Raw genomic sequence first — 57,671 nt, forward strand, 5'->3', positions numbered from 1 at the left:
GTTGCCGGGTTCCCATCCCCGGCAACGGCCCGTCGCTATCGCACCCCCGGTGCGCGGTTATTCGTCGTTGAGTGGTTCGGCCGCCACCCGCTTGAGCGCGGGAGTGCAGACCGAGGCCCCGAGCAGAGCCACCCCGACGCCGAGGACCACCGGCGCGAGCAGCCACGGAGTCAGCGTGACCGGGTTGTGGCTGACCAGGCTGAACAACCCGAGCCCGACGAGAGTCCCGGCCACCCCGGCCCCGATCGTGACCACCAGCGACGGCAGCGCGGCCTCCGTCCGCAGTGCCCGGGAGAGCACCCGGACCGGCGTACCCGCCGCGATCAGCGCACCGAACGTGCGCCGCCGGTCCATCACCGCGCCGGCCGTGGCGATCGCCGCACTGCAACCGGCCAGGATCGCGGCCGCGGTCAGTCCGATCACGGTCACCCGGCGCACGTCGTCAAGCTCCCGTTGCTGGTCGTTGAAATGCTGGTCGCGACTCCTGATTCCGGAGCTGCCCGCCACCGAAGCCAGCGCCGTGCGGACCTGCTCCCGGTCGGCGTCGGTGGTCGGTACCACGATGGTCGAATCAACCGGTTGCGCCCCGGCCGGCAACGCCGTCGGTTCCATCACGAAAGGAGCGGATGCCCCGGACCCCGACGGGTAACGACCGACCTGCATCGAGCCGAGCGGAATCGTGGTGGCGCCTTCTCCGAAGAAGTCGTTCGCCACCACGTACTTGGTGGCGTCGAAGCCCTCAGGCGTGTACAGATCTACGTCGGGCTTGCAGTCCTTCTCGGTGAGGCCGAGCCGGATCACCTTCGCCGCGTCCGCGCACGTCATCACATAAGTCAGATAGACCCCCTCCTGATCCTTATCCTTCTTGCCCGAGGCTTTGGAAAGCAACACGGCGGGCGCCGCGACCGCGCGTTCCCGCGAGCCACCCTCGGCCAGTTTCCGGTTGACCTGCTCGGTCATCGCCTCGGCCTTGTCCGGCCGGACATCCGCATACAACGCGGAGTCGACGAACTTGCTGCTGTCGCCGCCGAGTGAGGCGAAGGACGGCAGCAGGGTGAGCCCCATCGACCCGGCGAACACCGCGAGCACGATCCCGGCTGTCGCACGGTAGGCGCCCTTCGGGTCCTCCCGCAGCCGCCGCCCGGCCAGCAGGGTCGACGGACGGCGCCACATCCGCACGAAGGTGCCCCCGACCGCCGACGTCACCCAGGGGCCGACCAGCATCGCCGAACCCACCACCAGGAACAGCCCGACGAGAACCAGCTCCTGGCCGCTGTTCGAGTCCCGGCCGGTCATGATCGCGTAGAGAAAGAACAACCCCGCCACCGGCAGTGACAGCAATCGCCACCAGTGCAACGGCTTCACCTGATGTCCGCCGCCGGCGAACAGCGGCGTGCTCAGCGCCCGCCGGAGGCCGAGTACCCCGGCCAGTACCACCAGTGCCGGAATGGCCACCACGATCGCCACGAGCAGGCCCACCGGCAGGCTGAAGTCCGAGGAAAGCCAGGTCCCTCCTCCCCACGGGACGAACGTGGCCAACCCGTACAGCGCCGGGCTGAGCAACAGCCCGGCCAGCGCACCGACCACGGCGGACAACCCGGTCTCCGCGGCCACCATCGAAGTCACCTGCCCGGGCGTCGCACCGGCCAGCCGGAGCGCGGCCATCCGCTGCTCCCGCCGGGCCGCGGTCAGCCGCGCCGATGAAGCGACCAGTACCAGGCTGGGCACCAGCAACACGACAACGCCGACCCCGGTGAGCAGCGTGAGCATCCCGTCCGGCTCAGCTTCGGTTTGGGGGAAATCGGCCACCGGACGGCCGGCGACGCCGGACTTCGCCTCCTGGCTGGCCCCCTGCAGCTCCTGCGGGCTGTGCCCGACCAGCACGACAAGCTGTTCCGGATAGCGCAGCGCCTGCTCGCCGAGCGCGGCGACCGGCTTGCCGAAGCGGTCACCGAGCTGGTTCGCCGGTGTGCGGTTGAGCAGTTTGCCCAGCTCCGGCGAGACCATCGTCTGGCCGGGTGCGGGAAGCTTGTCGATACCCGCGGGCAGATGCACGGCGCCGGGGTCGGTGACGGCGAGATCGACCCGCCTGATCTCCTTGCCGTCGAAGTAGTCCTTCGACGACTGGACCAGCAGGGCCGACTTGCCTTCCTTGGCGTACCAGTACGCGTCCTGCCACTGCGCCCGCTGCTCGCGGGCCTGAGTGGCGAAGGGCAGAGTGGCCAGCAGCAGCACCAGCCCGGTCGCGACCGCGACCCCGACCGCGGTGAGGATCGCCGAGGTGCGGGTCCGCCGGTCGACACGGAGCACGCGCAGGGCGAGCTGGAACGCGTTCATGCCGGCTGCCTCGTGGCGATCCGGCCGTCGCGAATGGCGATCATGCGGGGCAGCGCTTGAGCCAGCTCCCAGTCGTGGGTGACGATCAGTACCGCGGCCCCCGAGTCCCGCGCGGCGGTCAGCAACGCGTTCATCGTCTCGTGGCCGGTGCGGGTGTCCAGCGCACCGGTCGGCTCGTCGGCGAAGATCACCTTGGGCTGGTGGGTGAGCGCGCGAGCGATCGCGACGCGCTGCGCCTGGCCGCCGGAAAGCTCGCCCGGACGCCGGCCCTCCATCCCGGCCAGCCCCAGCCGGCCGAGCCATTCCCGGCCCGCGGCAACGGATTCCTTCCTGCCGCGCCCGGCGAGCAGCGAGGGCAGCGCGACGTTCTCCTCCGCGGTCAGCTCCTGCACGAGCCGCCCGGACTGGAACACGAAACCGAACTCGGTACGCCGCAGTTCGCTGCGCTGCTTCTCCCCGAGCTGGTCGATCCGCTGTCCCTGCAAGCGGATCTCCCCACCGTCGGCGCGCAGAATGCCGGCCAGCAGGTGCAGCAGCGAGGTCTTTCCGGAGCCGGAGGGACCTACGATGGCGACCACTTCACCAGCCCGGACATCGATGTCGACACCTGCCAGCGCGTACTGTTCGCCGTAGCGCTTCACCAGCCCGCGCCCGGTCAGCACCGGTTCGGCGCTCCGTTGTGGATTGTTCATCCGAGGGTCTCTCCTGTTTCGATCTCCGACTGCGTCGGCAGTAGTATTGCGGAACCACCCGGTATGTCCACTTCGGGCAGACGGCCGATCCACCGGCAGCCTCATCGGCCGATCGGCCGATGAGGCTGCGACCACCTGGCCAACGTGCGCGCGACGCGGGATCATCTACCGTTTCGGTGTGTCCGAGCCACCACCACCCTCGTTCTCCGCGCGCGCGACCGACTTCGTGAACCGAGTCGGCGCGTCCGTGGTGCTGCTGCTCGCGGCGCTGGTCTTCGACCTGGTCTACGTGACGGCCGCGGCACTCGACCACGTCGGCCCGCGCTTCGTGGATTTCGGCCTGTTCCCCGGCATCTTCGCGATGGCCGGATGCGCGCTGTGGGCCCGCAAGCGGGCGGCCTTCGCGGGTATGACCGGTGCGCTGGCACTGGTGGCGTTCACCATGGTCATCCACTACTACCGCGTGCCCACTTACTCGAGTGTGCTGGCGAACCTGTCCATCACCGAGGTGGTGGCCGGGGTGGAGATGGTCTACTTCACGGCCCGCCGGGTGCGCCCCGGAGTGGCGTTCTGCGTGATCGGCACGCTGGTGGTGGCCACGACGGTGGCGGTGTTCGGCCGGTTCCCCCGCTACACCTACTCCAGCGCAGGATTCACCGAATCGCTGGTCTTCGGCTTCCTGCTGCTCGTCGCCGCGGTGCTGACCGGACTGATCGGCAGGCCACAGCACGCCACCGATCCACAACGCGAAGCACGCGCGCGGAGGCTGCATCGGATCAACGATCTGGCGTTGAGCCAGTGGCCGCTGCTGATCGCGCTCGGCCTCGGCCTGTTCCTCGAATTCGCCCAGGCCTACAACGTGGGACTGCGGTCGTTCCCCATCCTGTTCTGCTCGATACTGGCCGCGGTGGCCGCGATCTACTCCCGCCGCGAGCCCGCGAGGGCGAGCCTCGTGGTGGCTGGGCTGATCCTGCTGGCCGGGGTGGTGATGCCGTTCCTGCGCCTCGGTTACGGGTACGAACCCGGCACCGGAATCCCGCCGGCGCAGGTGGCGGCCGGCCTCGGCGTGGTGGTGAACCTGGTCCGGGTGACCGCGCTGCCGAAGGCGTGGCCGCGGATCGCGGCGCTGTCGGTGGCGGTCGCAGTGTCCACCTTGCTCAACTTCGAGCGCCCCGGCTTCCGGCTGCTCACCGATCCGCAGACGATCGGGCTCGCCGCCGTGCTCGCCTCGCTGCTGCTGGGCATCGCCATCGCGATCGGGCTCTTCCTGCGCTCCCGGGACTCCGAGCAGAAGCAGGTGGTCAAGGCCGCGGTCAGCGACGCGCAGACCGCCGAGCGGATGGCGCTGGCCCGCGAACTGCACGACGTGGTCGCACACCACGTGACCGGCATCGTGGTACAGGCACAGGCCGCGCGGATGATGGGGGAGAAGAACCCGCAGCTGGCCTACGAGGCGATGGCCCGGATCGAGGACGCCGGGGTGGAGGCGCTGGCCGCCATGCGCCGGCTGGTGCGCAGCATGCGCGGGGACGCGCAGGCCGGTTCGGGCGAGTTCAACGAGCAGGCCACCACCGACCTCGCCGCGGACCTGCGCCGGTTGGTCGAATCGGGCAACCACAGCGTACCCACCAGTCTGCGCCTGGATCTGCCGCCGCATCTGCCCCAGGAGGTGGGCCGTTCCGCGCTGCGGCTGGTGCAGGAGTCGCTGACCAACATCGGCAAGCACGCCGCGGACGCCACCGAAGCGCTGGTGCACGCCGAAGTGGCGGAAGACGAACTGCATCTGCGGGTGATGGACGACGGCCGGGAACCGGCTCGCCGTCCGGCCGGTGGGTCGGGCGGCTACGGTCTGGTCGGCATGCGCGAACGCGTCGCGCTGCTGCACGGCCGCCTCTCGGCCGGTCGCGGGCCGGACGGTGGCTGGCGGGTCGAGGCGTGGCTGCCGCTTGAGCCGAACGGGGAGACGAACGGGTGATCCGGGTACTGATCGCGGATGACCAGGAGATGGTGCGGATGGGCTTCCGCATGATCCTGGACGCGCAGGACGACATCGAGGTGGTCGCGGACGTGCCGGACGGGGTGTCGGCCGTGGCCAGGGCCCGCGAGCTGCGTCCGGACGTGTGCCTGCTGGACATCCGCATGCCGGGGCTGGACGGGTTGGAGGTGACCCGGCAGCTGGCCGGGCCGGACGTGGCCGATCCGCTGCGGGTCGTCGTGGTCACCACGTTCGATCTCGACGAGTACGTGCACACCGCGTTGCGCAACGGGGCGAGCGGTTTCCTGCTCAAGGACGCCGGGCCCGCCCTGCTGATCGAGGCCGTGCGCGCGGCGGACCGCGGCGACGCGCTGGTGTCCCCGCAGATCACCGTGCGGCTGTTGAAGCACTTCAACGACAACGCCCCGAAACCCGGGTCCCCGAAACCCGCCGAACCGCTCACCGCGCGCGAGCTGGACGTGGTGAAAGCGACCGCGCGGGGGCTGACGAACACCGAGATCGGCGCCGAGCTGTACCTTTCGCTGTCCACGGTGAAGACGCACCTGGCGGCCGTGCAGTCCAAGGTCGGCGCCCGCAACCGCGTCGAGATCGCGGCGTGGGCCTGGCGCAGCGGCGTGGTCGACTGACGGCCGGCGGGCCGGATACCGGTCGCCGGGAGCAGAACGCTGGGTGGGCTGCCCCTGACCTGCTGTTGACATTCCGGTCGTACGATCACGGGATGTCTCGTCGCTTCCACGCCCCCGTCGTCCTGCCCGCCGATCCCGCCTGTTCCGTGCTGCGCTCCGCGGTGGTGGACGTGACCGACGACGGGCGGATCGGTTTCGTCGGGCCGGAAGCGGACGCCCCGGAGTTCGCCGGCGAGGTGACCCGGCTCGGCGGGATCCTGTTGCCAGGGCTGGTGAACACGCACGCGCACAGCCCGATGACGTTGCTGCGCGGGATGGGCGGCGACCTGCCGCTGCTGCGCTGGCTGCACGAGATCATCTGGCCGGCCGAGGCCAAGCTCAAGCCCGCGGACGTGCGCACCGGCATGCTGCTCGGTTCGGTCGAGATGCTCCGGCACGGCGTGACCACCAGTGCGGAGATGTACTTCGAAGGCGAACAGCTGGTGGACGCGGTGCTGACCACCGGCGGCCGCACGCTGGTGGCTCCGCCGGTGATGGAGCTGCCGGGGATGGACTGGCGCACCACGCTGCAGGCCATCGAGCGCTGGATCGACGCCGACGGCCTGCGTTTCGGCCCGGCGGACCGGATCGAGCTGGGTTACGGCCCGCATTCGGCGTACATGCTGAACCCGGACGGGTTGCGTGCCGTCGCGGAATCCGCTGCCGCGCGCGGTGCGCTCGTGCAGATCCACGTCGCCGAGGCCGCGAATGAGGATCTGGCGCAGCGTGAGCGGCACGGTTCGGTGCCGAAGCTGCTCGACGAGGTGGGCATTTTCGCCGGACGCACCCTCGCCGCGCACTCCATTCACCTGTCGGACGAGGACATCGCGCTGTTCGCCGCGCGGGGTGTCGGCATGGCGCACTGTCCCGGCTCGAACGCGAAGCTCGCCTCCGGGATCGCGCGGGTCAAGGAACTGCGGGCGGCCGGCGTCGCGGTCGGCCTCGGCACCGACGGCCCGGCCTCCAACGATGACCTCGACCTGTGGGAAGAAGTACAGCTCAGTGCGATGCTGGCTCGGCTGGCCACGAACGACTCCACGGTGCTGACCGCGGCGGACGCCTTCCTGCTGGCCACCCGCGGCGGCGCGGAAGCGCTTGGCCGCCCCGATTTCGGCGCGCTGGAGCCGGGCCGCTGGGCCGACCTGGTGCACGTGGATCTCGACGATCCGGCGTTCGCCGCCGGGCTGGACGTCCCGGACGAGCAGCTGCTGTCGAACCTCGTGTGGGCGGCGGGTTCGCGCCGTGTCCGCGACGTGTGGGTGGGCGGCGAGCGGGTGGTCGCCGCGGGCGAATCGACCCGGGTCGACCGGGCCGAGGTCCAGGCGTCGGTCGCCGACACCGCCGCCCGCCTGCGCGCCTGACTTCCGCAGGCTGCGCGCTCACTTCCGCAGGCTGTGAAGGGTCCCTTCACAGCCTCAGCGTCCAGGGTGTCGGCAAAGTTGGTCGGGGACCCGGCAGTGGGCGATGCGGAGGTGTGTGCGACCACCTCGTGGCGTGCGCCGGACCGGTTTCGGGTCCGTGAAGGGACCCTTCACAGACTCAGAGTCCGTGAAGGTTCCCTTCACAGCCTTGGGTCACCTCAGCGAGGGCGGACGGTGATCTCGGTGACGTGCGCGTCCGGAGTCGCGGTGACAGCGGTGAGCACGGCGGTGGCCACGGAGTCCGGACGAAGGTACTTCGTCGCGTCGTAGGTGCCACGTTCCTGGTTGATCACGTTGCGCTGCAAGTCGGTGTCGGTACGGCCGGGGTAGACCGAGGTCACGCGCAGCTCCGGCTCTTCGGCACGGAGTGCGTCGGCGAACGCGCGGGCGGCGAATTTGCTTGCTGCGTAAGGAGCCCAGCCTGGCCGGGCATTCTGTCCGGCGCCGGAGTTGAGCACCACGACGTGACCGCGGGCGGCGCGCAGCGCGGGCAGCAGGTGCCGGGTCAGCTCGGCCACCGCGAGCACGTTGATCTCGAAGTTGGCCCGCCAGGCCGAAGCCGGGGCCTCGGCGATCGTGCCGATCCGCCCGATCCCGGCGGAGTGCACGAGGACTTCGAGCCGCCCGATCCCACTCGCAGCGGCTTCGACCGCGGCGGGATCGGTGAGATCCACCGGCCACGGCTGCGCGCCCGGCAGCTCCGCAGCGACCTTCGCGAGCGCGTCCGCGTCGCGGCCGCCCAGCAGCAGCTGGTGGGTCGGGGCGAGCTGATGGGCGATGGCCGCGCCGATGCCGCGGGAGGCGCCGGTGACCAGGGCGAGCGGGAGATCGGTCATACCGGCCACGGTAAGCCTCAGCAGCGCGCGGCTTCGACGGGGTCTCGCGGGTAGCGGATGGCCGTGCGCTGCCAAGAGCCGGTGAAATTGTCGAGGAAGCGATTCCACGACATCTCGCCCCGGGTCGAAGCGAGCACCTCCTGTTCGCCGGGACAGCGCAGGGCCGCGCGGGCGGCGTCGATCGTGCCGGGCTGGAAGATCCGGATCTGGCCGTCGTCGGCGACATCGGAGTTGCCTGCCTCGGCGATCTCCCACGCCGGGATCAGCCACTTCGAATGCCCGGCCCGGCCGTCGGGGATCGGCGAGGAGTGTGCCGCGAGGTCGCTGGAGAGCCCGTAGCCGTCGTGCACGCGGACATCGAGGGAGACCAGGTTGGCGATCGCGCCGATGCTGTCCGCGGCCATCGTCACGTACGGCCGGCTGGTGGGGAAGCGGAACCACTGCTTGACATCGCCGTAGCTGTAGGCGAGCACCGCGGGCCGGTCGGTGGCGTCCACCGCTTCGACTGCGCGGCGGAACTCCCCATGGTGGAGGAAGTCCTCGGCCGGCACCGGGTTCGGCGTGCCGGTGACCGCTACCCAGAACGACCGCTCGTCGGCGATCCCGTTCGCCAGCTCGGTCTTCTCGTACGGCACGCGCAGCCAGCCGCCGGCCACCACCGACCAGACCGCGACGAGCGCGGCGAACACGGCCGTCCGCCGGGTGAGCGGGATCGCCAGCACCGGCAGCAACAGTGCGAACAACGCGGGCAACAGCATCCGGCCGTGCATGAAGTCCCCGCCGACCCGCACCACGTACGCCGCCATCAGCACCCCGGCGACGATCGGCGCGAGCATCAGGATCCGCGAACGCCGGGCGAGTACGACGACCGCCGCCAGCAGGATCAGCGGCAACCACAGCAAGTACGGGTCGACCAGGTCGAGCAGGTAATCGAACCCGCGAGACCAGTCCGCGTCCCCGGCTTCCTTCGCCAGCGCGGTATTCGGCACGAGCAGGCCGTAGTAGCCCATCCGGAAAAGCTGGTAGCCGACCGGCAGCGCCACCCCGGCGGCCAGCCAGCCGAGGCCGGTACGCACTTTCGGCCGGTGCAAGAGCACCAGCGCGACGAATCCGACGAGGGTGAACAACGCCAGATCGGGCCGCACCAGCGGACCGAGACCCAGCACCACCGCCGTGCCGAGGGCACCCTTTCCCCGGACCAGCAGCCACCAGCACACTCCGAGCCACAGCATGACCAGGCCGGTTTCCAGGCCGGACGTCGCGAAGTCCCGGAACGGCGGCAGCACGACCACGACCAGCGCACCGACCGGCACGACCGAGCCGCCGTAGAGCCGCCGGGCACCGTCGAGACCGAAGAAGAGCCCGCCGACGGCGCAGAGCAGCCCGGTGAGCACGGCCACCCATTCCAGCGAGAGAACGGGGAAGGTGCCGAGCCCGGCGAGCAGCCAGGTCCACAGTGGGCTGGTGTTCGCCTCGACCCGCTCCCCGATGTTGAACACCGGCCCGTTCCCGGCGAGGATCTGCCGGACGGTGCGGAGCACGATCAGCCCGTCGTCGCTCATCCAGCGCCGCTGCCAGGCCACTACCGCGTAGAGCACGAGCGTGGCCGCGGTGGCGATCCAGGTCCAGGCCACCGGACGGCGGTACCACGGGGGTGGCTGCGCGATCGGCTCGCCGACGGTCACTGCCGCGGTCATGAGTGTTCCGGACCTCCCCGAGATATGAGCTGCGGGGACAGTCTCACATCTCGGTTCGGGTTACGCAGAGTGGTCAGGAAATCGCTGGTGCGCCGCTCGGGTGGGTGACCGGTGGGGGTGGTGGTCCCGCGGACGAGGTCGGCGGCGCCGGGGTGGGCGGCAGTGGCGGGGCGAGACCGAGGTCCAGATCGGTCCGTTCGCGGGCCTTCCCCCCGAGGGTGAACGGCGCGGTACAGCCGCTGCCGGGGTCGGCGTCGGAATCGCGGGCGGGGTCCCCGGCGCCGCGGCCGGTCACCGTAAGGCCGTCCGGCAGCGCGTGCACGTCGAAGCAGACCTGATACGTACCGTCGGGGCGCTTGTCGAACAGGTAGCTGCCATCTGCCGCGGTACGCGTGGAAGCGACGGTGCCGCCGGCGCCGTCCTTCAACGTCACGGGCAGGTCGGCGTACCCGGGCTCACCGTCGTCCTGCAGGCCGTTGTGGTTCAGGTCCTTCCACACCCGATCGCCGATCTTGCCGACGGCCGGTTGTGGAGTGACGGTGATCGTCGCAGTCGCTTTCTGGTCGGCAAGCGGTCCGGCGGGCGAGTTGGCGCCGCTGACGGTCGCGGTGCTGACGTGCCCGTCGTCGTCCTCGGTCAGGTTCGGATGGTCGCAGGTCAGCGCTCGGTTCGCGCCCGGGGCGAGGTCGAACGCGCCGGGCAGCCCGATGCACCACGGGTCCTTCACCAGCAGGCCGGTGAGCGGTTCGGAACCGGTGTTGGCCACGGTGATCCGGTAGTGCGCGGTCTCGCCGACCGGGATCGCGGCGGACGCGGACCATTCGCCGCTGGCCGGGTTCCGCACTTCCTGCTTGACCGTGTAGGCCGCCAGATCCGCGCGGACGCAGTCCCACATGACCCAGTTGTGGTTGGTGGTGGCGTAGAACAGGGCCGCCGAGGTCCGGTCCGGCGCGGCCACCGCGGGCAGGTCCTGTTTGGCGAGCTTGCCGTCCGAGGCGACGTCGTGCCCCACGTCGACGGCGTGGTCCAGCAGCGTCCGGCCCGCGTTGTCGGCGAAGCGCAAGCCCACCTTGGCGACCGCGCGGGAACCCAGGCTCGACGCGTTCGTGCCGGTCCAGACCGACAGTGCGTAGCGGCCGCCGGGTACCGCCCGCAACTCCTGGCTCGCCGAGCTGACCCGGCCGTCCGGCGTCTGGATCTGCGCGTTCACCTTGCCCTCGACCGGGTACGCGGTGCTGGTGACGAGCTTCGGCATCCGGTCCGGCGGGGTACTGCGCGGCACCGGCGCGGCCGGCGTGAACACGTAACCACGCGGCATTCCGCCGGACGCGGTGTCCTCCACGCCGGCGTTCGCAGCGATCCCGCCGCAGGCCGGACCGCCTGCCGCGGGTGCCGAACCCGGGAGAACGACGACGAGCGTGCCGGCCAGCACCACTGTGCCGGCCAGCACGCCCGTCGACCGTCCGATCGCGACCCTCTTCACCCGCCTCACCCGGCGAAGCTATTACCCGCCACCGGGAGTGCGCAGGAGGAGCCACCCCAAAGAGTTACCGCTGCCCGATCCGGCCGACCAGCCCGAAGCGGCCCTTCCGCCACACCGACACGATGGCCGGGCGCGGCTGCGCACTGCCCCCGTCGGGCCAGTGCGAGGTCGGCTCCGCCGAGTTCTTCGCGTCCTCGCCTGGATGCTGCACGGCGACCAGCACCAGCTGGTCGGTGACCACCGGACCGCAGGTCTCGGCCCCCACCGGCACGGAAAGGAACTGCTTGACGTGGCCACGCTCGGGACCGCTGACCGGGACCGAGAACAGTCCGTCGTTGGCGCCGAGGGTGTTGCCGTCGGTGGAGATCCACAGGTTGCCGTGTGCATCGAAGGCGACGTTGTCCGGGCAGGAGATCGGGCTGACCCGGTCCTTCGGGAACCCGCCGAAGTAGGTGTCCGCGGCGGCCGGATCGCCGCAGACCAGCAGCAGCCGCCACCGCAGCCGGGTGGCCGCGGCGTCGCCACGGTCCTCCTCCCACTCCAGCACGTGCCCGTTCTTGTTGCGGTTGCGGGGATTCACCTCGTCCACGCCCGCCTTGCCCGCCGCGCCACGGTCGGTGTTGTTGGTCAGCGCGGCGTAGATCCGGCCGTTGACCGGGTTCGGCTCGATGTCCTCCGGACGGTCCATTTTGGTCGCCCCGGCCTTGTCCGCGGCCTGGCGGGTGAACACGTACACCTCCTCCGCGGTGAAGCCGTCCACAAAGGACTTGTCACCGCTCGCGAGCGGGATCCACTCGCCGGTGCCGTCGAACTCGCCGTCCGCGGGGAGCTTGCCGGAACCGTCGATCTCGCCAGGGCTGTCGCCGGTGAACTTCGCGACGTAGAGCGTGCCCTCGTCCAGCAGCGCGGAGTTGTGCCGCCGGGCGTGCGCCGAGGTGCCCTTCTTGTACTTGCCCTTCGAGACGAACTTGTAGATGTACTCGAACCGCTCGTCGTCCCCGGAATAGACCGCGACCCGGCCGTCCGCGGTGATCTTCACCGTCGCCGCCTCGTGCTTGAACCGGCCGAGCGCGGTGTGCTTGACCGGCGTGGAGTGCGGGTCGTGCGGGTCGATCTCCACCACCCAGCCGAACCGGTTGGGCTCGTTGGGTTCCTGCGCGACGTCCCAGCGCCGGTCGAAACGCTCCCACTTGCGGGTGCTCTCCCCGGTGCCGACCAGGTAGCGCCTGAGCCGCGCGGCCTGCTCGGGATCGGTGACCTTGTCCGCGTTGGCGAAGTACTGGTGGAAGTTCTCCTCGCCGGAGAGCACGGTGCCCCACGGCGTGACCCCGCCGGAGCAGTTGTTCTGCGTGCCCCGCACCCGCTTTCCGGTCGGGTCGGCCGAGGTGCGCAGGTACTTCGAGCCCGCCGCCGGGCCCCGTACCTCGAACTCGGTGTCCAGGGTGATCCGCCGGTTCAGCGGGCTGGACACGGTGCGCAGGGCACCGCCGATCGGATCGCGGAAGGTCTGCAGCACCGACAGTCCGTGCGCGGCCCAGGCGATCCGGACCTGTTCCTCGGTCGGGTTCGCCGGGTCGTACTGATCGGCCGGGAAAAGGTGCACCTCGGTGGTGTACTCGTGGTTGACCACCAGCAGGTTCCGCACGCCGAGCGGGTCCTGCGGGATCAGGCCGACGAAGTCGTTGTTGTAGCCGAACTGCTTCGCTTGCGCGGCCGCGGTCTGCCGGTGGAAGTCGAACTTCGGCGCACCGGGCACCACCGCGTCGCCCCAGCGGATCACCACCTGCTGGTCGTAACCCTCGGGGATGCTCACCTTGTCCAGACGGTTCGGCGGCACGGGGTCGAAGTCGGTGCCGGGCACCGGCTTCGCTCCGTTGCCCGGCGGGATCTTGGCCGCGGCGGGCGCCGCCGCGGCGGTACCGGACAACGCGGCGAACCCACCGGCCGCGGCGGCCATCACCGCGCCCGCCTTGAACGCCCCGCGGCGCGAGACGCCCTTGGCGATGTCGCCGAAGTACTCGTTGCCCGACGGGTTCGGCGCCTCGTGAGCACACGCGTTGCCGCACCGGTATTCACAGGTGATCGGCGAACGGCCGCCGGGATGGGCGGAGATCAGGGGCAGCAGTCGCCCGGGCTCCAGGGACACAGGTCCTCCAGGGTCACTTCAGTAGGGGAACGAAGCGACCGTATGTGCCGAAACCCGACCCGATCGGACCAAGAGGTGAACAGCGAGTGTATTCGTCGCAATCAGGACCGAATGGGCGAACGCACTCAAACGGACAGTCCAGAAGTGCTCGCCGAGGGTGCCCGAAAACCCCGTTCGACCATGGTCGTCACCCCTTCGGAGATCACTTAACTAAAGTAAACAACTTCGCGAACCCGATAGGCTTCGGGCCATGGACGCGGTGATTTTCGACCTCGATGGGGTTTTGGTGGATTCCGAGTTGACCTGGGACGAGGTGCGCCGCTCCGTGGTCGCCGCACACGGAGGCACCTGGCGGCCGGAGGCGACCCGCGCGCAACAGGGGATGAGCACGCCGGAGTGGGCCCGGTACCTGGTGGACACCCTCGGCGCCCGGCTGACGCCGGACGAGATCGCGAACACCGTGATCGACGAGATGACCAGCCGCTACACCGCGGGCCCGCCGGTGATCGACGGCGCCCGGGAGGTGGTGCGCGAGGTCGCCCGCCAGTGGCCGGTCGCGATCGCCAGCTCGTCGCCGCCGGTGCTGATCCACGCCTTTCTCACTGCGTGCGACCTCACCTCGCTGGTACCGGTCGCGGTGTCGAGCGAGGAGGTCGCCGCCGGCAAACCGGCCCCCGACGTATACCTGCGTGCCGCGACGCTGCTGGAAATCCCGCCCGAGCGATGCGCCGCGGTGGAGGACTCCACCAACGGCCTCCGCGCCGCACAGGCCGCGGGCATGACCGTGTACGCCGCGCCGAACGCACACTTCCCGCCGGAGCCCGAAGCGCTCGCGGGAGCCACGGTGCTGACCAACCTGACCGCACTGCCCGCGGCATTGAAAGCCGGTCGGTGACACAGCACACGTAGGGCAAACGGCGGCGTCCCGCGTTCGCCACACGGCCGCGCAATGCCATCCTTGCCCGGCATCGCAAGCTCGGCAGCGAAGGGCAGGACGTGGGCACGCCGGATCGGGAATGGGACATCGTCAGCGGCATCGGGCTGACCGCCCTGGGGATCGCGGCCTGCCGCGCGGTCGAGACCGCCCGGCCGGACCGGCTGATCGAGGATCCCTTCGCCGCGGAGTTCATCCGGGCCGCGCGACCGCCGCGACCACTGCCGACGGGGGCGACCGACGACCCGGTCTGGGCCTCGATGAGCCCCTACATGGGGTTGCGATCGCGGTACTTCGACGAGCTGGTCACCGGTTCGCCCGCCCCGCAGGTGGTGATCCTGGCGGCCGGGCTAGACGCGCGCGCCTACCGGCTGGACCTGACCGGTCGCGACGTCTACGAGGTGGACCAGCCTCGCGTGCTCGAATTCAAGCAGGACGTGTTCGACGGCCTGGCCGCGAAACCCCGCTGCACGCGGCACGCGGTCGCCGCGGACCTGCGCGAGAACTGGTCCGCCGCACTGGAACAGAGCGGTTTCGACCGGACCAGGCCCACCGTGTGGCTCGCGGAAGGCCTGCTGATTTACCTGCCCGGGCCGGTCGAGGAGCAGCTGTTCGACCTGATCGCCGCATGCTCCGCCCCGGGCAGCCGGATCGGCGTGGAACGCCTCGCCGGCGAGAACCTCGCCGGCGCGAGCGACCACATGCAGCACATGGGCACCTCGGAGCGGCTCGGCGTCCAGCTGACCGACCTGTTCTCCCCGCAGGCGCGCCGGAATCCGGTGGACTGGCTGACCGGACAAGGCTGGCAGGTCACCGTCTCCACGCCGCCGGAGTACGCCGCCCGGCACGGCCGTGAACTGCCCGAAATGGTCCTGAAGACCACCGGGAACAGCCAATTCATCTGCGCCGGCCTGCCGTGACCCGCCTGCGGGGGCCCGCCATCGGCAGACCCCCCGCAGCGGGACCTCGGCAGCCGGGGCTCAGTGCTCCAGCTCGCCCTGGATGAACTTGTCCACCGCGTCGCGCGCGGTCGAGTCGTCGTACTGCTCCGGCGGCGACTTCATGAAGTAGGACGAGGCGGACAGGATCGGGCCGCCGATCCCGCGGTCCAGCGCGATCTTCGCGGCCCGCACCGCGTCGATGATGATGCCCGCCGAGTTCGGCGAGTCCCACACCTCGAGCTTGTACTCCAGGTTCAGCGGCACGTCACCGAACGCACGGCCCTCCAGCCGCACGTAGGCCCACTTGCGGTCGTCGAGCCACTGCACGTAGTCCGACGGCCCGATGTGCACGTTGCCCTTGCCCAGGTCGCGGTCCACCTGCGAGGTGACCGACTGGGTCTTGGAGATCTTCTTCGATTCGAGCCGCTCCAGCTCCTTCATGTTCAGGAAGTCCATGTTCCCGCCCACGTTGAGCTGCATGGTGCGGTCGAGCTGCACCCCGCGGTCCTCGAACAGCTTGGCCAGCACCCGGTGCGTGATGGTGGCGCCGACCTGCGACTTGATGTCGTCACCCACGATCGGCACGCCGGCGTCGGTGAACTTCTTCGCCCACTCCGGGTCGGAGGCGATGAACACCGGCAGCGCGTTCACGAACGCCACGCCGGCGTCGATCGCGGCCTGCGCGTAGAACTTGTCCGCCTCCTCCGAGCCCACCGGCAGGTAGGAGACGAGCACGTCGACCTCGGCGGCCTTGAGCGCGGCGACCACGTCCACCGGGAGCTCGTCGGACTCCTCGATGGTCTCGCGGTAGAAGCGGCCGAGCCCGTCGTAGGTGTGCCCGCGCTGCACGGTCACCCCGAGCGGCGGCACGTCGGCGATCTTGATGGTGTTGTTCTCGCTGGCGGAGATCGCTTCCGAGAGATCCCGGCCGACCTTCTTCGCATCCACGTCGAACGCCGCGGCGAACTCGACGTCCCGGACGTGGTATTCGCCGAACTGGACGTGCATCAGGCCGGGCACGCGGGTGGCCGGATCCGCGTCACGGTAGTACTGCACACCCTGGACCAGCGACGAGGCGCAGTTGCCGACGCCCACGATGGCCACCCGAACGCGGCGGTTCTCGCCCATGCCGGTTTCTCCTTCAATCCGTTCTCTGTCCATCTGCTTCTGCTGCCGCCACGCTGCGGCGCCGCTCAGCGCCCCGGATGCTCCGGGCCGCGCTGCTCGGCCTGTTCGTGCGCGATCAGCTCGTTGAGCCAGCGCACCTCCCGCTCACTCGACTCCAGCCCGAGCCGGTGCAGTTCGCGGGTATAGCGGTCGATCTTCTCCTCGGCCCGCGCCAGCGCTACGCGCAAGCCCTCCCGCCGTTCCTCCACGCGGCGGCGCCGTCCTTCCAGGATTCGCATCCTGACGTCGGCCGGTGTCCGCGAGAAGAACGCGAGGTGGACGCCGAAGCCCTCGTCGTCCCAGGTCTCCGGGCCCGCTTCGCCGAGCAGCTCGGCGAAGCGCTCCTTGCCCTCGGCGGTGAGCTGATAGACCCGGCGGCCGCGCCGGGACCAGGCCCGGTCGTCCGCCTCGTCCAGCTCCTCGACGAGGTAACCGGCCCGCAGCAACCGGCGCAGCGTCGGGTACAGCGAGCCGTACGAGAACGTCCGGAACATGCCGAGCGTCTCGTGCAAACGTTTGCGCAGGACGTACCCGTGCATGGGCGCCTCGTGCAGCAATCCGAGGATCGCGAGTTCGAGCACACCGCACCCCACATTCGGGAACAGACCGCGGCCGGTGCCGTTGACCATCTGGAACGGCCCTGTGGAACCGGCCTGCTCAACCTACTCGGCCACTATATCGCTCCGATACATCGAAGTGGCGGACGTAACCCTGGGTTCCCCGCGCAGGTCAGGGAACGTCATCAGAGAGTTATCGAATCTCCGGCGTGTCCGAATGGCTGCTCGTGGTGCCGGTCGACCGGGGGCGCTGCGAGCACAGGAAGAGCCCGTACTCTGTCTCCCGTGCGAAACCAGCGGCAGGTCGTGGACTACGCCTTGCAGCGCCGTGCGCTGCTGGCCGCCGTCCGCTCCGGACGCGTCGGCGACCATGAGGTCTGCGACGCGAGCCCGTACCTGCTCCGGGCGGCGAAGTTCCACGGCAGAGCCGAGGACCGCGCCTGCCCGATGTGCCGCCACGCGCCGTTGACCCTGGTCTCCTGGGTCTACGGCGACGAACTCAAGCACGTCTCGGGATCGGCCCGCACGCCCGCGGAACTGACCCGGATGGCCGCGCTTTTCGCCGAGTTCACCGTCTACGACGTAGAGGTGTGCCGGACGTGCCACTGGAACCACCTGGTCCTCTCCTACGTGCTCGGCACGGGTGAGCCGCAACCCAAGCGGCCGCGGAGGACCGCAGGCCAGTGACGAGTACCACGACCGCCGCATGGGACCGGGCGCCGCGCCCGTCCCGAACCCCGGCGCCGGCCTGGGAGGCCCATCAGTGAACGACGATCGCCACCGCCCCTGGCCCGGTCAGGAGCCTGATGCACCTCGCCGTGCCCACTGGCCGGAGCAGGACCCCGGTCCCGGCTGGCCCGCCGGCGAGGCCCCCCGGCGCCCGGCCCCGCCCCGTCGTCCCCCGGCGGGCGGCCCCCGTCCGCCGCGTGCCCCGCAGGCGGGCGGTCCCGCGTGGCCCGGCGGAGACGACCCGGGACCGCAGTGGCCGTCCGGGGACGAGCCGCCCCGCCGCCCGCGGCAGAACCAGCCGTCCCGGATCCTGGACGGCCCGCCGCCGCGCCGTCAGCCGCCGCCACCCGGTGCCGGACGTCCGGGGCCGAACGGCGGTCCGCCGCAGGGCTTCCGCCAGCCCCCGCCGCCAGGCAGCCGGTCCGGGCCCGTCCGGCGCCCGCCGCAGGGCCGTCCGGTACCCGTGCCGATACCGCCCCCGGAGTACCCGGACCGCGAGCCGGACCTGATCACGCACGCCGAGCACAACGGCACCACGTTCGGCTACGACCCGTACGACGACCGGTACGACGATCACGAGGACGAAACCCAGTACGCGCAGTTCGCCGCCGAGGCCGAGCACAAACCGGAACCGGAGGACGGCGAAGAAGACGGGCAGGGCAAGAAGAAAAAGAGCAAAGCCGACCTCACGCCCAAGCAGCGCAAGAAGCGCCGCTGGAAGATCATCCGGCGGGTGCTCTACGCGTGCGTCGGGCTGTTCGTGGTGGTGCCCGCGATCGCGTTCGTGATCACCTACTTCACCGTCTCGGTGCCCACGCCGCAGGACATCCGGGCGATGCAGAGCCAGCCGATCACCTTCTACTACGGCAACGACCAGCAGATGGGCCGCTCGGTACCCGCGGACGGCGATCGCGAGCTGCTGCAGCCGAACCAGGTGCCCGACGTGATCAAGCACGCGATCTACGCGGCCGAGGACGCCACCTTCGAGACCAACTCCGGCTTCGACGTGATGGCCATCGCGCGCTCGGTGTTCAACCAGGTCACCGGCGGTACCGGCGGTGGTTCGACGATTTCGCAGCAGTACGTCAAGCAGGCCACCAAGAACGACGCACCCACGCTGACCCGTAAGTGGACCGAGCTGGTGAAGTCGTTCAAGCTGAACAACGAGACGCCCAAGGCGGACATCTTCACCAGTTACGTCAACATCGTCTACTTCGGACGCGGCGCGAACGGCGTGGCGGCGGCGGCGAAGGCGTACTACGGCAAGGACATCTCGCAGGTCACGCCGTCGGAGGCGGCGCTGCTGGCCGGGCTGATCCAGGGCCCCAGCCGTTCCGAGGACCAGACGTACACGATGAAGCGCTGGACCTACGTGATGGACCAGATGGTGGCCAACCACTGGCTTTCCGCCGTCGACCGCAAGGCCGCGGTGTTCCCCACGCTGATCCCGAAGGGTTCCCAGAAGAAGGACAACGGGAACGTCGACTACTTCATCCAGCAGCGCATCATCGACGAGCTGGAAGCCAAGGGCTACGACCAGGACAAGCTGTACAACATCGGCGCGAAGATCCACACCACGATCGATCCGAAGGCACAGCAGGAAGCGGCGCAGGCCGTCCAGGACAACCTGAAGGACCAGACCGACGAGAACATCAAGGGAGCGCTGGTCGCGGTCGATCCGAGAACCGGCGGGGTCCTCGCCTATTACGGGGGCCCGAACACGGTCAAGGACAGCAAGGGCAAGGACCAGCTCGCCACGGACTGGGCGAACACCCCGCAGAACCCGGGTTCGTCGATGAAGGCCTACGACCTGACCGCCTTCCTGAAGATGGGCAAGGGGCTCGGCGAGACCTTCGACGGCAGCAACAACCGGATGCTGGGCGGGCGAAAGGTCCGCAACGCGGGGGACAGTTCCAGCTGCAGCAAACAGTGCACCGTCAAGACCGCCATGGAGCTGTCGGTGAACACCGTGTTCTACGACATGGTGCTCAACGACGTGAAGCCGTCGCGGGTCGCCGAAGCGGCCAAGGAAGCCGGCGTGCGGCCCGCCCCGCAAGGCAAGGGCAAGCTGGGCACCGCGGACGCGAACATCTCGCTCGGTGGTGGTGCCACGGCCGTCACGCCGGAGGACATGGCGGCGGGCTACTCGTCGTTCGCCTCCGGCGGAGTGCGCCGTGACCAGCACTTCGTCGCGAAACTGACGAATGCCCAGGATGAAACGATCTTCGACCTGACCACCAACCAGGGCAAGCCGGCGTTCGACGCGAACGCGGACAAGAGCAAGCAGATCGCGGGCAACGTGACCGACTCGTTGATCCCGGTGATCGCGCACTCGAAGCTGAAGTGCCCGAGCAGCCACCAATGCGCGGGCAAGACCGGTACCCAGCAGTACGCCCCGCAGGACAACGACCCGAGCGCCTACAAGGACCTCAACGCGCAGACCTGGATGGTGGGCTACACCCCGTCCGTCTCGGTCGCCGCGTGGATCGGCGGCGACGGCAACAAGCCGCTGCACGACAAGCAGAACAAGCCGATCTACGGGGCCACCATCGCCGGGCCGACCTGGCAGGCCTTCATGGACGCCTATCTGAAGGACAAGCCGGCGGAGAAGTTCGACCAGGTGGCGCCGATCGGCAAGCAAGCGGTCGACACTCCGACCACGACCTCGCGTCCCTCCAAGACCCAGGACCAGGCCCCGGAGACCACGACCACGACCCCGCCGCCCAGCTCCGAGACATCCAGCGCGCCGAGCACCACAGCTACCCCCAGCAAGGCGTCGACCACCTCGACCAAGCCGCCGATCCTCGGTGAGCCGCCCGGGAACGGGTTCGGTCCCCCCGGCGGTGGTGGGGGCGGGGTGACCGGAGGACCACCCAGAAAAACAGGCTGAGCAGGCGAAGGCCCTTCCCGTCCCGGGGAGGGCCTTCGCTGTTTCCCGGACGAATACGCTCGGTGGAGTGAACCTTGGCCGGTACTCAAGCGTCCTCTCCCGGAGAGGGTTCTGCGCCTGCTGCACGCCCGAGTCCGAGAAGAGGATCCGCACGTGAACGACGACCGCAACCGCTCCTGGCCAGACCGGGATCCCGATCCGCGGCGTCAACCACCTCCGGGTCCTCCCGGACCACCGCCGTGGGCCCGCGGACCACAGCGTCCCGGATCCCCGCCTCCCGGGCCGGGCTCATCGCCGCCGCCCCCGCCTGGTGCCGGTCCGGCGCCCGGGTACCGGCCGCCGCCGGCCGGTCCGGGCCGTCCCGGGCCACGGCGTCCGTTCCCGCCACCCGGGCCGCAGCCGGAACCCGAGCTGATGACGCACCGCGTCCACGACGGCCGGGCCGACCAGGAGTTCGCCGAGGCCGGCGGGCTCGAACCCACCCAGGCGCCGCCTGGCAGAGAAGACCTGGACAAGAAGGGCCGCACCCCGGAAGAGCGCAAGAAGCGGAAATGGAAGATCATCCGGCGCTGCGCCTACGCGTTCGTCGGCCTCTTCATCGTGCTCCCGGCGATCGCCTTCGTGATCACCTATTTCCTGGTGGACGTGCCTTCCCCGCAGAGCGTGGCGCAGTCGCAGAACCAGGCGGTCACCTACCTGTACGCCGACGGCAGCCCGATGGGCAAGGACGTCCCGCCCGGCGGCAACCGGCAGATCCTCACCGAGAACCAGATCCCGGAAGTGGTCAAGCGCGCGGTGATCGCCACCGAGGACGCGACCTTCGAGACCAACTCCGGGTTCGACATCACCGGCCTGGTGCGCGCCGCGTTCAGCCAGCTGACCGGCGGCAGCGGCGGCGGGTCCACGATTTCCCAGCAGTACATCAAAAAAGCCACCGACAACGACGCGCCCACGCTCACCCGCAAGTGGACCGAGCTGGCCAAGTCGTTCAAGATGAACCAGACCTACTCCAAAGCGCAGATCATCACCGCGTACCTGAACATCATCTACTTCGGGCGCGGGGCTTACGGCATCGGCGCGGCTTCGCAGGCCTTCTTCCACAAGGACGTCGGGCAGCTGAACTACTCGGAGGCCGCGTTGCTGGCCGGGCTGATCCAGCAGCCAGGCCGGTCGGAGAACCAAAAGGTGGCGCAGGGCCGCTGGAACACCGCGCTGGACCGGATGCTGGACAACCACTTCATCACCCCGGAGCAGCGGCACTCGGCGCAGTTCCCGACACCGATCCCGCTGTCGGAGTCCAAGGACGATTCGACCGAGCCGTACCGGTTCATCGCCAGCCAGGTGAAGGCGGAGCTGGAGCAGCACGGGCTCGGTGAGGACAAGTACTACTCCAGCGGGCTCACCATCCAGACCACCATCGACAAGAAGGCGCAGGAGGTGGCCACCCAGGCGGCCACCGACGCGCTGAAGGGCCAGACGGACGACCGGCTGCTCGACGCGCTGGTCGCGGTGGACCCGAAGACCGGCGGGGTGCTCGCCTACTACGGCGGGCAGCCGATCCTGGACGTGAACGGCCAGAAGCAGGCCGGAAGGGACTGGGCGAACACCCCGCAGAACCCGGGTTCCTCGATGAAACCGTTCGACCTCACCGCGTTCCTCAAGATGGGCAAGGGCATCAACTCGACGTTCGACGGCAGCAACAACCGGACGTTCGACGGCCGGGTGGTGCGCAACGCCGGGGACAGCTCCAGCTGCACGGGCCCGTGCACGGTGGCCCACGCGATGCAGATCTCCGCGAACACCGTGTTCTACGACATGGTCCTCAACGTCACCAAGCAGGGCCCGGTCAAGCAGGCCGCGCAGGACGCCGGCGTGCGCACCAAGGAGAACGGCGGCCAGTCGGAGATCTCCACCAAGGACAACAACATCTCCCTCGGCGGTGGGGACACCCGAATCACCCCGATGGACATGGCCGCGGCGTACGCCACGTTCGCCGGCGACGGGCTGCAGCGCGACCGGCACTTCGTGGCCAAGGTGACCAACGCCCAGCACGAGGTCGCCTACCAGGCACCGGACGCCGCGGGCAAGCCGGCGTTCTCCGATGCCAACGCCGACCAGAGCAAGCAGATCGCGGGCAACGTGACCGCCGCGCTGAAGCCGGTGATCAGCTTCTCGAAGCTGACCTGCCCGTCCGGCCACGAGTGCGCGGGCAAGACCGGTACCCAGCAGCACACCAAGCGGCCGGGTGAGCCGGCCTCCGCGGCGAACGCGAACGCGCAGACCTGGATGGTCGGCTACACCCCGTCCGTCTCGGTCGCCGCGTGGGTCGGTGCCGACGGCGACCAGGCCTTGCACGGCAAGGGGAACTCGCCGATCTTCGGGTCCACCATCGCGGGTCCGCTGTGGGAGAAGTTCATGAAGCAGTACCTCAGCGGCAAGCCGGCGGAGCAGTTCGACCAGGTGTCGCTGATCGGCGGCGGCTCCATCGCATCCGACACGAACCAGGGCGACAACCCGGACCAGGGCAACCCGCCTCCCGACGCGAACACCCCGGGCACCGATCAGACCGGCCAGAACCCCGGGACCGGCCCCGGTCCGGGCACCGGCAACGGGACCGGGAACCAGCCCGGTGGCGGCCACCAGCAGGATCCGGGCCGCCCGGTCGGCGGGCAGAACGACCCGACGCAGCAGCCCACGCACACACCGAAACCGCCGAAGGACACGCCAACCGGCGATCCCGCCCCGCCCGAACAACCGAACACGCCGTAGCAAGGCGGGTGGTTTCCCTTGTCCGGCAAGGGAAACCACCCGTTTTGCGATAAGGTGGTCGTGGAGGGGTTCAGCCGAGCGGGACGACCCGGCCCTTGGCGCCCGAGCGGTGCGCGGCCTCGATCACGCGCAGCGCGGCGACCGCGCCCGCCGGATCGACCGGAAACCGCGTGTCCTCCCGCAGTGCGTCCGCGACCCGGGCGTAGAAGGTCTCGTAGCGGCCGGCCTCGGTCGGCACGATCTCGGTTTCGCCTTGCACGCCAAGCAGTCCGGCGTTTGCCGCCGGTTCCACGCCCCAGCCGGGGTCGCCGGGGCGGAGGCCCTCCTTGATCTGCGGCTCCTGCACGTCGAGACCGTACTTGGTGAACGTGGCCCGATCGCCGAGCACGCGGAAGCGCGGGTTTCGGAGACCCGCGAGCGCGGAGGCCCACAGCTGCGAGCGGACGCCGTTCGCGTGGCGCAGCGCGATGAACACGTCGTCGTCCACCGCGACACCGGCGCGGCGGCGGTCGACCTCGGCGTAGACCTGGGTGGCCGGACCGAACAACTGCAGGGCCTGGTCGACGATGTGCGCCCCGAGGTCGTAGAGCAGCCCGCCGGCCTCGGCCGGATCGCCGAGTTCGCGCCAGTTGTCCTTGATCTTGGGCACCCAGCGGTCGAACCGGGACTCGAAGCGGAACACCTCGCCGAGCCGCCCGGATTCGAGCACCTTGCGCACAGTCAGGAAATCCGAGTCCCAGCGCCGGTTCTGGAACACCGTGAGTCCCACGCCCGCTTCCTTCGCGGCAGCGACCACCCGCTCACCCTCGGCGGCGGTCGGCGCGAACGGCTTGTCCACGACCACCGGCAGGCCCAGCTCGATCGCCCGCAGCGTGAGCGGCACGTGCGTGCGGTTCGGTGTGCTCACCACGATCAGGTCGAGTTCTCCCGCACGAGCGAACAGCGCGTCGGCGTCCGGGACCACGTTCGCGCCGGGGTACTCCGCACGGGCCTGCGCCGCCCGTTCCGGATTCCCGGTCGCCAGCACCGCCGGGACCAGCCCCGGGGTCGCGGCCACCAGCGGCGCGTGGAAAACCCGGCCACCGATCCCGTACCCGAGGATGCCGACGCGTGCCTCATCAACCATGGACACCATTAAACAACACTGTTGCGTAACTGGCCGGCTGCCGGGAGGATCATCGGATGGCGGAGACCGGTGTCAACCTGCGCGGGCTGCGGCGCCACAACCGCGCGCTGCTGCTCGGGCACATTCTGCGCGAAGGCGGGCTCAGCCGGGTCGAGCTGGCCGAGCGGACCGGGCTGACACAGCAGGCCGTGTCGAAGATCGTGGCGGATCTGCTTCCGCAGCGCCTGCTGGACGTCGAACGGCAGGCCGCGGCGGGCGTCGGCAAGCCCCGGTCACTGCTGCGGCTACGCCCGGAGGCCCGGTGCGCGCTCGGCGTCCAGCTCGATCGGGACGGGTTCCTGGTGCTGCGCACCGGGCTCACCGGGGAGGTGGAAGATCTCACCGAAGGCGCACTACCGATCGGGTTCGACCCGGAACAGGCAGTAAGCGCGATCGCCCGCGCGGTGCGCGCCCTGCTCGCCGACGTCGACCCGGCCCGGGTGCTCGGCCTCGGCGTCGGCGCGGTCGGGCCGCTCGACCACCACGCCGGCCGGGTCCGCGACGCCACCAACATGCCCGGCTGGCACGACGTGCCGCTGCGCGATCTGCTCGCCGAGCGCACCGGCCTGCCGGTCACTGTGGACAAGAACACGAACGCGGCGGCCTTCGCGCACTCGTGGCCGCAGGAGTCGCCCGCGGCCACCGCGGTGGTGCTGGTGGGCACCGGCATCGGTGTCGGCCTGCTGATCGACGGGCGGGTCTACCGTGGACCGCGCACGAACGCCGGCGAGTTCGGGCACACCACGATCACCTATGCCGGTCCGCGCTGCGTGTGCGGCCGGCGCGGCTGCGTCGAAGTGCTGCACCAGACCGCGGCCACCCCGCGGGACGCGGCCCGCCTGCTCGGGATCGGCCTCGCCGACCTGGTGCAGGTGCTCGATCTGGAGCGAATCGTCCTGTTCGGACGGACCATCCGGGCGACGCCGGAGATCTACCGCGAAACGGTCGCCGCACAGTTGAGGGAGCTGCTGCCGGTCCCGCACTGGCAGCGGATCGACGTGACGGTGAGCGAGCTGGACGAGGAGGCGGTGGCCCTCGGCGCCGCATTCGAGGTGCTTGCCGGGTTCTACGCCGATCCTCAATGACGGCCATCGCACGCGTGGGCAGATAGCATCCGCGACGTGCCCGACGAGCCCAACCCCGCCGCCGCCGATCCGGACGCGGCACCGCGCACGCTGACGCCCGCGGAGCGGATCGCGCCCAGCAGACACGATCCGCTGGTGGCCGCGGCGACGAGACCGGTCGGCGGGCCGCTGGGGGAGCACGCCGCGGTGGGCAGGCACTGGTTCTGGTCCCCGCAGCGCGTGGGCCTCGGGCTCGCCCTGCTCGCGCTGGTGGTGTGCTGGTTCGGGAAGGCCTCGTGCATCCAGCAGTACACCGATTCCAGCGGGGCCGGCCAGCTCGACTGGCGGTCGGGTCGGCCGTTCGTGGCAATGTGCTATTCGGACGTCGTGCCGCTCTACAACGCGGAGAAGCTGGACGATCCGCACACCTTCCCGTACGTCTCGTCGTGGCAGGAGGACTCGCAGACCTCGCCGGACGGCACCCGGTACATGGAGTACCCGGTGGTGACCGGGTTGTTCCAGTGGGTGAACGCGAAGCTGGCCGCAGGCTGGCTGTCGGTGGCCGATTCCGGCTGGCTGCCCGGCGCGCTGCCGGTGGCGGTGTACTTCAACATCACCGCGTTCTGGCTCGCGCTGGCCTGGCTGGTCACGGTGTGGGCGACCGGGCGCACGATGAAACGCCGGCCGTGGGACGCGGTGCTGGTGGCGATCTCGCCGCTGGTGCTGGTGCACGCGTTCACCAACTTCGACGCGATCGCCGCCGCGTGCACCGCGACCGGGATCCTCGCCTGGTCACGCAGACGCCCGAGGATCGCCGGGGTGCTGTTCGGGATCGGGGTGGCCGCGAAGCTGTACCCGTTGCTGATGGTGGGCGTGCTGTTCCTGCTGTGCCTGCGGGCCGGGAAGCTGCGAGCGTGGCGGCGGACCGCGTTGTTCACCGTGCTCACCTGGCTGGTGGTGAACCTGCCGTTCATCTTCATCGCGACCCGCGGCTGGTGGGAATTCTTCCGCCTCAACACCCTGCGCCCGATGGACCCGGATTCGCTGTACAACGCGATCTCCTACGTCACCGGCTGGGCGGGCTTCGACGGAATGCTCCACAAAGGACAGAACCCGGCGGTGCTGAACACCGTGGTGGCCGTGCTGTTCCTGGTCTGCGTCGCGGGCATCGGGTACGTCGCGCTGACCGCGCCCCGCCGTCCACGGCTCGGGCAGCTGGCCTTCCTCGCGGTGGCCGCATTCCTGCTCACGAACAAGGTGTGGAGTCCGCAGTACTCGCTGTGGCTGGTCCCGCTGGCGGTGCTGGCGATCCCGCGCTGGCGCCTGCTGCTCGGCTGGATGACACTCGACGCGCTGGTCTGGGTCCCGCGGATGTTCTACTACCTCGGCATCGACCACAAAGGACTGCCCGAGGGCTGGTTCCTCGGCGCGGTGGTGTTGCGCGATCTGGCCGTGGCCGGCCTGTGCGTGCTGGTGGTGCGCGAGATCTACCGCCCGCGCACCGATCTGATCCGGCTCTCCGGTGACGACGATCCGGCCGGCGGGGTGCTGGCCGGGGCCCGTGACCAGCTGCGCATGCGAGGATTCCGGCGCCACGACCGGTCCGTCTCCTAGACTCTGCCTGGTGCCCAGGGGCCTGTCGTGACTCTCGTTTCCCTTATCCAGCAACGACTTTCCGATGCGGGCGGGCACGGCCCGCGACACGAGCCGATCGGGCTGACGCTGACCGTGAACCCGCTGTGGGAACTGGTGCTACCGACGACGCGGGTGCCGATGGACCTGGCGTGGCTCGAACTGCCCGACCCGCCACCGCCGTCCCCGAAGTGAGCGCTCAGCCGAGCTGTTCGCGCAGGTAGGCGATGTCCGCCGCCTGGCCGTCGCCCGGGGTCTCCACCACCACCGGGGCGCCCGCCTGGCGGACCACCTCGGCGAGCAGCTCCGGGTCGATGGTGCCCTCGCCCTCGACGACGTTCGCGTGCCGGTCGCGGTTGGAGCCGAACTCGTCGCGGGAGTTGTTGCAGTGCACCAGATCGATCCGGCCGGTGATGGCCTTGACCCGCTCCACGGCGGTAGCGAGATCCCAGCCCGCGGCGTAGGCGTGGCAGGTGTCCAGGCAGAAGCCCGCGCCGAACTCGCCGACCTGCTCCCACAACCGGGCGATCACCTCGAGTTCGCGGGTCATCGCGTGATCGCCGCCCGCGGTGTTCTCGATCAGGATCGGCACCGCGAAGCCGCCCTTGTCCGCCTCGCGTTCGAAGAGCTTCCGCCAGTTCTCCAGGCCCTTCTCGATCTCGGCACCGGCGCCGACGTGCCCGCCGTGCACGATCAGGCCCTTCGCCCCGATCGCCGCCGCGCCGTCGGCGTGCTGGGTCACGTTCTTGCGGGACGGGATGCGGATCCGGTTGTTCAGCGACGCGACATTGATCAGATAAGGCGCGTGGATGAACACCTCCACGGGCGATTCCTTGATCGCTTCGCCGTGCGGATGCGGCTTCGGGGCCTTCCAGCCCTGCGGGTCGGAAAGGAAGAACTGGACGACGTCGGCTTCTCGCTCGGCGACGGCGGCCAGCGGATCGTCGTCACGGACATGGGCGCCAATCTGCATGGGCCGAACGCTACCCCCGGGTGATTCGCCGCCTTCGGCCCCAGCCGGTGACGCTCGTGCAGTACCGTGAGCGCGTTCCGTGATCCGGATCAGTTGTCGGAGGGGCGCATGGGGAAGCACGCTGGGCGGGCGACGTCGCTGGGGATCGCACTCGCGGTCCCGGTGCTGTCAGCCGTGCTCGCCTTCCCCGGCACGGCGCAGGCCGACCCGAACGCCACGATCAACGGCGCCTGCGACGCCACGCTCCAGAACGGCAAGGGCGGCAACGGACTCTCCCTCGACGCGGGCGCCCCGCTCAACGCCCCCAACCGGTTGACCGTCGGGCTCGACTCGAATGCCAAGCAGGCGGACGGAAAACGCCCGCTGCTCACCGTGCCGGTCGGCGATCTCGCCCGCGGGCTCGGCGTCGGCGATGTCCCAGTGGCCGGCCGTCTCGTCACGAATGCCTGCCCGGCCGCGCAGGCCGCGGCGAACGGCCTCGGCAACACCACCCAGTCGCTGCTCGGCGCCGCGAAGCGCACCCCGCAGGGTGAGCAGCCACAACCCCGGCCACAGCCGGACCAGCCTGGTCCGGGCACGAATCCCGGCCAGTCCGATACCGCCGCGCCCGCACCGGGCGGCAGGCTGAACCCCGTGCCGATCGGTGGTCCGGGCGATCTCGCTTCGATCTCCGGTGTTTTCACCGGCGCCGCGATGCTGCCCGCGAACCTCGCGCAGGCGCCGATGGTCACCCGGATCGTGCCCGGCCGGTTCCCGTCCAGCTCGGTGCCGACCGTCGACGAGAAGAAGTCCGGCTCCGCGCAGGCGCTACCGACCGCGAACCTGCCGGAGCGGCTGCCGCTGCTGCTCGCCGTGCTCGCGCTGGCCATCGTGGCCGCCGCGCTGGTGCGGGCCTGGCTGCGCGGCAGCCCCACCTGATCACTCTGCGTATCGCTTGAATTCACCCGATTGACTGAACTGTCGAGCCGAGCAGGCGTCACCCGGGGTCGTTACCCTCGTTGTCCCCGGCAGGGAGTCGAACGCGGCGAAGGGGTCGACCCATGCACGATCGGTCAAGGCGAGCGATCACGCTGGGTGCCGCCGCCTTCGCCCTCGCCACTTCGGTTGCCCTCGCGACCCCTGCCACCGCGTCCGCGGACACCCTGACCGCGCCGTGCGGTGCCACCATCACGGCGAAACCGGGAGACCACGTCAAAGCCACCACGCCGCTGCTCGGCCTGCCGCTGGACCTGGGCGTCGTCGGCCAGGTCTCGGGTGTACTGACCGGGACCGTCAACGCGGTACTCGGCACCGTCTGCAAGGTCACGGTGCAGGTGGTCGACGCCGTCGTCGCACCCGTCCCGGTGGTCGGCGCACCGGCCGCGAGCGCGGTGAACGGCGTGGTCTCCGGCACCACGAATGCCGCACAGCAAGGGCTTTCCGCGCTCGGCGGTGCGCCCGCGGCACAAGACCCGCAGCAGCCGCCGTCCGCCGGCGCTCCCCAGGGCGGTGCCCCGCAAGGTGGCGCACCCGCCGGGCAGATCCCGTTTCCCGGCGCCAGCAGCCCGCTGCTGCCCGCAGGTGGAGACAGTGGACCGCTGTCGTCGCTGATGCCGAGCTTCGGCAGCCTCCCGTTCGGCGCTTCGACGGGATACGCGCCGATGCGGGACTACAGCGGCATCCCGATGGCGATGGCCGGGCTGTTCACCCCCTCGCCCGCACTCCGCTACGGCAGCCGGATCCCGGGTTACTCCCCGCAGTACGGCCTCCCGGACTCCGGAACCCCATCGGGTGGCGACCGGACCGTGCAGAACGCCGGGCAGGCGCAGGCGTTACCGAACTCCGGGAACAACCACACGAACGGGTTGGACTGGCCCATTCTGATCGCAGTTCTGGCACTCTCCGGAGTCAGTGCCGGGCTGGTTCGCACCTGGGTACTCCGCCGGATGGCCGCTGCGGGTTAGGCCAACTCATCAGTATCTTCGGCGGTACCGGCTCGTTGTCCCTCTTGCCATGTCCCGTGTCCGAAACCACCGGAGGATAGTGCTCGTGCGGAAGATCCCCACCTGGCAGAGAACTCGCCGAGCGCTCACTGCCACCGCGCTGGCCGCCCTCATCACCGGAGGCACCTTCCTCGGTTCGGGCACCGCGTCCGCGGCCACCACGCTGGCCGGCGATTGCCGGGGTTCGGTCAGCGGCAGCATGGGCGACACCGTGGCGCTGCCCGGTTCCTCGGTGCAGGAGATCGTCCGGCAGGCGGCCCGCGAGCAGGTGACCCTGCTCAACTTCCTCACCGTCTGGCCGGACGGGCTGGCCACCGCGATCGCCGGCAAGGGCAACCTGGCGGTCGGCCAGATCCCCAGCTCCGCGGGCGGGAGTATCGGCGGCGACGCGATCGGCGCGACGGTCGCGAACAACCTCCGCGGCGCGAACGGTCTCGGCGCGACGGCGGCCACCCAGAACCAGGTGCTCAGCGCGATCCGCGGCAAGGTCGCCTCGGCCTGCGGGCTGACCACCGTGGCCACGAACTACCAGGCACCCTCGTCGAGTTCGCCCGCCACCAGCAGCTCCCCGGCCCGCAGCGACAGCCCCACGGCGCCGAACGGCAGCCCGCTGGCCGGCCTCCAGCCCGGCGCCACCGGCACCGCACCGCCGCGGGATTACAGGAACATCCCGTCCATCGCTCCCGGCAGCCCGGGCGCACCGGGTACCCCGGTCGCCCCCGGCCTGCCCGGTGTCCCACTCGCCCCGGGCGCCCGCTACCCGACCGGCGGCGCGCTGCCCGGCTCGGGCACGGTGACCCAGCCCGCGGCCGGGCAGACCCCGCAGGGGCAGCAAAACCCGGACATCCGCAACGCGGGCAACGCGGAGGCGCTGGCCACCCGCGGCGGCAGCGCCCAGGTGCAGCTGCCGATGCTGCTCGCGGTGATCCTGCTCGCCGGGGTGACCGCGGCGCTGGTCCGGACCTGGGTGCTGCGCCGGGCGTCCTGACCCGGCCCCGTCCTACCCGGACCCCGCCGGGCCGCGGTGCCGGGGCGGCCGGGTACGCTACCCAGGACAAACCCTCCTGCCACGGATCCGCCGTGGCCGCAGAGCCCACAGGAGGTGAGTGGTTGTGTCACGCCATTACGAGGTAATGGTCATCCTGGACCCCACGCTCGACGAGCGTACGGTCGCCCCCACCCTGGACACCTTCCTCAACGTGATCCGCACTTCCGGCGGCAGCGTGGAGAAGGTCGACGTCTGGGGCCGTCGTCGCCTCTCGTACGAGATCAAGAAGCACGCCGAGGGCATTTACGCGCTGCTGGACCTGAACTCCACGGCCGATGCCGTCAAGGAGCTCGACCGGCAGCTCTCGCTGCAGGAAACCGTTCTGCGCACCAAGGTCATGCGCCGTGAGGTCAAGGCCGCGGCGAAGCCCGCGCCCGCCAAGGCCTGATCCGAAAGGACGCCATCCGTGGCTGGAGACACCGTCATCACCGTGGTCGGGAACCTGACGTCCGACCCGGAACTGCGCTTCACCCCCTCCGGTGCGGCGGTCGCGAACTTCACCGTCGCGTCCACCCCGCGCACCCTCGACCGCCAGAGCGGCGAGTGGAAGGACGGCGAGGCACTGTTCCTGCGCTGCAACATCTGGCGGCAGGCGGCCGAGAACGTCGCCGAATCGCTCACGCGGGGTGCCCGCGTGGTGGTGCAGGGCCGGCTGAAGCAGCGGTCGTTCGAGACCAAGGAAGGCGAGAAGCGCACCGTCGTCGAGCTCGAGGTCGACGAGATCGGCCCCTCGCTGCGCTACGCGACGGCCAAGGTCAACAAGGTCAGCCGCGGTGGCGGCGGCGGTGACTTCGGCGGCGGAGGCGGCGGTTTCGGTGGTGGCGGCGGCAACCGCGGCAGCGGTGGCGGCGCCCCGGCCGACGACCCGTGGGGCTCGGCCCCGCCTGCGGGCGGTGGCGGCGGCGGTTTCTCCGACGAGCCCCCGTTCTGATCTCAGTTTTTCTAGCATTCCAGGAGTATTGCTGTGGCCAAGCCACCCATTCGTAAGCCCAAGAAGAAGGTCTGTGTGTTCTGCAAGGCCGAGAAGAAGGGCCGTCCGGAACTGATCGACTACAAGGACACCAACCTGCTGCGGAAGTACATCTCCGACCGCGGCAAGATCCGGGCCCGTCGCGTCACCGGCAACTGCAGCCAGCACCAGCGCGACATCGCCATCGCGGTGAAGAACTCGCGCGAGATGGCGCTGCTGCCCTACACGTCCACCGCGCGCTGAGGGAGGCCCGAGTCATGGCGAAGATCATTCTCACCACCGACGTGGCGAACCTCGGCGGCCCCGGCGACATCGTCGAGGTCAAGGACGGCTACGCGCGCAACTACCTGCTGCCGCGCGGCTACGCCATCCCGTCCAGCAAGGGCGCGGAGAAGAACGTGCGCACCATCCAGCGTGCGCAGGAGTCCCGCCGCATCCGCGACCTCGACCACGCCCGCGAGATCAAGGCGACCCTCGAGGGCCTCGGCGCGATCCAGCTGACCGGCAAGGCCGCCGCGGGTTCGAAGAAGCTGTTCGGCTCCGTCACCGCCGCCGAGATCGTCGACGCGATCAAGGCACAGGGCGGCCCACTGCTGGACAAGCGCGTCCTCGACCTGCGCGACCACATCAAGACGACCGGCAAGCACACGGTGCACGCCCGTCTGCACCCGGACGTGAAGGTGGACGTGCGCCTGGAGGTCAAGGCCGTCTCGGCCTGAGCCCCCGCGAGCCATCACCGAAGCCGGCATCTGCCCCCGTTCGCGGGGGCGGGTGCCGGCTTTTTGCTCCCTTGCGTCATATCGCTCCTCGGCCAACTAACAATCACCACTTGACCTGCGTTAACCTCCCAGAACGACGCCGGCACCGGTCGTCACCGAAGGTCTGTTCGCAAAGTTCCCAACACGGAGCGGGAACCAACGGGCGTGCGTTACCATCCAAGCTGCCGATCTCGACGTTGAGGCGCGAGCCGTGATCGCAAGGGGGTCCACTGAGATGGCCGATCCGAAACCCGCACCTGACCCGCTGAAGGACACCGTCGTCCCCGACATCCCGCCGATCATGGTCGGCGGCTACGGCAAGGCCGGCGGCTACGAGTTCAGTGCGGAAGAGGTCGACGGCGTCATCAAGCAGTGGCAGGACCTGCTCGCCGACCTCGCCGCGGACCGTCAACACGCCGAAGCCGTGGCCAACGTGCAAGCACCGGCCGATGAGGTCGCCAGCCACACCTTCATCAACAACGGCGCCAACCCATCCGGGCAGAGCCTGCTCGACGAGCACAACAAGATGGTCAAGTACACCCGGAACTTCATCACCGCACTCACCGCGGCCAAGAACAAGATCACCGTCGCCGAACAAGAACACCGCGAGCAGTTGGCTCAGCAGGACAAGGACGGGTACTGAACAAGTTATGTCTCAACACATCACCCGCCTCGCCGCCGGAGCCGTCGTCGTTCTCGGTCTGCTCACCGCGTGCAGCGGCAAGACCGGCGGAATCGCCGAGCCGTCTGCTTCTGCCAGTTCCAGCAGCTCATCGGCCACGAAATCCGGTGCCCCGAAGGTACCGTCCCCGCTCCCGACCCAGAAGCTGATCGCCGACCCCTGCACCGCCCTCGGAGACAGCGACGCAGCAAGCCTCGGCCTTAAAACACCCGGAAAACCCAACGGACAATCACTAGCCGGCTGCGACTGGCAGTCCACCATGTTTCCCGGGAACGGCATCACGATATCACCGCTCACCCCGAACAAGAATGGTCTTGGCGATCTTTACTCGAACAAGGCCACCTACAAATACTTCGAGCCGACCACCATCGAAGGCTATCCCGGGGTATTCGGCTCACCGCTGGCCGACGACCGCTCGAATGGTGTCTGCAGCCTCACTGTCGGCGTCACCGACCAACTCAGCATTTCCGTCGTGACAGTGGTCTCGACAGGGAAAAACCATAACGACCCGTGCGGTGCACTGAACAAGGTCAGCACGGCAATGGTCAACCATCTCAAGTCAGCGCAGTGATTGCCACCTGGCGGTAGCCGGCCCGGAAGGAAGAAACTCATCATGGGGAATGGGGACAGCGGCAGCACGTTGAAAAACGTGGCCACGGGGGCAGTGGCCGGGCCGATCGGTGCCGTTGTCGGTGGTGCGAGCAGCGGACTGGTCAGCATGTACGCTGCCGGAACCGTCGCCGTTCTCGGTCTGCTCACCGCGTGCAGCGGCAAGACCGGCGGAACGGCTGAACCGCCTGCTTCCGCCGACTCGAGCAACTCATCGAACACCAACTCCGGTGCCCCGAAGGTACCGTCCCCGCTCCCGACCCAGAAGCTGATCGCCGACCCCTGCACCGCCCTCGGAGACAACGACGCAGCAAGCCTCGGCCTTAAAACACCCGGAAAACCCAACGGACAATCACCAGCCGGCTGCGACTGGCACTCCACCATGTTTCCCGGGAACGTTATCGGGATCACGCCGTTAACTCCGAATAAGAACGGGCTTGGCGACGTCTATGCTGACAAGGCCAAGTACGCCTACTTTCAGCCGACCACCTTCGGAAACTACCCTGCGGCGTATGGATCCACGTTGGGTGACGATCGCTCGGAAGGCGTTTGCAACGTCGTGGTCGGTGTCACTGATCAGCTCGGAGTTTCGATCAGTACCTCGATCTCGGCCGGGAATAACCACGACGATCCGTGCGGTGCACTGAACAAAGTCAGCACGGCAATGGTCAACCATCTCAAGTCAGCACAGTGATTGCCACCTGGCGGTAGCCGGCCCGGAAGGAAGAAACTCATCATGGGGAATGGGGACAGCGGCAGCACGTTGAAAAACGTGGCGACGGGGGCAGTGGTCGGCGGCGCTGTGGGCGGACCGGTCGGTGCGGTTGTCGGTGGTGCGGTCGGCGGGCTGGTCAGTATGTTCAGCGGCGGGCCGTCCGCCGAGAATCTGCAGGCCAACGTGGGCGGCGGATCGATCTCCGCGTACGACATCTACCAGCAGATCAGCAAGGGCAACACCGCATCGCTCGAGAACGGCAAAACCGGGGCTGACCAGCTCAAGGGCAAGCAGACCGATCGAGCCGGCGCCATCGATGCGCTGAACAACAAATTGAATGGTGCCTGGAAAGGCGACAGTGCGGCCGCGGCGCAGGGCGGTGCCGGCGCGCTCAAGATATGGCATGAGGACTCGGCCAGAAATCTGGGCACGAGCGGGACCTTCATCACCAACCAGCTGGATGCGTTCCACAACGTCAAGGGCCAGGTCCAGAAACTGCCGGATAACCCGCCCAAGATGAGCCTCATGGACCACGCTCCATGGAGCGACAAAGACGATCAGATCAACAAGTACAACCAGGACAGCCAGACCAACGTCCAGGCCTACACCGCGTACTACGGCTCGAGCAACCAGAACGCCGGTGGGATGCCGCAGTACAACGTCTGGCAGGGCAACAACATCTCCGACGGCGGAACCACTCCGCACATCGGCACCGGTGGTACCGGCAGCGTCGGTGGAGTCGGGCCCGGTGGAGTCGGGCCCGGTGGCGTCGGCAGTGGCGGCAAATTCGGTGGCGGCGGAAGTTTCACCCCGCCCAAGACGAACACGCCGAAACTCGACACCCCCAGCTTCGATCCGTCGAAGACGCATCCGCCGGCGTTCACCCCGCCCAAGACCGACATCCCGAGGTTCGATCCGTCCAACGACACCACCTCGGCGTCGAGCTACGTGCCGCCGAACCTGGATTCGAGTTCGTTCGGTCCCGGCGGCAGTGACGGATTCGGTCCCGGCGGCTTCGGCGGCGCCGGGTTCGGGCCGGGCGGCAGTGGCGGCGGTTCGGGCTCCGGTTCCGGGGCCGGGGGAGTCGGCTCGGCTGCCTTCGGGCCCGGCGCGTTCGGCGCCGGCGGGGTGGGGTCCGGCGCGGCGGCCGAAGGCGCAGCCGGCGGCGGTGCGGGCAGTGGCGCGCGTGGTGCCGGCATGGGTGCCGGCGGAGCGTCCGGCCGTTCCGGCGCGGCGGGAATGGGCGGCATGGGTGCCGCCGGCGGCGGCAAGAAGGGCGAGGACGACCAGGAACACCAGACGAAGTACCTGCTGGAAGAGGACAACAACGAACTCTTCGGCTCCGACGAGCTGACCGTCCCGCCGGTGATCGGTGAATGAGGCCCGGCAACGTGATCACTCTCGACGGGCCGGTGACCTTCACGGCATACACCCTGTGCAACCTGATCCGGCGGCGAGGCGCGGAACCGCACCAGGTCATCGGTGAGACCGCGGCGTTCTACGTACCGGAGGACGAGCGCAGGCTCGACGAGCAGGTCAACGCGGGGCTTCGGCAGGCCGGGCTGATGGGTCCCCGCGGCATGGACCGCGATCTGCTCGCGCTGATCGATTCCCTGTCCCATCCACACATCGAGTACTACGGCTGGTTCGACGGCGAGTTCTCCGACGGCAGCCCGGCCACCTTCTCCGCGCTGGTGGGCAGCGGCAACGGCGGCGGCTTCGGGCTCGTCCGGGTCAGCGGCATGCCGACCATCGCGGTCACCCGGCAGCGACCGGACCGGCTGCTCGAGACCTTCCTCGACATCGTCCCGGACGCGCGGACCCCGCCGGGACAGACGCTGGTCACCAGCCGGGCCGAATTCGAAAGCGGCAAGCCGGCCACCGCCGACGAGCCGCGCGGCTCGATCATGCAGTCCGGCCACGGCCGGAACCAGCCCGTGTCGCCGCTGAAGGAGATCCAGCGGATCATGCAGGCGCCTCGCACCGGGTCCGGGGCGCTCTACGTCGCGGTCCGCTCGCCCAACGGCACGCGGCGGCGGATCCCCAAACCGGTCAACTTCATCGACACCGACGAGGGCCGGTGGCTGATGGAGGAGCGGCCGGGCCGGGAGCCGCTGCTCGTCTACACCCCGGGGTCGCGGCAGGCGATCTCGGTGCGGCTGCGATCGGCGCAGAGCGCGTTGGGCTGACCACACGAACACTCCGGGTGGAGTTCCTCCCGCGGCCGCGCACCGATGGCCGTCCGGTGAACTCCACCCGGATTTTTCGTTCCGGGACGGCTACCTGCACTTTTCCCGGCCGATCACGGAACGCAGCGAAGCCGGCGCCGAATGGCCGCCGCATCCTTCGTTCAGCCCATCGTGGATCCGCTCTACCCTCCGTAGCAACTATCCACAGGCCCCCGTCACCACCCGGACGCGACACGCCGAAGGACCTGTCCCGCGCGACACGCCGGACGAGTTTCCAGGAAGTTCTCCACAGTCTCTACACAGGGTTTGACCTGCGGTTCTTCTGAAGCGTCCGAAGACTATCCCCACTCTGTCCACAGGCTGGCCGACACCTGTGATTGATTGCCGCCAGTCATCCACAGGCTATCCACAGCACGATCAACAGCCGGAATTGCGCTCGTCCTTCCGGGGGATCTAGCGTGCTGGCTCGGCCAGTACGCACGGTGGCCTCCGGCGTGGCGGTCCGGCGCACCACAGGGGCCGGTCCATCATCGGGGAGGGACCGTGCGCAGGACTGGGAAAGCCGGGGAAATTCCGGCATACTCGAACAGGTGTTCGCCTCGTCGGCTCCGCTGCGCGGACCGGTGCCGGACGCGGTTCGAAGCCGAGGACGAGCACACGACGAACAGGGCCGGCCGGTTCTCCGGCCGGGCGAGGAGGTGTCCGGGGCGGTGGCGGTGACCGACGACCGCGGTCCGATGTACGCGGAGTCCGATCCGGGACCGGGCGAGGGCGGGCCCGGTGGATTCGACCGGCAGCCGCCGCAGGATCTCGCGGCGGAGCAGTCCGTACTGGGCGGCATGCTGCTGTCCAAGGACGCGATCGCGGATGTCATCGAGGCACTCGGTCCGGGCGATTTCTACCGGCCCGCGCACCAGGCGGTGTACGACTGCGTGCTCGATCTCTACGGGCGCGGCGAGCCCGCCGACCCGATCACCGTGTCCGCCGAACTGGAGCGGCGCGGCGAGCTGGGCCGGGTCGGCGGCGCCCCCTACCTGCACACGCTGATCGCGACCGTGCCCACCGCGGCCAACGCGGGGTACTACGCCGAAATCGTGGCCGAAAAGGCGGTGCTGCGCCGGCTCGTCGAGGCGGGCACCCGGATCGTGCAGTACGGCTACGGCGCGGCCGCGGCCGACGGCGCCAACATCGACGAGGTCGTGGACCGCGCGCAGGCCGCGATCTACGACGTGACCGAGCGGCGCACCAGCGAGGACTACGTGGCGCTGGAGGACCTGCTCCAGCCGACCATGGACGAGATCGACGCGATCGCCTCGCGCGGCGGGCAGTCGCAGGGCATCCCGACCGGGTTCGCCGATTTCGACGAGCTGACCAACGGCCTGCACCCCGGGCAGATGATCATCGTTGCGGCCCGGCCGGGTGTCGGCAAGTCGACGCTGGGGCTGGACTTCCTCCGTTCCGCGTGCATCCAGCACGGCCTGACCGGGGTGATGTTCTCGCTGGAAATGAGCCGCACCGAGATCGTCATGCGCATGCTCTCGGCGGAGGCCAAGATCCGCCTCGCCGACATGCGCGGCGGCAAGATGTCCGACGAGGACTGGACCCGGCTGGCCCGCCGGATGAGCGAGGTGTCCGAGGCGCCGCTGTTCGTCGACGATTCGCCGAACATGACGATGATGGAGATCCGCGCCAAGGCCCGCCGGCTCAAGCAGCGGCACGATCTCAAGCTGGTGGTCGTGGACTACCTGCAGCTGATGACCTCGGGCAAGCGCGTCGAATCCCGGCAGCAGGAGGTGTCGGAGTTCTCCCGGCAGCTCAAGCTGCTGGCCAAGGAGATCGAGGTACCGGTGATCGCGATCTCCCAGCTCAACCGTGGCCCGGAACAGCGCACCGACAAGAAGCCGATGCTGTCGGACCTGCGTGAGTCCGGCTCCCTGGAGCAGGACGCGGACATCGTCATCCTGATCAACCGCCCGGACGCCTGGGAACGCGACGACCCCCGCGCCGGCGAGGCCGACCTCATCCTGGCCAAGCACCGTGCCGGGCCGACCAGCACCATCGTGGTGGCCCATCAGCTGCACTACAGCCGGTTCGCCGATCTGGCCCACGAATAACCGGGTCCAGACGCAGGGCGCTCTCCGCGGGAGATGCGTGTCGATCGGGGGAAATGGCCAGGTCTTCCCGGCCGCAGAGGCGGTTGGTACCGGCCGGTGCGGCGTGGGCGCTCGGCGGGGCCGCCCGGCTGGTGGCGGGTGCGGCCGCGGGTTCGTGACGAGCAATTCCGCCGGGGCGGCCACGCTGCGCAGGCCCGGAAGATGGCCGAGTTCGACTTCGTCAGCGCGGACGCGATCGAGCAGCTCTTTCTCTCCGGTCAGGGCGGCAACCGGATCACCGCGATCGGGCTCATGCGGGCGAAGCCCGATCTCGCGAAGCTCTCTCCGCTGACCGAGGTGATCCGCCGGTCGCGGTCGAATTTCGAGCAGTGGCACGCCCTTCGGGTCTGCGTCGAACTCGTCCGCCGCGGCACCTCGGCCGCGCAGCAGGAGGAGATCCGCGCGGCCATCGCGGCGGCCGGTGCCAACGGCACCTTGCGGGGCTCGACCGATTCCGGGTCCGGCTCGCGGCGATGATCGAGAGTGAGCTGCGGGAGTCCGGTTCCACCAGCGGGTAAGCCGGGAATATCGCCCCAGCCGCGAACGTCGGTTACGCTAGTAGTTGAAGTTTCAAACAACTGGAGGCCGTTATGGCGATCCGCACCCCGGTCCTCTACCTCAGCCACGGGGCGCCACCGCTCGCGGACGACGTCACCTGGACCCGGCAGCTCGCCGCATGGTCCGCCGAACTGCCCAAGCCTCAGGCGATTCTCGTCGTGTCGGCGCATTGGGAAGAGGCGCCGCTCACGCTCGGCGCGACCACGACGGTGCCGCTCGTCTACGACTTCTGGGGCTTCCCGGAGCACTACTACCGCGTGCAGTACGCCGCACCCGGGGCACCGGAGCTGGCCGCACGGGTGCGCAAGCTGCTGCACTCCACCGCCACACAGGTGCGGGACGCGCCGGAGCGCGGGCTCGACCACGGCGCATACGTACCGCTCGTGGAGATGTACCCGGGTGCGGACGTGCCCGTGCTGCAGATTTCGCTGCCCTCGCTCGATCCGCAGGTGCTCTACGACCTCGGCCGGAAGCTGGCGCCGTTGCGGGACGAGGGGGTGCTGATCGTCGGCAGCGGTTTCTTCACCCACAACCTCAGCGCGCTCCGCCAGGTCGACGGGAGCGACGGCGTGCCACCGCAGTGGTCCGCGGAATTCGACCACTGGGGTGCCGAGGTACTCGGTTCCGGCGACCTCGACGCGCTGCTGGACTTCCGGCACAAAGCCCCGGCCGCGGCCCTCGCCCATCCGAAGATCGAACACTTCGCGCCGCTGTTCGTATCGCTCGGCGCGAGTTCGGCCGAAGGCAAGGGCCGCACGGTGATCGACGGATTCTGGTACGGCCTGGCCAAGCGCTCCCTCGAATTCGCCTGACCTGACACGAAAAACGGGCCCGGAAGCCGAGTGGCTTCCGGGCCCGTCCGGGTCAATCCCGACTCACTTCTTGAAGAACGAGGTCACCTTCGCGACGACGCTCTGCACCGCACCCAGCGGGCCGGCCTTGGCCGGCAGCGTGGTGGGCAGGGTGGTCGGCACCGCGGTCGCGGACGGCAGCTGCGCCAGGGTCGGCAGATCCGTCTGCAGCGGCAGCTGGACCGGCAGCGACGGCACGTCGGCACGCTCGTCGCCGGCCTTCAGCTTCGGCAGGCCCGGGACCGAAGGCAGCGTGACGCCGTCCTTCAGGCCGGAGACCGTCGGCAGCGAGATGCTGTTCACCTGGGCCACTCGCTTGAGCTGGTCCAGCTGGCCGAGCGCGGACAGCCCGTGGAACGGCAGGTCGGCACGCTGCTCGGCACCGGGCAGCGCGGGCAGGCCCGGCAGTCCGGCCGTGGTCGGCAGCGCGGGCAGCTCCGGCAGGTCGCCGCCGATGGGCAGCGACCGCAGGCCACCGTCGGCAGGCAGCGCGGTCAGGCTCGACAGCGCGGCCGCGGTCGGCAGCGCGGGCAGCTCGTCGGCCGCCATCTCGCCCCCGACCGGCACGTTGATCTGCGGCTCGTCCACGATCTCGGTGGCGTTGGTCGCCTCCGCGGTGGCCCGTCCGACCAGCTCCAGCGGCAGGCCGAAGACCTGCACCACCGCGCCGAGCGGGTGGTAGAAGTTGTAGCCGGACAGCGCGTCGCCGGGACCGTCGGTGGTGGGGGTGCCACCGTTGGACGCGGTCAGCTCGTTGTTGCCCACCGCGTCCGCGACACCGGCCACGGCGACCGCGTCGCCGAACACCTGCGCCACCGCGGTGACCGGGAGGTCCAGGATGTCGCCGGAGAGCGCACCCTCCACACCCGAGGTGGTGTCGTCCCCGGCGTTGGTCACGACGGTGTGGTTCGCGCCGTCGCCGGACGAGACGCCCACGACCGACACCGCGTCGCCGAACACCTGCGCGACCGCGAGCGGGTCCACGCCGATGATGTTGCCCGCGATCGCACCGGCGTCACCGTTGGTCACGGCGTCGCCGCCGGAGGTCGAGGTGAGGTCGTTGGTGCCGCCGCCGTGGCCGAGCGCGGCGCCCGCGATCCCGTCCGCGAAGAGCGTGGCCGCACCGGCGACCGGCGCCTTCACGATGTTGCCGGCGATCGCACCCGCCTTGCCGTCGGTGGAAGCGTTGCCACCGGCGGTGGAGTCGGTCAGGTTGTCGGCCCAGCCGGTGCCGATGCCGCCGAGCGCGCCGCCGACGCCGTGGCCCTGCACCGGCAGCGAGACCGGGACCTCGATGAGGTTGCCCGCGCCCGCACCGGCCGGACCGCTGCCGTGGATGTCCCCGCCCGCACCCGAGGTGGTGTCGTTGGTGGCCTCGCCGTGGCCCTGGCCGATGAACGCGCCGCCGATGCCGAACAGCTGCACCGGGGTGGACACCGGGACGGTGCCGAGGTTCGAGCTCAGGAAGCCGTTGTCGTCCGCGGTGTTCCCACCGCCGCCGGCCTGCACGACCTTGGTCTCGGCGGCCTCGGCCTCGCCCTGCCCGATGAACGAGCCGCCCACGCCGAAGATCTCGGCCGGGAGGGCGACCGGCACCTGCACGATGTTGCCCGAGCCGGACGAGTCGTTGCCCTGGCTGCCGTCGTAACCGCCGGCGGTGACGACCTTGTCCTCGGTCGAGGTGCCGGAGGCGTTCCCGATGTGGCTGCCGGCGATGCCGTGCAGCTCGGGGGCGCCCGCCACCTGGCTGTTGGCGATGTTGCCCGAGAGCACCGAGCCGTTGCCGCGGGTGTAGCTGCCGTTGCCGGCGTTCACGAGGGTGGTGTTGTCGCACGCGGCGTGCGCGTTGCCGATGTAGGTGCCACCGACGCCGCAGGCCTCGACGGGCAGCGCGACGGCCGGGTCGACGACGTTGCCCGCACCGGCCGCGTCCTGGCCGCTGGTCTTGATGAAGCCGCCGGAGTCCACCGTGCTGGAGTGGCTGGAGCCCTCCCGGTCGAGTGCCTGACCGGTGGTGGCGTTGCCGATCCACGAGCCGGCGACCGAGGCCACGTTGGCGACCGGGCTCAGCTGCGGGGCGACCGCGTTGCCGCCGAGGAACGAGCCGTCGCCCTCAGTCTCCAGGTAGGTCGGGGTGCCGTGCAGGCTGCCCGGACGCTTGTCGCCGGCCTTGGCGTCGGCCATCGAGCTGGAGTTGGCGTCCGCGTCCGAGCCCCAGACGCCGCCGGCGTTGCCGTTGAACTTGATCGGCAGCGCGATCGGGGCGCCGACCACGTTGCCGCTGGCCGAGGAGCCCTTGCCGTTGGTCTTGGCGGAGCCGCCGGCGGTGGCCGAGGTGTCGGCGTTGTACTCGCTGTAGGCGTTGCCGAGGATCCAGGACGCGGCGTTGCCGGTCACCTGGACCGGGGTGGCGAACTGGCCGGCGATCACGTTGCCGGAGAGGCCGGAGCCCTTGCCGGTGGTGTCGATGTTGCCGGTCGCGGCGGCGCTCTGGCTGGCCGAACCGCCGTGCACCGCGCCGCTGCCGCCGGCCAGACCGACGCCGTTGCCCGCGATCTGCACCGGCAGCGCCCAGTCCAGCGCGACCACGTTGCCGGCCAGCGCGGAGTTCTTGCCGGAGGTGGCGATGTCCTGGTTGTGGCTGTAGTTCTGCTCGTGCGAGGTGCCCTCGACGTGCGCGTCGCCGAGCACGCCGACCGCATTGTCCACGATCTGCACCGGGACGACCAGGTCACCGGCGATCTTGTTGCCCTTGAGCACGTCGTGGGACGGCGTGAAGGCCTGCGTCTGCTCGGTCTTGGGCAGCTCACCGGTCAGCGAGCCGGCCGCACCGGCGGGCGCTTTCGCCGAGGACAGCGCCTTCTTGACCGCAGAGGTGACCGGCTTCGTGCTGATCTCGCCCTTGTATCCGGGGACGTTGAGCTGACCCAGCGGGGTGCCGATGGCGTTGTTGCTGGTGTCGATCGGCACGGTGACGTTCAGGTCGAGCGGGGAGGCCGGAGTGTCCGGGTTGACGTTCTCGTCTGCCGAAGCGATGCCGGTGCCCAGCATCAGCAACCCACCCGTGACCAACGCGGTCTGGAGTCCGCGCTTTGCCCAGGTCTGCATGGGATTTTTCTCCTTTATTCGGGGTTCCCTTGCGGGTTTTCGGAGTGCGCCGTGCGCACTGGGGGGTGCGAGCGCAGAAATGCGCATCGCGCGAAAAACCCGCGGAATGGTTGTGCCGCCGGTACGAGCAGAGGTGCTCGCGGCGGGTCAACGACCCCGCGGGTGAAGTGAATCAGTCAGGAGTGACGCCGGGCTGCTCGCCCGGAGTGATCGACACGTGCCGCACGCCGACGCGGGACATCCCCGCCACGGCGCTGTCGGCGGCAGCGGTGACCCACTGGGGCACGCCCAGGTTGAGTCCGTCGAGGTGACCACCGGGCGCGGTGCTGCCGCCGCCCGGCATGCTCGGCACAGAGAGGGGTGCGATCGGCAGCTGGACCGGGCCGAACGGGGCACCCGGCAGATCGCTGTGGTGCTGGTTCGAGGACCGCACACCGGTGCGCCCGGACGGAATGTCCTTGCGTGGTGCGTCAGCCGAAGCGAAGATCGACTGCAAGACGTCCGAAATGGACATTGCAGTGGCACTGGGGGTCTCATCCGCGACGGCGGGGGCCGCGGCGGGAAGCGTCTCGACCGGATGGGCCGATGGGAGCACCGGGAGCGCGGGCAGCTCGACGAGCTTGCTCGCGTGCCCGGGGTCGAGCAGGGCGATGAGGGTACGGCCGAACTCCCGCGCCTCCGGCGAGGGCTTGGTCACCTCGGTGAGCACCTGCTTGGTGTCCTCGGGCTTGCGCACGATGTGCTCAAGCGAGCCGAGGCCACGCTGCACCGGCCGGAGCACCGCGCGCTCGCCGAACTCGGCCACCGCCGCGCTGACCCGGTCGGCCACCTCGCGGCTCGTGACGCCGCGCTGGGCATCGCGGGAACCGTGCTCCGGCTCGCAATCCGGCCGGGTGGCGCCCGGCGCGGACCAGCTGGTGGCACTCTGCGCGCAGGAGGCGAGCTGGTTGGCGGCGCCGATGGCGGCACCGGCGACCTCGCCGGAGAGCCGGGAGGTTTCGCGGGTCACGTCGCCGAGATCGGCCACGGTCGCGTCGGTGATCGGGGTGATGCTGGTGTTCAGCGTGTTCCCGGCAGGCCCGTCCGTCTGCACGGAGGTGTCCGAGGCGCCGTCCGTGTCCGGGACGTCCACGGCAGGGGCGGCGGAGGCGGACGCCGAGGAGATGGCCCAGGCGGCGGCGGTCGCGGCGACCGCGCCACCGAGGACGAACAGTGCGCGCGACGCGAGACGACCGGCGCGGGTGGCGCCTCGCCTCTCGTGCGCAGCAGCGTTCGTCACTGGATATTTCTCCTTGGCAGAAAGAGATTCGAAATCTTTCGAGGAACGGCAAAAGCCGATTCCGCGCGTTGTGCTCGACGCCGAGAGAACCAGGCCGACCGGCCGGCGCGCATCTTTGACACGACTTGATGCCACCATCGTGTGAACGACACAGGGTGTGTCCGTGCCTTACCCTGCGTCATTCCCGGAGGAGAGAGGGCGGATACCGCGGATTCGGTGAACGGATCACCGATAAGGCCCGAGTCACGCCAATAGTCGTCAGAACACTCCTTGTTACGTCCGGTTTGCCACGACTGGCCCGATCCAGACCGGCACGGACCCGATACGGTGACCTCGTGAGCCAGACTGGGCGTGAACGGCGCGAGCCCCCGTTCCTCTCCGAATCGACCGACGTCACCAGCGTGGTCCCCAAGGGTCTCCGGGTGTCCGCCGCGCTGTCCTGGCGGGTTGTCGTGGTGGTCGCGGCACTCTGGGTGATCCTGTGGCTGCTCGGCTACCTGGCCTCGGTGGTGGTGCCGGTCTCCATCGCGCTGCTGCTGTCCGCGCTGCTCGCCCCCGGGGTGGCCCGGCTGGTGAAGTGGCGGGTGCCGCGCGGGCTGGCCACCGCGATCATGCTGATCTTCGCGATCGTGGTGCTCGGCGGGCTGCTCACCTTCGTGATCACCCAGTTCTCCAGCGGGCTGCCGCAGCTGCAGGTGCAGCTGACCAACAGCCTGAACCAGATCCGGGACTGGGTGATCAGCACCTTCCACGTGCGCCAGGAGCAGATCCAGCACTTCCTCGACCAGGCCATCGGGTTCCTGCAGGTCAACCAGTCGTGGATCACCAGCACCGCGCTCACCACGGCGAGCACGGTCGGCGAGATCCTGACCGGGTTCGTGCTCACCCTGTTCGTCACGATCTTCTTCCTGGCCGGCGGCGACGGCATCTGGAACTTCCTGGTCCGCGGGGTGCCGCGGCAGGTGCGCCTGCGGGTGAACGTGGCCGGACGGCGCGGATTCGCCTCGCTGGTCAGCTACATCCGTGCGACGACCGCGGTGGCCGTGGTGGACGCGGTGGGCATCGGCATCGGGCTGTGGGCGGTCGGCGTGCCGCTGGTGATCCCGCTCGCCACGCTGGTTTTCCTCGGTGCGTTCATCCCGATCATCGGCGCGGTGATCGCGGGCGGCGTGGCGGTGCTGATCGCACTGGTCACCAAAGGCGTGATCGGCGCGGTGATCGTGCTGGCCATCGTGATCGCCGTGATGCAGCTGGAAAGCCACATCCTGCAGCCGCTGCTGCTCGGCCGCGCGGTCAAGCTGCACCCGCTCGCCGTTGTGCTGGCGATCGCCACCGGGCTGGTCGCGGCCGGGATCGCCGGTGCACTGCTCTCGGTGCCGCTGCTGGCCGTGCTGAACGCCGGTATCCGCTCGCTGCTGCACGAATCCGGGGTCGATCCGGCGGACGTCGACACCCTGCGCGGCAAGGTTCTGGACGCCTCCAAGGCTTCCCCGGAGGAACCGGAGAAGCCCGAAAAGCCCGAGGAGGATGCGAAGCCCGCCGAAGAGGGGAAGTGAGCGCGCCTCTCGTCCGGGACCCGGCCACGCCGTTGTGGCGCGGGGTGGTCGTTCTCCGGGTGGTGACCTGGGCGTTCGCAGCCGGTGTGGTGATCGTGCACCACGCGGACTTCAACCGGCTGTGGCTGGCTTGGGCGGTCATCAGCGCGATGGGTGCCTGGACGGTCCTGTCGAGCCTCGCGTACGTGCGGGAGAATGGCCGAAGCCGATGGCTGGTCGTACTCGACGTCGCACTCACCTCGGTCTTCATGCTCACTTCGCCGTGGATTCTTTCCGAAGCGCAGTACGCCCATACAGCGCCGTTGATCACCACTGTGTGGGCGGCAGTCGGCCCACTCGCCGCAGCCACCCGCTTCGGTGCGCGAGGCGGCGTCGTGGCCGGCCTGGTGGTCGCAATCGGCACGGGCTTGGCACGAGAGACCTTCGACCTCGATGTCTTCCGCGACGGGTTGCTGTTGTGCGCGAGTAGCTTGCTCGTCGGCATGGCGGCCACGCTCGCCCGAAGCTCCGCTGAAGCGCTCGCTCGCGCCCTACGCACCGAAGCGGCTACTGCGGAGCGAGAACGGCTCGCGCGTTCAATCCATGACAGCGTTCTGCAGGTTCTCGCCCGCACGCCGCCGTGGGCTAGAAGCAGGCGGCGAAGCGGCGGAACTCGCGAAGCTGGCCGGCGAGCAGGAAATCGCGCTGCGTGCGTTGGTGAGCAGCGAGCCGGGCCGTGCCGGAGACGGTGGCACGGCCGATCTTCGCTCGGCGTTGCAATTGCTCGCCACCACGTCGGTGCAGGTGTCCGCGCCGGCCGGTGCGGTCGACCTGCCGGCGCACCTGAGCGCGGAACTCGTCGCGGTCACCAGGGAGGCACTGTCCAATGTGGAGAAACATGCCGGTCCGGCGGCGCGGGCCTGGGTCCTGCTGGAGGACCTCGGCGACGAGGTGGTGGTGAGCATCCGGGACGACGGACCGGGAATCGAGCCCGACCGGCTGGCGCGGGCCGCGGCCGAGGGCAGGCTCGGAGTGGCGAAGTCGATTCGCCGCCGGATGGCCGACCTTGGCGGGACCGCGCTGCTGGACAGCGCGCCCGGCCGGGGGACCGAGTGGGAAGTACGGGTGCGCAAGGACGGCGGGCGATGACGGAGCAGACGATCTCGGTGATGGTCGTGGACGACCATCCGATCTGGCGCGACGGCGTCGCCCGCGACCTGGCCGAGCACGGGTTCGAGGTGCGGGCCACCGCCCCGGACGCGCCGTCGGCCGTGCGCATCGCCCGTACCGTACGCCCGGATGTGGTGCTGATGGACCTCAACCTCGGCGAGACGTCCGGGGTGGTGGCGACCGGGGAGATCACCGCCGCGGTGCCGGAGACTCGGGTGCTGGTGCTCTCGGCCAGCGGCGCGCAAAGCGACGTGCTGGAGGCGGTGAAGGCGGGCGCGTCCGGCTACCTGGTGAAATCGGCGTCCGCCGCGGAGCTGGTGGACGCGGTGCGCCGGACCGCAGAAGGAGTTCCGGTGTTCACCGCCGGGCTGGCCGGGCTCGTGCTCGGCGAGTACCGGCGGATGGCCGAGGCCCCGGCGGGCACGCCGGAACCGCCCCGGCTCACCGAACGCGAGACCGACGTGCTGCGCCTGGTCGCGAAGGGGCTGACCGCCCGGCAGATCGCCGAGCGGCTGGTGCTCTCGCATCGCACGGTGGAAAACCACGTACAGTCCACGCTGCGGAAGCTCCAGCTGCACAACCGCGTGGAACTCGCCCGATACGCGATCGAGCACGGGCTCGACCAGTAGCGGCCGGTAGGGGAGGCGTTCAGGGTATTTCCCCGATCTGGCAGCGGGATCCGGGTCCTACCATCGGTGGACATGAGCGAGGAAGAGACGACTGCGCCGGAGACCAGGACTATGACCGCGCGCGACATCCGGGTGTCCGATGACGAACGCGAGCACGTGGTCGAGGTTCTGCAGAAGGCGATCGGGCAGGGCATGCTCACCCTCGACGAGTTCACCGAGCGCACCGACGTGGCGCTGGCCTCGCGCACCCGTGGCGAGCTGAACACCGTGCTCGCCGATCTGCCCGGCCTGGTGCACCCCGCCGCGGCGCCGGTGCCCCAGCAGTCCTACGGCGCGCTGCCCGACTACGCGCCCGGTCAGCGGCTGGAGCTGAACGCGAAGTACTCCTCGTTGCAGCGCAGTGGCCCGTGGGTGGTGCCGCCCTTGCTCGTTGTGCACAACAAGTACGGCAGCACCAAGCTCGACTTCACGCAGGCAAGGGTGTCCACTCCGTCGGTGCAGATCGAACTCGACTCGAAGTGGGGTTCGGTCGAGCTGATCATCCCGCGGGAGGCGGCGATCGACTACAACGCGATCACCGAGATCAAGTTCGGCTCGCTCGACGACAAGACCGGCACCAACGGCGGCCTCGGCACCCCGCGGTACGTCGTCACCGGCCGGATCATCGGTGGCTCGCTGGTCATCCGGCACCCGCGGCGGGGTCTCTTCGGCTGATTCCCAAGGCTGTGAAGGGACCCTTCACAGACTCAGAGTCCGTGAAGGGTCCCTTCACAGACCTCTACACCGACTTTGCCGAAACCCTAGACCCAGAGGCTGTGAAGGTGGCCTTCACAGCTTTTCGGCGAGCGCGTCGGCGACGGTCTTGCGTGCGGCGGCCGGGTCGGGAGCGGCGAGTGCGGCGGTGGCGAGGTCACGGGCCTCGGCCAGCGACACGGTCGCCAAAGCGGCACCGACGGCGCGGACGGCGGGCGCGTTCATCGACAGGCTGGTGAGCCCGAGCCCGGCCAGCACCAGCGCGAGCCGTGGGTCGGCGGCGGCTTCGCCGCACACGCCGGCCGGCTTGCCGGTCGCGGCCGCCGCCTCGCCGATCGGCTTCAGCAGCCGCAGCAACCCCGGCTGCCACGGGTCGTTCAGCTTCGCCACCGCGCCGAGCTGACGGTCCGCGGCGAAGGTGTACTGGGCGAGGTCGTTCGTCCCGACCGAGACGAAATCGACCACCGACAGGATCTCTCGCGCGGACAACGCCGCGGCCGGGATCTCGATCATCACCCCGGCACGGGCGATCCCCGCCGCGCGGACGCGCTCGGCGAACCAGGCGGCCTCTTCGGCCGTGGCCACCATCGGCGCCATCACCGAAACATGCGCGCCGGATTCCTCGGCGGCCCCGGCGATCGCCGCGAGCTGCCGGTCGAGCACCTCCGGCCGCTCGAAGGCCACCCGCAGACCGCGCACGCCCAGCGCCGGGTTGGGTTCGGCCTCCGGCGACAGGAAGGCGAGCGGCTTGTCCGCACCGGCATCGAGCGTGCGCACGATCACCGGCTTGCCGCGGAACGGCGAAAGCACTGCGGTGTAAGCCTTTTGCTGCTCCTCGACGGACGGCTCCGATGACGCGTCCAGGTAACAGAACTCGGTACGGAACAGGCCGACGCCCTCCGCACCCGCGTCCGCGGCGGCCTGTGCGTCGGCGGCGGAGCCGACGTTGCCGTAGACCTTCACCGGATGCCCGTCGGAAGTCGCGCCGACGCCGTTCCACTCGGCCGGGCCGGCGGCGACGGCGGTGACGACCGGCGCGGCCGGGTCGGCGACCTCGACCACCCCGGCGTCGCCGTCCACCGCGAGCGCCGCGGCGTCCAGCGCGAGCAGCCCGCGGACCGCGACCACCGCCGGAATTCCCAGCGCACGGGCGAGGATCGCGGTGTGACTGGTCGGGCCGCCCTCCTCGGTGACCAGGGCGAGTACCTTGGCGGGGTCGAGCCCGGCCGTGTCCGCGGGAGCCAGGTCGCGCGCGACGAGCACGCTCGGCGAAGTCAGCTCGGGCACCCCAGGCGGGGCGACGCCGAGCAACTCGGCGACGATCCGGTCACGCACGTCCCGGACGTCGCGAACGCGCTCGGCCATGTACCCGCCGGCAGCCGCCAGTGCTTCGGCGAATCCTTCGGCAGCCTGGTAGACGGCGCGGGTCGCGGGAATTTTCCGCGCCGTCACCAGCTGGTGAGCCTGAGTGGCCAGTGCCGGGTCGGCGGCCATCGCGGCGGTCGTGACGAGGATCGTCGCGGCCTCGCCGGTGGCGGCCTCCGCCTGTGCCTCCAGCCGCGCGGCCACGGCGTGGGCGGCGGGTTCGATCCGGGCCGCCTCGGCCTCGGGATCGGCGGGTTCGGGGGTGCTCGCGGGCTCCCCGAGTCCTTCGGCGACCCGCACCACCGGCCCGCTCGCCCGGCCCGGGCTGACCGCGACCCCGGTCAGCGGCGAACTCGGTGGCGTCGGCTCGGCTGCAGTCTCAGACATGGTCTAGACCATAGCTCACCTTGGCGCCAATCTCACAGGATGCCGCCGGAATCCTTCGCCCGGCCCGTTCTGCTGCCATCGGGACCCACCTCCACGGCCGAAGTCTGCCGGAACCGGTCGCGTCTCGCCGGGAAGCTATCCCACGCCCAGCTCGGCGGCCGTCGGATAGGAGGGCTGCGCACCGTGCCGGGTCACACTGATCGCGGCCACGCGCACCGCACGCCGGGCGGCTTCGACCAGATCGACCCCCTCGGCAAGCGCGGCGGCCAGCGCACCGGCGAACGCATCACCGGCGCCGGTTGTGTCCACCGCAGTCATCCGAGGAGACTCCACCGTCGTCGACATATCGCCATCGATCACGACGGCTCCGGCGGCACCACGCGTGACCACAGCGGCACGCGGGCCGAGTTCGAGGAGCTTGCGCGGATCGGCGTCGTCCGCGCCGAGCAGGTAACCGGCTTCGTGCTCGTTGACCAGCAGCACGTCCAGCGCGGCCAGCGTTTCGGCGGACAGCCTCGCGGCCGGCGAGAGATTCAGCAGGACACGCACACCCTTCTCGGCGGCACGGGCAACCGCACTTTCGACCGCGGGCAGCGGCACTTCCAACGACAGGACCACGACACGGACACCGTCGAACACGTCCTCGGTCAGGTCACCGGGCGCCAGCGCCGAATTGGCGCCGGGGGAGACGAGAATCGAGTTCTCGCCGTCCGGAGTGACTGTGATGTAGGCGACACCGGTCGGCCGGTCAACGGTCCGCAAATACCGTGCGCTGACCCCGGCATCGGCCAGCGACGCACGCAGCAACCGGCCGTGGTCGTCGTCGCCGACCGCACCGAGAAGGGCGACGTCCGCGCCGAGCCGCGCGGCCGCGACGGCGGTGTTCGCACCCTTGCCACCAGGGGACACCACGGTGTCGCCGCCCAGCACGGTCTCGCCACCCGCGGGCCGGCGGTCGACGGGTACCGCCAGATCGGCGTTCGCGGAACCGACCACCAGCACAGCGCTCATGACCGCCACTCTGCCACGAGCCGACACGAGCCCAGAGTGTCCGGTCCGCCACTCTTTGCTGTCTAAAAGTGAAGAGTTTTGTAACTTTATCGCCGTCTGATGCGACAATCAGGCGAGCAGTGCCTGCCCGTCACTCGATTGGGGGATCCTGATCCCCCAGGCGTCACTTCGACAACGGGAGTCACTCTCGACAAGCGTCACTGATCTCAAGACGGTGACGTTGCCTGGACCGGAAGCGCACCGGGAAGGGCACCGGGTCGCCGGCGCCGATCACGTAGCCCCCCGAGTGATCGGCGCCGGCGGCGCCCGGTCAACGCGCCACCGGCCGTGAGTTTTCTCCAGCCGGGCCGGCAATCCACCGGTTCGTCCCTGCCCCGATACCCGGATGTGCCAAGATCCGGACGGGATCGGGGAGGGAGCCGGAGTGCTGCACGTCCAGGAGCTGGTGAAGGTCTACGGCGGCCGTCGCGTGGTCGACACCGTGTCGTTCGCGCTGCAGCCGGGCACGGTCACCGCGTTCCTCGGCCCGAACGGCGCGGGCAAGTCCACCACGCTGCGGATGATCTGCGGGCTGACCGCCCCGACCTCGGGCAGCGCCACGATCGCCGGCCGCCGGTACGGGCAGTGGTCCAATCCCGCGCACGTGGCCGGAGTCCTGCTCGACGCGTCGGCGGTGCACCCCGGCCGCACCGGCAGGCACCACCTGCGCAACGCCGCGAAGCTGATGCGGCTGCCCGTGGCCAGGGTCGACCAGGTGCTCGCGGAGGTCGGCCTCACCGACGCGGCGAACCGGCGGATCGGCAAGTACAGCCTCGGCATGCGGCAGCGGCTCGGCATCGCGCAGGCACTGCTGACCGCCCCGCCGATGCTGATCCTCGACGAGCCGATCAACGGGCTCGACCCGGACGGGATCCGCGCCACCCGGCAGCTGCTGCGCGGTTACGCGGCCCGCGGCGGGACCGTGCTGCTGTCCAGCCACGTACTGTCCGAAGTGGACCAAACCGCGGACCGGGTGGTGATGATCGGGCACGGCCGGGTGGTCGCGGACGGCCCGCTGCAGAGCTTCGCCGGCCCGGCCCGCACGCTGATCCGCACCACTGACCCCGTTCGGCTGGGCACCGCGCTGCACCAGGCCCGGCTGGAGGCACGCCCGGACGGCCCGGACGGAATGTCCGTGGCCGCGCCGTTGCGGCAGGTCTCCGACCTCGCGTTCGGCGCCCGCGTGCAGGTACTGGAACTGCGCGAGGAACAACAGAATCTGGAAGAGCTCTTCTTCCGGCTCACCGGAGGTGGCCGATGATCCCGGCGCAGGCACCCGTCGCGCAGCAGCCGTCCTGGCAGCTGGCCGCGCAGCGGCGCGCGTCGTTCGGCACGCTGCTGGCGGTCGAGGTACGCAAGATGACCGCGACCGTCGCGGACAAGATCCTGGTGATCGCCGGCCCGCTCGTGCTGCTGATGGCCGATCTGCTGTTCCTGAGCGGGTCCTCGCAGACGTTGACCACCGAGGATCAGCTCACCCCGGTGTTCGCGAGCATCCGGATCGCCCCGGTGCTGATGAACGTGGTGCTGGTCAAGCTGATCGCCGCGGAATGGCACTACCGCAGCGCGCAGCCGACCTTGCTGGCCCAGCCTTCGCGGCTGCGGTACGTCCTGGCACAGGCGACCGTGGCCGCAGCCACCTGGCTGGTGATCTTCGGCTTGCAGGCGCTGCTGGTCTTCGGCCACTTCCGCCACCGGCTCGACACGCTCGGCGTGGACTTCCTGCTCGCCTACCGGCCGGGCGCGATGGTCGCCGCCGTCGCCCTCGGCACGTTCGCGGTCACGCTGGCCGCGGTCACCATCGGCTGGCTGATCCCCAACACCGCCGGGGCGATCACCGCCTACCTGCTGGTGTTGCTGGTGTTCCTGTTCCTGCAGACCGGAAACGACCTCGCGGGCTGGCTGGATCCGGTCGAGGCGGCCCGGCAGCTGAGCAGCATCGCCGAGCACGGCCCGCTCGCGCTGGCCACCTCGCTGCTGCTGTGGCTGGGGCTGGCCGGCTCCGGAATCCGGCAGGCGGGCACCCGGGAAGCGGCCTGATCAGGCGGCCAGCGAACCGCCTCCGGGGTCGACCGCGCTCAGGTAGGTCTCGGCGGCCTGCCGCGCGGACGGACAGAAGGTATCCGCCATCCGCCGGTCCTGCTCGACACTGTCGCCGGGGCGGGGAATGTTCTCGTAGCCCCCGGCGACCGGCGGCTGCGCACCGACCCGGACCGTGACGACCTGCTCGGCGCCGATGTTCACCGCGACCAGGCAGCCGTTGCCATCGAGCTGGGAGACCGCGTAATAGCGATCCAGCACCAGGATGCGCCGGAAGTGATACAGGCCGTAGGAATAGGCCTTCCAGTAGCCGATCCACGGATGCGGCACGCGCTGGTCCGGGTCCCTGCTGCCGACCTCGACCTGGGTGCCGCCCGCGCGCTTGAGGGTGCAGCTGTGGAAAACCGGGCTGAAGAACGGCGAGCTGCCCTGAAGCTGCCGCATCAGCTGCGGATTCTGCTCGAACTGCGCGCAGCTGCCGGGAAAGAGCTTCGGCCGGGAAGTGATCACCGGCAGCTCGTCGTAGGCCACCGAATCGGCGGGCAGCCGCGGGGCGGGCTTCCCTGGCGGCGGACCGGGCGCCACGCTGCACCCGGCGAGTAGGGCCCCGGCCAGCGCCCCGAGGGCGGCCACGGTGATCTTTCGGCTGCGCACCGACCGCACCTTACCGATCCGCGACAGCGGCCGGGCCGGAATGCCTCAATTCACCGCGACTGTCCACAAGGGACGGACCGGGACCTGCTCGGGATCCCGGTCCGCCGCTGCTACAGCACGATGTTGACCAGCCGGCCGGGCACCACGATCACCTTGCGCGGGGTCTTGTCCCCGACCAGCGCCGCGATCTTCTCCTCGGCCAGCGCGGCGGCCTGTACCGCCTCGCCCGCCGCGTCCGCGGGAACCGTGATGCGGGCGCGGACCTTGCCGTTGACCTGGACCGGGTACTCGACGGCGTCGTCGGCCAGGTACTTCTCGTCGACCACCGGGAACGGGCCGTGCACCAGCGAGTCCACGTGCCCCAGCCGGTGCCACAGCTCCTCGGCGACGTGCGGGGCCAGCGGAGCCAGCAGCAGTACCAGCGGTTCGGCCAGCTCCCGCGGGGTCGCCGCGGCCGAGCCGTAGGCCTTGGTCAGGTGGTTGTTCAGCTCGATCAGCTTCGCGCCCGCGGTGTTGAACCGCATCTCCGCGTAGTCCTCACGGACCCCGGCGATGGTGCGGTGCAACAGCTTCCGGTCCGCCTCGGTCGCCTCGCCGGCGCTGACCCGCAGCTCACCGGACTGCTCGTCGACGAGCAGCCGCCACAGCCGCTGCAGGAACCGATGCGCCCCGACCACGTCCTTGGTCGCCCACGGACGGGACATGTCCAACGGGCCCATGGACATCTCGTACAGCCGGAAGGTGTCCGCGCCATAGGCCTGCGACATCTCGTCCGGCGTGACGACGTTCTTCAGGCTCTTGCCCATTTTCCCGTATTCCTGGCGGACCGGCTGGTCACCCAGGAAGAACTTCCCGTCGCGCTCGACGACCTCGTCCGCGGCCACGTACACGCCGCGCTCGTCGGTGTAGGCGAACGCCTCGATGTACCCCTGGTTGTACAGCCGCCGGTACGGCTCCCTCGACGACACGTGCCCCAGGTCGTACAGCACCTTGTGCCAGAACCGGGAGTACAGCAGGTGCAGCACGGCATGCTCGACTCCGCCGACGTACAGGTCGACGCCACCCGGGTCGTCGACCCCGTGCTCGGCCGGACGCGGGCCCATCCAGTAGGCCTCGTTCTCCGGCGCGCAGAACACGTCGGGATTCGTCGGGTCGACATAACGCAACTGGTACCAGCACGAGCCGGCCCACTGCGGCATCACGTTGGTGTCGCGGCGGTACTTCTTCGGCCCGTCGCCGAGGTCCAGGGTGACCTCGACCCAGTCGGTGGCCCGCGACAGCGGCGGGGAGGGCTCGGAATCGGCGTCGTCGGGATCGAAGGTCTTCGGCGAGTAGTCCTCGACCTCGGGCAGCACCACCGGCAGCTGGTCCTCGGGCAGCGCGATCGGCAGCCCGTTCTCGTCGTAGACGATCGGGAACGGCTCGCCCCAGTAACGCTGCCGGGCGAACAGCCAGTCGCGCAGCTTGTACTGCACGGTGCCCTCGCCCGCGCCGCGGTCCTCCAGCCAGGCGATGATCGTCTTCTTCGCGTCGGCCACGCCCATGCCGTCGAGGCTCACCGAATCGTTGGCCGAGTTGATCGCCAGGCCCTCGCCGGTGAACGCCTCGCCGTCGAAATCCGGGCCGGGGTCGACGGTGCGGATGATGTCCAGCTCGAACTTCTTGGCGAAGTCGTAGTCCCGCTGGTCCTGCGCGGGCACCGCCATGATCGCGCCGGTGCCGTAGCCCATCAGCACGTAGTCGCCGACGAAGACCGGGATCTCGGTGCCGTTGACCGGGTTCACCGCGTAGGTGCCGGTGAAGACGCCGGTCTTCTCCTTGTTCTCCTGGCGGTCCAGATCGGACTTGCGGGCCGCGGCGGAGCGGTAGGCGGCGATCGCCTCGGCAGGGGTCGCGGCGCCGCCGGTCCAGCTCTGCGGGTGCTCGCCCGGCCACTGCGCCGCGGTCAGCTTCGCCACCAGCGGGTGCTCCGGTGCGATCACCATGTAGGTGGCGCCGAAGAGGGTGTCCGGCCGGGTCGTGAAGACCTCGATCTTCTCGCCCCCGGCGGGGAAGGAGACCCGCGCGCCCTGCGAGCGGCCGACCCAGTTGCGCTGCATGGACTTGACCTTCTCCGGCCAGTCCAGCAGGTCCAGATCGTCGACCAGGCGGTCGGCGTAGGCGGTGATCCGCATCATCCACTGGCGCAGGTTCTTGCGGAACACCGGGAAGTTCCCGCGATCGCTGCGGCCGTCGGAGGTCACCTCCTCGTTGGCCACCACGGTGCCCAGCCCGGGCGCCCAGTTCACCGGCGCCTCGGAGATGTAGACCAGCCGGTGACCGTCGATGATCCTGCGCTGCTCGACCTGGCTCAGCTCGCCCCACGCGCGACCGTCCGGGGTCGCCCGCGCGCCGTTCGCGTAGGCCTTCTCCAACTCCCCGATCGGGCGGGCCTTGCGCGCGTCCTCGTCGTAGTAGGAGTTGAAGATCTGCAGGAAGATCCACTGCGTCCAGCGGTAGTAGTCCGGGTCGATGGTCTCGATCGAGCGACGCTCGTCGTGGCCGAGACCCAGCCGCCGCAGCTGACGGCGCATGGTGGCGATGTTCTGCTCGGTGGTGACGCGCGGATGCGTGCCGGTCTGCACCGCGTACTGCTCGGCGGGCAGGCCGAACGCGTCGTAGCCCAGCGTGTGCAGCACGTTCCGGCCGATCATCCGGTGGTAGCGCGCGTACACGTCGGTGCCGATGTAGCCGAGCGGATGCCCGACGTGCAGGCCGGAACCGGACGGGTAGGGGAACATGTCCTGCACGAACAGCTTGTCCGAGCCCGCCGGTTCGCCGTCCTCGGCGAGCGGCCCGACCGGGTTCGGCGCGTGATAGGTGCCGTGGTCGGACCAGTGGTCCTGCCAGCGCTGCTCGATCTGCCCGGCCAGTTCCGCGGTGTAGCGGAACGGCGGGATCTGCTCCTCGCCCGCCCGGCTCTGGGCCGTGCCGGTCTCACTGGACCCTGTCATCGCCGTTTTCCTCCGTGTCGAGCCACTCCCAGAAACAACTCGACCCCCCAGGCCTCGAGGGCATGAGGGGTCCGCCGCACCGGCCGGGTCATTTCGACC

Annotated in this window: 47 protein-coding genes and 1 pseudogene; 32 read left to right on the plus strand and 16 right to left on the minus strand. The window is 69.9% G+C overall.

Annotation, left to right across the window (positions count from 1 at the left end):
- Positions 1–57: 57 nt before the first annotated feature.
- Complete coding sequence (locus tag D5S19_RS05585; RefSeq protein ID WP_120022257.1) at positions 58–2,337, minus strand: FtsX-like permease family protein; 2,280 nt, start codon at positions 2,335–2,337, stop codon at positions 58–60.
- Positions 2,334–3,029: an ABC transporter ATP-binding protein gene (locus tag D5S19_RS05590; protein WP_120022258.1), complete on the minus strand. Its 696-nt coding sequence runs from the start codon at positions 3,027–3,029 to the stop codon at positions 2,334–2,336. The genes D5S19_RS05585 and D5S19_RS05590 overlap by 4 nt, the downstream gene beginning before the upstream one ends.
- A gap of 178 nt (positions 3,030–3,207) precedes the next feature.
- Here D5S19_RS05590 and D5S19_RS05595 point away from each other — a divergent pair, with 178 nt between their 5' ends.
- From D5S19_RS05595 to D5S19_RS05605, 3 genes are all read left to right on the plus strand, one after another.
- A complete protein-coding gene (locus tag D5S19_RS05595; protein WP_120022259.1) occupies positions 3,208–5,004 on the plus strand; it encodes a sensor histidine kinase in 1,797 nt (598 codons plus the stop codon).
- Complete coding sequence (locus D5S19_RS05600) at positions 5,001–5,651, plus strand: response regulator (protein WP_120022260.1); 651 nt, start codon at positions 5,001–5,003, stop codon at positions 5,649–5,651. The genes D5S19_RS05595 and D5S19_RS05600 overlap by 4 nt, the downstream gene beginning before the upstream one ends.
- Before the next feature lie 92 nt (positions 5,652–5,743).
- Entirely contained in the window at positions 5,744–7,051 is a 1,308-nt protein-coding gene (locus D5S19_RS05605; RefSeq protein ID WP_120022322.1) for an amidohydrolase family protein, read from the plus strand.
- Positions 7,052–7,269: 218 nt separating this feature from the next.
- On the opposite strand, the gene D5S19_RS05610 is transcribed toward D5S19_RS05605, so the two are convergent.
- From D5S19_RS05610 to D5S19_RS05625, 4 genes are all read right to left on the minus strand, one after another.
- A complete protein-coding gene (locus tag D5S19_RS05610; protein ID WP_120022261.1) occupies positions 7,270–7,947 on the minus strand; it encodes an SDR family oxidoreductase in 678 nt (225 codons plus the stop codon).
- Positions 7,948–7,964: 17 nt separating this feature from the next.
- Entirely contained in the window at positions 7,965–9,644 is a 1,680-nt protein-coding gene (locus D5S19_RS05615) for a hypothetical protein (protein ID WP_120022262.1), read from the minus strand.
- A gap of 73 nt (positions 9,645–9,717) precedes the next feature.
- Complete coding sequence (locus tag D5S19_RS05620) at positions 9,718–11,136, minus strand: DUF7850 domain-containing protein (protein ID WP_120022263.1); 1,419 nt, start codon at positions 11,134–11,136, stop codon at positions 9,718–9,720.
- Between the two features lie 55 nt (positions 11,137–11,191).
- Entirely contained in the window at positions 11,192–13,273 is a 2,082-nt protein-coding gene (locus D5S19_RS05625) for a PhoX family protein (protein ID WP_120022264.1), read from the minus strand.
- A gap of 250 nt (positions 13,274–13,523) precedes the next feature.
- Between D5S19_RS05625 and D5S19_RS05630 the strand changes: the two genes are divergently transcribed.
- Positions 13,524–14,168, plus strand: coding sequence for an HAD family hydrolase (locus D5S19_RS05630; protein WP_120022265.1), 645 nt, complete (start codon positions 13,524–13,526; stop codon positions 14,166–14,168).
- A gap of 101 nt (positions 14,169–14,269) precedes the next feature.
- Positions 14,270–15,127, plus strand: coding sequence for an SAM-dependent methyltransferase (locus D5S19_RS05635; protein ID WP_158605501.1), 858 nt, complete (start codon positions 14,270–14,272; stop codon positions 15,125–15,127).
- Positions 15,128–15,187: 60 nt separating this feature from the next.
- Here D5S19_RS05635 and D5S19_RS05640 read toward each other — a convergent pair whose 3' ends face one another.
- Both D5S19_RS05640 and D5S19_RS05645 read right to left on the minus strand, forming a co-directional pair.
- Complete coding sequence (locus D5S19_RS05640) at positions 15,188–16,276, minus strand: inositol-3-phosphate synthase (RefSeq protein WP_120022267.1); 1,089 nt, start codon at positions 16,274–16,276, stop codon at positions 15,188–15,190.
- A 65-nt stretch (positions 16,277–16,341) separates the two neighbouring features.
- The gene (locus D5S19_RS05645; RefSeq protein WP_098514949.1) at positions 16,342–16,896 is read right to left on the minus strand and encodes a PadR family transcriptional regulator; all 555 of its coding nucleotides are present in this window, start codon (positions 16,894–16,896) and stop codon (positions 16,342–16,344) included.
- A gap of 261 nt (positions 16,897–17,157) precedes the next feature.
- On the opposite strand from D5S19_RS05645, the gene D5S19_RS05650 reads away from it, so the two are divergent.
- From D5S19_RS05650 to D5S19_RS05660, 3 genes are all read left to right on the plus strand, one after another.
- Positions 17,158–17,559 carry a DUF5318 domain-containing protein gene (locus D5S19_RS05650; RefSeq protein WP_120022268.1) on the plus strand — a complete coding sequence of 134 codons (402 nt, stop codon included), beginning with the start codon at positions 17,158–17,160 and terminating at the stop codon, positions 17,557–17,559.
- Positions 17,560–17,578: 19 nt separating this feature from the next.
- On the plus strand, positions 17,579–20,491 hold the full coding sequence (locus D5S19_RS05655; RefSeq protein ID WP_120022269.1) for a transglycosylase domain-containing protein: 2,913 nt from the start codon (positions 17,579–17,581) through the stop codon (positions 20,489–20,491).
- A gap of 414 nt (positions 20,492–20,905) precedes the next feature.
- A complete protein-coding gene (locus D5S19_RS05660; protein ID WP_407641715.1) occupies positions 20,906–23,260 on the plus strand; it encodes a transglycosylase domain-containing protein in 2,355 nt (784 codons plus the stop codon).
- A 70-nt stretch (positions 23,261–23,330) separates the two neighbouring features.
- Here the strand turns inward: D5S19_RS05660 and D5S19_RS05665 are convergent, their stop codons facing one another.
- Entirely contained in the window at positions 23,331–24,386 is a 1,056-nt protein-coding gene (locus tag D5S19_RS05665) for a Gfo/Idh/MocA family oxidoreductase (RefSeq protein ID WP_120022271.1), read from the minus strand.
- Between the two features lie 56 nt (positions 24,387–24,442).
- On the opposite strand from D5S19_RS05665, the gene D5S19_RS05670 reads away from it, so the two are divergent.
- From D5S19_RS05670 to D5S19_RS05680, 3 genes are read left to right on the plus strand one after another with little or no spacing between them, the layout of a single operon-like run.
- Positions 24,443–25,510: an ROK family transcriptional regulator gene (locus D5S19_RS05670; RefSeq protein ID WP_120022272.1), complete on the plus strand. Its 1,068-nt coding sequence runs from the start codon at positions 24,443–24,445 to the stop codon at positions 25,508–25,510.
- A gap of 36 nt (positions 25,511–25,546) precedes the next feature.
- On the plus strand, positions 25,547–27,103 hold the full coding sequence (locus D5S19_RS05675; RefSeq protein ID WP_120022273.1) for a glycosyltransferase family 87 protein: 1,557 nt from the start codon (positions 25,547–25,549) through the stop codon (positions 27,101–27,103).
- A 27-nt stretch (positions 27,104–27,130) separates the two neighbouring features.
- A complete protein-coding gene (locus tag D5S19_RS05680; protein ID WP_120022274.1) occupies positions 27,131–27,316 on the plus strand; it encodes a hypothetical protein in 186 nt (61 codons plus the stop codon).
- A 4-nt stretch (positions 27,317–27,320) separates the two neighbouring features.
- Here the strand turns inward: D5S19_RS05680 and D5S19_RS05685 are convergent, their stop codons facing one another.
- Complete coding sequence (locus tag D5S19_RS05685; RefSeq protein WP_120022275.1) at positions 27,321–28,094, minus strand: deoxyribonuclease IV; 774 nt, start codon at positions 28,092–28,094, stop codon at positions 27,321–27,323.
- Between the two features lie 108 nt (positions 28,095–28,202).
- Between D5S19_RS05685 and D5S19_RS05690 the strand changes: the two genes are divergently transcribed.
- The 15 genes from D5S19_RS05690 to D5S19_RS05765 all read left to right on the plus strand — a co-directional run bounded on the left by D5S19_RS05690 (position 28,203) and on the right by D5S19_RS05765 (position 40,570).
- The gene (locus D5S19_RS05690) at positions 28,203–29,012 is read left to right on the plus strand and encodes a hypothetical protein (RefSeq protein ID WP_120022276.1); all 810 of its coding nucleotides are present in this window, start codon (positions 28,203–28,205) and stop codon (positions 29,010–29,012) included.
- Positions 29,013–29,134: 122 nt separating this feature from the next.
- Complete coding sequence (locus D5S19_RS05695) at positions 29,135–30,037, plus strand: hypothetical protein (RefSeq protein ID WP_199730363.1); 903 nt, start codon at positions 29,135–29,137, stop codon at positions 30,035–30,037.
- An 85-nt stretch (positions 30,038–30,122) separates the two neighbouring features.
- Positions 30,123–31,064, plus strand: a complete 942-nt coding sequence (locus tag D5S19_RS31945; RefSeq protein ID WP_158605502.1) for a hypothetical protein — start codon at positions 30,123–30,125, stop codon at positions 31,062–31,064.
- 124 nt (positions 31,065–31,188) lie between these two features.
- On the plus strand, positions 31,189–31,512 hold the full coding sequence (gene rpsF, locus D5S19_RS05705; protein ID WP_199730364.1) for a 30S ribosomal protein S6: 324 nt from the start codon (positions 31,189–31,191) through the stop codon (positions 31,510–31,512).
- A gap of 18 nt (positions 31,513–31,530) precedes the next feature.
- Positions 31,531–32,055, plus strand: a complete 525-nt coding sequence (locus tag D5S19_RS05710) for a single-stranded DNA-binding protein (protein WP_098512457.1) — start codon at positions 31,531–31,533, stop codon at positions 32,053–32,055.
- A 33-nt stretch (positions 32,056–32,088) separates the two neighbouring features.
- Positions 32,089–32,337, plus strand: coding sequence for a 30S ribosomal protein S18 (gene rpsR, locus D5S19_RS05715; protein WP_003098744.1), 249 nt, complete (start codon positions 32,089–32,091; stop codon positions 32,335–32,337).
- 14 nt (positions 32,338–32,351) lie between these two features.
- Positions 32,352–32,813, plus strand: coding sequence for a 50S ribosomal protein L9 (rplI, locus tag D5S19_RS05720; protein ID WP_098512456.1), 462 nt, complete (start codon positions 32,352–32,354; stop codon positions 32,811–32,813).
- A 274-nt stretch (positions 32,814–33,087) separates the two neighbouring features.
- A complete protein-coding gene (locus D5S19_RS05725) occupies positions 33,088–33,495 on the plus strand; it encodes a hypothetical protein (RefSeq protein ID WP_233573738.1) in 408 nt (135 codons plus the stop codon).
- Positions 33,496–33,502: 7 nt separating this feature from the next.
- Positions 33,503–34,105, plus strand: a complete 603-nt coding sequence (locus D5S19_RS05730) for a DUF3558 domain-containing protein (RefSeq protein ID WP_120022277.1) — start codon at positions 33,503–33,505, stop codon at positions 34,103–34,105.
- Between the two features lie 42 nt (positions 34,106–34,147).
- Positions 34,148–34,837 (plus strand): DUF3558 domain-containing protein, encoded by a 690-nt coding sequence (locus tag D5S19_RS05735; protein WP_120022278.1) that lies wholly within the window; start codon positions 34,148–34,150, stop codon positions 34,835–34,837.
- A gap of 42 nt (positions 34,838–34,879) precedes the next feature.
- A complete protein-coding gene (locus D5S19_RS05745; RefSeq protein ID WP_158605503.1) occupies positions 34,880–36,238 on the plus strand; it encodes a hypothetical protein in 1,359 nt (452 codons plus the stop codon).
- An 11-nt stretch (positions 36,239–36,249) separates the two neighbouring features.
- Positions 36,250–37,047 carry an ESX secretion-associated protein EspG gene (locus tag D5S19_RS05750; RefSeq protein ID WP_233573739.1) on the plus strand — a complete coding sequence of 266 codons (798 nt, stop codon included), beginning with the start codon at positions 36,250–36,252 and terminating at the stop codon, positions 37,045–37,047.
- 710 nt (positions 37,048–37,757) lie between these two features.
- Entirely contained in the window at positions 37,758–39,161 is a 1,404-nt protein-coding gene (gene dnaB / locus D5S19_RS05755; RefSeq protein WP_120022325.1) for a replicative DNA helicase, read from the plus strand.
- Positions 39,162–39,362: 201 nt separating this feature from the next.
- A complete protein-coding gene (locus tag D5S19_RS05760) occupies positions 39,363–39,677 on the plus strand; it encodes a hypothetical protein (RefSeq protein WP_120022282.1) in 315 nt (104 codons plus the stop codon).
- A gap of 113 nt (positions 39,678–39,790) precedes the next feature.
- The gene (locus tag D5S19_RS05765; protein WP_120022283.1) at positions 39,791–40,570 is read left to right on the plus strand and encodes a dioxygenase family protein; all 780 of its coding nucleotides are present in this window, start codon (positions 39,791–39,793) and stop codon (positions 40,568–40,570) included.
- Positions 40,571–40,633: 63 nt separating this feature from the next.
- On the opposite strand, the gene D5S19_RS05770 is transcribed toward D5S19_RS05765, so the two are convergent.
- Positions 40,634–43,717, minus strand: a complete 3,084-nt coding sequence (locus D5S19_RS05770; protein WP_233573740.1) for a beta strand repeat-containing protein — start codon at positions 43,715–43,717, stop codon at positions 40,634–40,636.
- 172 nt (positions 43,718–43,889) lie between these two features.
- Positions 43,890–44,996, minus strand: a complete 1,107-nt coding sequence (locus tag D5S19_RS05775; RefSeq protein ID WP_120022284.1) for a hypothetical protein — start codon at positions 44,994–44,996, stop codon at positions 43,890–43,892.
- A gap of 335 nt (positions 44,997–45,331) precedes the next feature.
- Here D5S19_RS05775 and D5S19_RS05780 point away from each other — a divergent pair, with 335 nt between their 5' ends.
- The 4 genes and pseudogenes from D5S19_RS05780 (at position 45,332) to D5S19_RS05795 (ending at position 49,044) form a co-directional block, all read left to right on the plus strand.
- Entirely contained in the window at positions 45,332–46,552 is a 1,221-nt protein-coding gene (locus D5S19_RS05780; RefSeq protein ID WP_120022285.1) for an AI-2E family transporter, read from the plus strand.
- Positions 46,549–47,680 (plus strand): annotated as a pseudogene (macS, locus tag D5S19_RS05785) (MacS family sensor histidine kinase). Before D5S19_RS05780 ends, macS begins: the two are co-directional and overlap by 4 nt.
- A complete protein-coding gene (locus D5S19_RS05790) occupies positions 47,677–48,330 on the plus strand; it encodes a response regulator (RefSeq protein WP_120022286.1) in 654 nt (217 codons plus the stop codon). The pseudogene macS and the gene D5S19_RS05790 overlap by 4 nt, the downstream one beginning before the upstream one ends.
- Positions 48,331–48,402: 72 nt before the next feature.
- Positions 48,403–49,044, plus strand: coding sequence for a DUF1707 SHOCT-like domain-containing protein (locus D5S19_RS05795; RefSeq protein WP_120022287.1), 642 nt, complete (start codon positions 48,403–48,405; stop codon positions 49,042–49,044).
- Positions 49,045–49,158: 114 nt separating this feature from the next.
- Here D5S19_RS05795 and ptsP read toward each other — a convergent pair whose 3' ends face one another.
- Both ptsP and D5S19_RS05805 read right to left on the minus strand, forming a co-directional pair.
- Entirely contained in the window at positions 49,159–50,835 is a 1,677-nt protein-coding gene (ptsP, locus tag D5S19_RS05800; protein WP_120022288.1) for a phosphoenolpyruvate--protein phosphotransferase, read from the minus strand.
- A 135-nt stretch (positions 50,836–50,970) separates the two neighbouring features.
- The gene (locus tag D5S19_RS05805) at positions 50,971–51,846 is read right to left on the minus strand and encodes a ribokinase (protein WP_120022327.1); all 876 of its coding nucleotides are present in this window, start codon (positions 51,844–51,846) and stop codon (positions 50,971–50,973) included.
- Positions 51,847–52,270: 424 nt separating this feature from the next.
- On the opposite strand from D5S19_RS05805, the gene D5S19_RS05810 reads away from it, so the two are divergent.
- Positions 52,271–53,146, plus strand: a complete 876-nt coding sequence (locus tag D5S19_RS05810) for an ABC transporter ATP-binding protein (RefSeq protein WP_120022328.1) — start codon at positions 52,271–52,273, stop codon at positions 53,144–53,146.
- Positions 53,143–53,925 carry a hypothetical protein gene (locus tag D5S19_RS05815; RefSeq protein ID WP_120022289.1) on the plus strand — a complete coding sequence of 261 codons (783 nt, stop codon included), beginning with the start codon at positions 53,143–53,145 and terminating at the stop codon, positions 53,923–53,925. The genes D5S19_RS05810 and D5S19_RS05815 overlap by 4 nt, the downstream gene beginning before the upstream one ends.
- On the opposite strand, the gene D5S19_RS05820 is transcribed toward D5S19_RS05815, so the two are convergent.
- Both D5S19_RS05820 and leuS read right to left on the minus strand, forming a co-directional pair.
- Complete coding sequence (locus D5S19_RS05820; RefSeq protein WP_233573741.1) at positions 53,926–54,579, minus strand: hypothetical protein; 654 nt, start codon at positions 54,577–54,579, stop codon at positions 53,926–53,928.
- 110 nt (positions 54,580–54,689) lie between these two features.
- Positions 54,690–57,572, minus strand: a complete 2,883-nt coding sequence (gene leuS / locus D5S19_RS05825) for a leucine--tRNA ligase (RefSeq protein ID WP_233573742.1) — start codon at positions 57,570–57,572, stop codon at positions 54,690–54,692.
- Between the last annotated feature and the right edge of the window lie 99 nt (positions 57,573–57,671).

The sequence above is a fragment of the Amycolatopsis panacis genome (assembly GCF_003600245.1).
GTDB lineage: Bacteria > Actinomycetota > Actinomycetes > Mycobacteriales > Pseudonocardiaceae > Amycolatopsis > Amycolatopsis sulphurea.

Coding starts and splice junctions, on each gene's coding strand:
- D5S19_RS05585 (WP_120022257.1), bottom strand. CDS start 2,337: ATGAACGCGTTCCAGCTCGCCCTGCGCGTGCTCCGTGTCGACCGGCGG.
- D5S19_RS05590 (WP_120022258.1), bottom strand. CDS start 3,029: ATGAACAATCCACAACGGAGCGCCGAACCGGTGCTGACCGGGCGCGGG.
- D5S19_RS05605 (WP_120022322.1), top strand. CDS start 5,744: ATGTCTCGTCGCTTCCACGCCCCCGTCGTCCTGCCCGCCGATCCCGCC.
- D5S19_RS05610 (WP_120022261.1), bottom strand. CDS start 7,947: ATGACCGATCTCCCGCTCGCCCTGGTCACCGGCGCCTCCCGCGGCATC.
- D5S19_RS05615 (WP_120022262.1), bottom strand. CDS start 9,644: ATGACCGCGGCAGTGACCGTCGGCGAGCCGATCGCGCAGCCACCCCCG.
- D5S19_RS05630 (WP_120022265.1), top strand. CDS start 13,524: ATGGACGCGGTGATTTTCGACCTCGATGGGGTTTTGGTGGATTCCGAG.
- D5S19_RS05640 (WP_120022267.1), bottom strand. CDS start 16,276: ATGGGCGAGAACCGCCGCGTTCGGGTGGCCATCGTGGGCGTCGGCAAC.
- D5S19_RS05655 (WP_120022269.1), top strand. CDS start 17,579: ATGGGACCGGGCGCCGCGCCCGTCCCGAACCCCGGCGCCGGCCTGGGA.
- D5S19_RS05660 (WP_407641715.1), top strand. CDS start 20,906: ATGACGCACCGCGTCCACGACGGCCGGGCCGACCAGGAGTTCGCCGAG.
- D5S19_RS05665 (WP_120022271.1), bottom strand. CDS start 24,386: ATGGTTGATGAGGCACGCGTCGGCATCCTCGGGTACGGGATCGGTGGC.
- D5S19_RS05670 (WP_120022272.1), top strand. CDS start 24,443: ATGGCGGAGACCGGTGTCAACCTGCGCGGGCTGCGGCGCCACAACCGC.
- D5S19_RS05685 (WP_120022275.1), bottom strand. CDS start 28,094: ATGCAGATTGGCGCCCATGTCCGTGACGACGATCCGCTGGCCGCCGTC.
- D5S19_RS05690 (WP_120022276.1), top strand. CDS start 28,203: ATGGGGAAGCACGCTGGGCGGGCGACGTCGCTGGGGATCGCACTCGCG.
- D5S19_RS05695 (WP_199730363.1), top strand. CDS start 29,135: ATGCACGATCGGTCAAGGCGAGCGATCACGCTGGGTGCCGCCGCCTTC.
- rplI (WP_098512456.1), top strand. CDS start 32,352: ATGGCGAAGATCATTCTCACCACCGACGTGGCGAACCTCGGCGGCCCC.
- D5S19_RS05725 (WP_233573738.1), top strand. CDS start 33,088: ATGGCCGATCCGAAACCCGCACCTGACCCGCTGAAGGACACCGTCGTC.
- D5S19_RS05730 (WP_120022277.1), top strand. CDS start 33,503: ATGTCTCAACACATCACCCGCCTCGCCGCCGGAGCCGTCGTCGTTCTC.
- D5S19_RS05735 (WP_120022278.1), top strand. CDS start 34,148: ATGGGGAATGGGGACAGCGGCAGCACGTTGAAAAACGTGGCCACGGGG.
- D5S19_RS05745 (WP_158605503.1), top strand. CDS start 34,880: ATGGGGAATGGGGACAGCGGCAGCACGTTGAAAAACGTGGCGACGGGG.
- D5S19_RS05760 (WP_120022282.1), top strand. CDS start 39,363: ATGGCCGAGTTCGACTTCGTCAGCGCGGACGCGATCGAGCAGCTCTTT.
- D5S19_RS05765 (WP_120022283.1), top strand. CDS start 39,791: ATGGCGATCCGCACCCCGGTCCTCTACCTCAGCCACGGGGCGCCACCG.
- D5S19_RS05770 (WP_233573740.1), bottom strand. CDS start 43,717: ATGCAGACCTGGGCAAAGCGCGGACTCCAGACCGCGTTGGTCACGGGT.
- D5S19_RS05790 (WP_120022286.1), top strand. CDS start 47,677: ATGACGGAGCAGACGATCTCGGTGATGGTCGTGGACGACCATCCGATC.
- D5S19_RS05795 (WP_120022287.1), top strand. CDS start 48,403: ATGAGCGAGGAAGAGACGACTGCGCCGGAGACCAGGACTATGACCGCG.
- ptsP (WP_120022288.1), bottom strand. CDS start 50,835: ATGTCTGAGACTGCAGCCGAGCCGACGCCACCGAGTTCGCCGCTGACC.
- D5S19_RS05805 (WP_120022327.1), bottom strand. CDS start 51,846: ATGAGCGCTGTGCTGGTGGTCGGTTCCGCGAACGCCGATCTGGCGGTA.
- D5S19_RS05815 (WP_120022289.1), top strand. CDS start 53,143: ATGATCCCGGCGCAGGCACCCGTCGCGCAGCAGCCGTCCTGGCAGCTG.
- leuS (WP_233573742.1), bottom strand. CDS start 57,572: ATGACAGGGTCCAGTGAGACCGGCACGGCCCAGAGCCGGGCGGGCGAG.